General features: G+C 62.2%; 62 protein-coding genes and 1 pseudogene (2 of these 63 only partly in view). 24 read left to right on the top strand and 39 right to left on the bottom strand.

Features of this window, described 5'->3' with window-relative positions; translation table 11 throughout:
* From ACI2JO_RS14465 to ACI2JO_RS14455, 3 genes are all read left to right on the top strand, one after another.
* A protein-coding gene (locus ACI2JO_RS14465) for a type IV secretory system conjugative DNA transfer family protein (RefSeq protein ID WP_404721336.1) crosses the window boundary here: on the top strand, positions 1–490 show its 3' portion. The gene continues 1523 nt to the left of window position 1, outside the view; 490 of the gene's 2013 nt are visible here — the last part of the coding sequence; its start codon lies beyond the left edge, outside the window; it ends in the stop codon at positions 488–490.
* Complete coding sequence (locus ACI2JO_RS14460; protein WP_404721335.1) at positions 471–1421, top strand: LPD7 domain-containing protein; 951 nt, start codon at positions 471–473, stop codon at positions 1419–1421. Before ACI2JO_RS14465 ends, ACI2JO_RS14460 begins: the two co-directional genes overlap by 20 nt.
* A gap of 251 nt (positions 1422–1672) precedes the next feature.
* The gene (locus ACI2JO_RS14455) at positions 1673–2503 is read left to right on the top strand and encodes a type IV toxin-antitoxin system AbiEi family antitoxin domain-containing protein (protein ID WP_404721334.1); all 831 of its coding nucleotides are present in this window, start codon (positions 1673–1675) and stop codon (positions 2501–2503) included.
* A 117-nt stretch (positions 2504–2620) separates the two neighbouring features.
* On the opposite strand, the gene ACI2JO_RS14450 is transcribed toward ACI2JO_RS14455, so the two are convergent.
* On the bottom strand, positions 2621–3352 hold the full coding sequence (locus ACI2JO_RS14450; protein WP_330219426.1) for a DUF6602 domain-containing protein: 732 nt from the start codon (positions 3350–3352) through the stop codon (positions 2621–2623).
* Positions 3331–4092 (bottom strand): hypothetical protein, encoded by a 762-nt coding sequence (locus ACI2JO_RS14445; protein ID WP_404721333.1) that lies wholly within the window; start codon positions 4090–4092, stop codon positions 3331–3333. The genes ACI2JO_RS14450 and ACI2JO_RS14445 overlap by 22 nt, the downstream gene beginning before the upstream one ends.
* A 472-nt stretch (positions 4093–4564) precedes the next feature.
* On the opposite strand from ACI2JO_RS14445, the gene ACI2JO_RS14440 reads away from it, so the two are divergent.
* Genes ACI2JO_RS14440 through ACI2JO_RS14430 form a run of 3 tightly spaced genes read left to right on the top strand, consistent with a single transcriptional unit; the run spans position 4565 to position 7117 of the window.
* The gene (locus tag ACI2JO_RS14440; RefSeq protein WP_404721332.1) at positions 4565–5686 is read left to right on the top strand and encodes a hypothetical protein; all 1122 of its coding nucleotides are present in this window, start codon (positions 4565–4567) and stop codon (positions 5684–5686) included.
* 33 nt (positions 5687–5719) lie between these two features.
* Positions 5720–6454, top strand: coding sequence for a type II toxin-antitoxin system PemK/MazF family toxin (locus tag ACI2JO_RS14435; RefSeq protein WP_404721331.1), 735 nt, complete (start codon positions 5720–5722; stop codon positions 6452–6454).
* A 6-nt stretch (positions 6455–6460) separates the two neighbouring features.
* Positions 6461–7117 (top strand): hypothetical protein, encoded by a 657-nt coding sequence (locus ACI2JO_RS14430; protein WP_404721330.1) that lies wholly within the window; start codon positions 6461–6463, stop codon positions 7115–7117.
* 126 nt (positions 7118–7243) lie between these two features.
* Here ACI2JO_RS14430 and ACI2JO_RS14425 read toward each other — a convergent pair whose 3' ends face one another.
* From ACI2JO_RS14425 to ACI2JO_RS14400, 6 genes are all read right to left on the bottom strand, one after another.
* On the bottom strand, positions 7244–8380 hold the full coding sequence (locus tag ACI2JO_RS14425; protein WP_404721329.1) for a relaxase/mobilization nuclease domain-containing protein: 1137 nt from the start codon (positions 8378–8380) through the stop codon (positions 7244–7246).
* Positions 8373–8909, bottom strand: coding sequence for a hypothetical protein (locus tag ACI2JO_RS14420; RefSeq protein ID WP_404721328.1), 537 nt, complete (start codon positions 8907–8909; stop codon positions 8373–8375). Before ACI2JO_RS14420 ends, ACI2JO_RS14425 begins: the two co-directional genes overlap by 8 nt.
* Before the next feature lie 300 nt (positions 8910–9209).
* A complete protein-coding gene (locus ACI2JO_RS14415; RefSeq protein ID WP_404721327.1) occupies positions 9210–10145 on the bottom strand; it encodes a ParB/RepB/Spo0J family partition protein in 936 nt (311 codons plus the stop codon).
* Complete coding sequence (locus ACI2JO_RS14410) at positions 10145–10909, bottom strand: ParA family protein (RefSeq protein ID WP_404721326.1); 765 nt, start codon at positions 10907–10909, stop codon at positions 10145–10147. The genes ACI2JO_RS14415 and ACI2JO_RS14410 overlap by 1 nt, the downstream gene beginning before the upstream one ends.
* Positions 10910–10922: 13 nt before the next feature.
* The gene (locus ACI2JO_RS14405; RefSeq protein ID WP_404721325.1) at positions 10923–11102 is read right to left on the bottom strand and encodes a hypothetical protein; all 180 of its coding nucleotides are present in this window, start codon (positions 11100–11102) and stop codon (positions 10923–10925) included.
* 326 nt (positions 11103–11428) lie between these two features.
* Positions 11429–11824: a DUF3768 domain-containing protein gene (locus ACI2JO_RS14400; RefSeq protein WP_404721324.1), complete on the bottom strand. Its 396-nt coding sequence runs from the start codon at positions 11822–11824 to the stop codon at positions 11429–11431.
* A gap of 110 nt (positions 11825–11934) precedes the next feature.
* On the opposite strand from ACI2JO_RS14400, the gene ACI2JO_RS14395 reads away from it, so the two are divergent.
* On the top strand, positions 11935–12477 hold the full coding sequence (locus ACI2JO_RS14395) for a hypothetical protein (protein ID WP_404721323.1): 543 nt from the start codon (positions 11935–11937) through the stop codon (positions 12475–12477).
* A 106-nt stretch (positions 12478–12583) separates the two neighbouring features.
* On the opposite strand, the gene ACI2JO_RS14390 is transcribed toward ACI2JO_RS14395, so the two are convergent.
* Positions 12584–13117: a hypothetical protein gene (locus ACI2JO_RS14390; RefSeq protein ID WP_404721322.1), complete on the bottom strand. Its 534-nt coding sequence runs from the start codon at positions 13115–13117 to the stop codon at positions 12584–12586.
* A 49-nt stretch (positions 13118–13166) separates the two neighbouring features.
* The gene (locus ACI2JO_RS14385) at positions 13167–13331 is read right to left on the bottom strand and encodes a hypothetical protein (protein ID WP_323810657.1); all 165 of its coding nucleotides are present in this window, start codon (positions 13329–13331) and stop codon (positions 13167–13169) included.
* 291 nt (positions 13332–13622) lie between these two features.
* Between ACI2JO_RS14385 and ACI2JO_RS14380 the strand changes: the two genes are divergently transcribed.
* Both ACI2JO_RS14380 and ACI2JO_RS14375 read left to right on the top strand, forming a co-directional pair.
* Complete coding sequence (locus ACI2JO_RS14380; protein ID WP_066609069.1) at positions 13623–14057, top strand: antitoxin Xre-like helix-turn-helix domain-containing protein; 435 nt, start codon at positions 13623–13625, stop codon at positions 14055–14057.
* On the top strand, positions 14054–14533 hold the full coding sequence (locus tag ACI2JO_RS14375) for an RES family NAD+ phosphorylase (protein WP_404721321.1): 480 nt from the start codon (positions 14054–14056) through the stop codon (positions 14531–14533). Before ACI2JO_RS14380 ends, ACI2JO_RS14375 begins: the two co-directional genes overlap by 4 nt.
* A gap of 43 nt (positions 14534–14576) precedes the next feature.
* On the opposite strand, the gene ACI2JO_RS14370 is transcribed toward ACI2JO_RS14375, so the two are convergent.
* Both ACI2JO_RS14370 and ACI2JO_RS14365 read right to left on the bottom strand, forming a co-directional pair.
* Positions 14577–14801, bottom strand: coding sequence for a hypothetical protein (locus tag ACI2JO_RS14370; RefSeq protein WP_404721320.1), 225 nt, complete (start codon positions 14799–14801; stop codon positions 14577–14579).
* Positions 14785–14979, bottom strand: a complete 195-nt coding sequence (locus tag ACI2JO_RS14365; protein ID WP_404721319.1) for a hypothetical protein — start codon at positions 14977–14979, stop codon at positions 14785–14787. Before ACI2JO_RS14365 ends, ACI2JO_RS14370 begins: the two co-directional genes overlap by 17 nt.
* A gap of 459 nt (positions 14980–15438) precedes the next feature.
* On the opposite strand from ACI2JO_RS14365, the gene ACI2JO_RS14360 reads away from it, so the two are divergent.
* Positions 15439–15867: a thermonuclease family protein gene (locus ACI2JO_RS14360; RefSeq protein ID WP_404721318.1), complete on the top strand. Its 429-nt coding sequence runs from the start codon at positions 15439–15441 to the stop codon at positions 15865–15867.
* Positions 15868–16041: 174 nt separating this feature from the next.
* On the opposite strand, the gene arsH is transcribed toward ACI2JO_RS14360, so the two are convergent.
* The 19 genes and pseudogenes from arsH to ACI2JO_RS14265 all read right to left on the bottom strand — a co-directional run bounded on the left by arsH (position 16042) and on the right by ACI2JO_RS14265 (position 34237).
* Positions 16042–16782 carry an arsenical resistance protein ArsH gene (gene arsH, locus ACI2JO_RS14355; protein WP_404721317.1) on the bottom strand — a complete coding sequence of 247 codons (741 nt, stop codon included), beginning with the start codon at positions 16780–16782 and terminating at the stop codon, positions 16042–16044.
* Positions 16782–17237 (bottom strand): arsenic resistance N-acetyltransferase ArsN2, encoded by a 456-nt coding sequence (gene arsN2 / locus ACI2JO_RS14350; RefSeq protein WP_404721316.1) that lies wholly within the window; start codon positions 17235–17237, stop codon positions 16782–16784. Before arsN2 ends, arsH begins: the two co-directional genes overlap by 1 nt.
* Positions 17210–18274: an ACR3 family arsenite efflux transporter gene (arsB, locus tag ACI2JO_RS14345; RefSeq protein WP_404721359.1), complete on the bottom strand. Its 1065-nt coding sequence runs from the start codon at positions 18272–18274 to the stop codon at positions 17210–17212. Before arsB ends, arsN2 begins: the two co-directional genes overlap by 28 nt.
* Positions 18271–18702 carry an arsenate reductase (glutaredoxin) gene (gene arsC, locus ACI2JO_RS14340; RefSeq protein ID WP_404721315.1) on the bottom strand — a complete coding sequence of 144 codons (432 nt, stop codon included), beginning with the start codon at positions 18700–18702 and terminating at the stop codon, positions 18271–18273. The genes arsB and arsC overlap by 4 nt, the downstream gene beginning before the upstream one ends.
* Positions 18702–19229 carry an arsenate reductase ArsC gene (locus tag ACI2JO_RS14335; protein ID WP_404721314.1) on the bottom strand — a complete coding sequence of 176 codons (528 nt, stop codon included), beginning with the start codon at positions 19227–19229 and terminating at the stop codon, positions 18702–18704. Before ACI2JO_RS14335 ends, arsC begins: the two co-directional genes overlap by 1 nt.
* 11 nt (positions 19230–19240) lie before the next feature.
* Positions 19241–19573, bottom strand: coding sequence for an ArsR/SmtB family transcription factor (locus tag ACI2JO_RS14330; protein WP_404721313.1), 333 nt, complete (start codon positions 19571–19573; stop codon positions 19241–19243).
* A 98-nt stretch (positions 19574–19671) separates the two neighbouring features.
* Positions 19672–20085 carry a single-stranded DNA-binding protein gene (locus tag ACI2JO_RS14325; RefSeq protein ID WP_404721312.1) on the bottom strand — a complete coding sequence of 138 codons (414 nt, stop codon included), beginning with the start codon at positions 20083–20085 and terminating at the stop codon, positions 19672–19674.
* A gap of 481 nt (positions 20086–20566) precedes the next feature.
* Complete coding sequence (locus ACI2JO_RS14320; protein ID WP_404721311.1) at positions 20567–21196, bottom strand: hypothetical protein; 630 nt, start codon at positions 21194–21196, stop codon at positions 20567–20569.
* Between the two features lie 230 nt (positions 21197–21426).
* Positions 21427–22374, bottom strand: coding sequence for a DUF2493 domain-containing protein (locus tag ACI2JO_RS14315; protein WP_404721358.1), 948 nt, complete (start codon positions 22372–22374; stop codon positions 21427–21429).
* Between the two features lie 247 nt (positions 22375–22621).
* Entirely contained in the window at positions 22622–23068 is a 447-nt protein-coding gene (locus ACI2JO_RS14310; protein ID WP_404721310.1) for a hypothetical protein, read from the bottom strand.
* Positions 23069–23094: 26 nt separating this feature from the next.
* Positions 23095–24018: a hypothetical protein gene (locus ACI2JO_RS14305; protein WP_404721309.1), complete on the bottom strand. Its 924-nt coding sequence runs from the start codon at positions 24016–24018 to the stop codon at positions 23095–23097.
* On the bottom strand, positions 24011–24622 hold the full coding sequence (locus ACI2JO_RS14300; RefSeq protein WP_404721308.1) for a DUF6927 domain-containing protein: 612 nt from the start codon (positions 24620–24622) through the stop codon (positions 24011–24013). Before ACI2JO_RS14300 ends, ACI2JO_RS14305 begins: the two co-directional genes overlap by 8 nt.
* Positions 24623–24647: 25 nt before the next feature.
* The gene (locus ACI2JO_RS14295) at positions 24648–25283 is read right to left on the bottom strand and encodes a hypothetical protein (RefSeq protein WP_404721307.1); all 636 of its coding nucleotides are present in this window, start codon (positions 25281–25283) and stop codon (positions 24648–24650) included.
* 132 nt (positions 25284–25415) lie between these two features.
* Positions 25416–26339: an ArdC family protein gene (locus tag ACI2JO_RS14290; protein ID WP_404721306.1), complete on the bottom strand. Its 924-nt coding sequence runs from the start codon at positions 26337–26339 to the stop codon at positions 25416–25418.
* Positions 26340–26479: 140 nt separating this feature from the next.
* Complete coding sequence (locus tag ACI2JO_RS14285; protein WP_404721362.1) at positions 26480–27727, bottom strand: hypothetical protein; 1248 nt, start codon at positions 27725–27727, stop codon at positions 26480–26482.
* 327 nt (positions 27728–28054) lie between these two features.
* Positions 28055–28534: pseudogene (locus tag ACI2JO_RS14280) on the bottom strand (ParB/RepB/Spo0J family partition protein); the annotation flags it as partial.
* A 123-nt stretch (positions 28535–28657) separates the two neighbouring features.
* Positions 28658–32875: a strawberry notch-like NTP hydrolase domain-containing protein gene (locus ACI2JO_RS14275; RefSeq protein ID WP_404721305.1), complete on the bottom strand. Its 4218-nt coding sequence runs from the start codon at positions 32873–32875 to the stop codon at positions 28658–28660.
* 69 nt (positions 32876–32944) lie between these two features.
* Positions 32945–33844 (bottom strand): toprim domain-containing protein, encoded by a 900-nt coding sequence (locus tag ACI2JO_RS14270; RefSeq protein ID WP_404721304.1) that lies wholly within the window; start codon positions 33842–33844, stop codon positions 32945–32947.
* Between the two features lie 72 nt (positions 33845–33916).
* A complete protein-coding gene (locus ACI2JO_RS14265; protein WP_404721303.1) occupies positions 33917–34237 on the bottom strand; it encodes a single-stranded DNA-binding protein in 321 nt (106 codons plus the stop codon).
* 750 nt (positions 34238–34987) lie between these two features.
* Here ACI2JO_RS14265 and ACI2JO_RS14260 point away from each other — a divergent pair.
* The 3 genes from ACI2JO_RS14260 (at position 34988) to ACI2JO_RS14250 (ending at position 38537) form a co-directional block, all read left to right on the top strand.
* The gene (locus ACI2JO_RS14260; protein ID WP_404721357.1) at positions 34988–36082 is read left to right on the top strand and encodes a replication initiation protein; all 1095 of its coding nucleotides are present in this window, start codon (positions 34988–34990) and stop codon (positions 36080–36082) included.
* A 189-nt stretch (positions 36083–36271) separates the two neighbouring features.
* Positions 36272–37474: an AAA family ATPase gene (locus ACI2JO_RS14255; RefSeq protein ID WP_024020679.1), complete on the top strand. Its 1203-nt coding sequence runs from the start codon at positions 36272–36274 to the stop codon at positions 37472–37474.
* A 46-nt stretch (positions 37475–37520) separates the two neighbouring features.
* The gene (locus tag ACI2JO_RS14250; RefSeq protein ID WP_024020678.1) at positions 37521–38537 is read left to right on the top strand and encodes a ParB/RepB/Spo0J family partition protein; all 1017 of its coding nucleotides are present in this window, start codon (positions 37521–37523) and stop codon (positions 38535–38537) included.
* A 61-nt stretch (positions 38538–38598) separates the two neighbouring features.
* On the opposite strand, the gene ACI2JO_RS14245 is transcribed toward ACI2JO_RS14250, so the two are convergent.
* A complete protein-coding gene (locus ACI2JO_RS14245) occupies positions 38599–39636 on the bottom strand; it encodes a hypothetical protein (RefSeq protein WP_404721302.1) in 1038 nt (345 codons plus the stop codon).
* A 138-nt stretch (positions 39637–39774) separates the two neighbouring features.
* Here ACI2JO_RS14245 and ACI2JO_RS14240 point away from each other — a divergent pair, with 138 nt between their 5' ends.
* The 6 genes from ACI2JO_RS14240 to ACI2JO_RS14215 all read left to right on the top strand — a co-directional run bounded on the left by ACI2JO_RS14240 (position 39775) and on the right by ACI2JO_RS14215 (position 44279).
* Positions 39775–41013 (top strand): integrase, encoded by a 1239-nt coding sequence (locus ACI2JO_RS14240; RefSeq protein ID WP_404721356.1) that lies wholly within the window; start codon positions 39775–39777, stop codon positions 41011–41013.
* A gap of 231 nt (positions 41014–41244) precedes the next feature.
* Positions 41245–42006: a hypothetical protein gene (locus tag ACI2JO_RS14235; RefSeq protein WP_404721355.1), complete on the top strand. Its 762-nt coding sequence runs from the start codon at positions 41245–41247 to the stop codon at positions 42004–42006.
* A 158-nt stretch (positions 42007–42164) separates the two neighbouring features.
* Positions 42165–42440: a metal/formaldehyde-sensitive transcriptional repressor gene (locus tag ACI2JO_RS14230; protein WP_404721301.1), complete on the top strand. Its 276-nt coding sequence runs from the start codon at positions 42165–42167 to the stop codon at positions 42438–42440.
* Positions 42441–42450: 10 nt separating this feature from the next.
* Positions 42451–43371, top strand: coding sequence for a CDF family Co(II)/Ni(II) efflux transporter DmeF (dmeF, locus tag ACI2JO_RS14225; protein ID WP_404721300.1), 921 nt, complete (start codon positions 42451–42453; stop codon positions 43369–43371).
* A gap of 93 nt (positions 43372–43464) precedes the next feature.
* A complete protein-coding gene (locus ACI2JO_RS14220; RefSeq protein ID WP_197716475.1) occupies positions 43465–43605 on the top strand; it encodes a hypothetical protein in 141 nt (46 codons plus the stop codon).
* A gap of 299 nt (positions 43606–43904) precedes the next feature.
* A complete protein-coding gene (locus ACI2JO_RS14215) occupies positions 43905–44279 on the top strand; it encodes a DUF305 domain-containing protein (protein WP_404721299.1) in 375 nt (124 codons plus the stop codon).
* 256 nt (positions 44280–44535) lie between these two features.
* Here ACI2JO_RS14215 and ACI2JO_RS14210 read toward each other — a convergent pair whose 3' ends face one another.
* The 5 genes from ACI2JO_RS14210 to ACI2JO_RS14190 form a co-directional block, all read right to left on the bottom strand.
* Positions 44536–45312, bottom strand: a complete 777-nt coding sequence (locus ACI2JO_RS14210; protein ID WP_404721298.1) for a PepSY domain-containing protein — start codon at positions 45310–45312, stop codon at positions 44536–44538.
* 169 nt (positions 45313–45481) lie between these two features.
* Positions 45482–45814, bottom strand: a complete 333-nt coding sequence (locus ACI2JO_RS14205; protein ID WP_120252476.1) for a four-helix bundle copper-binding protein — start codon at positions 45812–45814, stop codon at positions 45482–45484.
* A 435-nt stretch (positions 45815–46249) separates the two neighbouring features.
* Entirely contained in the window at positions 46250–46636 is a 387-nt protein-coding gene (cueR, locus tag ACI2JO_RS14200) for a Cu(I)-responsive transcriptional regulator (RefSeq protein ID WP_404721297.1), read from the bottom strand.
* A complete protein-coding gene (locus ACI2JO_RS14195) occupies positions 46633–49002 on the bottom strand; it encodes a heavy metal translocating P-type ATPase (protein ID WP_404721296.1) in 2370 nt (789 codons plus the stop codon). The genes cueR and ACI2JO_RS14195 overlap by 4 nt, the downstream gene beginning before the upstream one ends.
* A gap of 100 nt (positions 49003–49102) precedes the next feature.
* Positions 49103–50017 (bottom strand): NAD(P)/FAD-dependent oxidoreductase, encoded by a 915-nt coding sequence (locus tag ACI2JO_RS14190; RefSeq protein ID WP_232016450.1) that lies wholly within the window; start codon positions 50015–50017, stop codon positions 49103–49105.
* A 285-nt stretch (positions 50018–50302) separates the two neighbouring features.
* Here ACI2JO_RS14190 and ACI2JO_RS14185 point away from each other — a divergent pair, with 285 nt between their 5' ends.
* Together ACI2JO_RS14185 and ACI2JO_RS14180 are read left to right on the top strand one after the other, a co-directional pair.
* Complete coding sequence (locus ACI2JO_RS14185; protein ID WP_088181985.1) at positions 50303–50575, top strand: flagellar biosynthetic protein FliQ; 273 nt, start codon at positions 50303–50305, stop codon at positions 50573–50575.
* A 112-nt stretch (positions 50576–50687) separates the two neighbouring features.
* Complete coding sequence (locus ACI2JO_RS14180) at positions 50688–51971, top strand: type II restriction endonuclease (RefSeq protein WP_404721295.1); 1284 nt, start codon at positions 50688–50690, stop codon at positions 51969–51971.
* 11 nt (positions 51972–51982) lie between these two features.
* On the opposite strand, the gene copD is transcribed toward ACI2JO_RS14180, so the two are convergent.
* Both copD and copC read right to left on the bottom strand, forming a co-directional pair.
* The gene (gene copD / locus ACI2JO_RS14175) at positions 51983–52918 is read right to left on the bottom strand and encodes a copper homeostasis membrane protein CopD (protein WP_404721294.1); all 936 of its coding nucleotides are present in this window, start codon (positions 52916–52918) and stop codon (positions 51983–51985) included.
* Between the two features lie 3 nt (positions 52919–52921).
* Entirely contained in the window at positions 52922–53302 is a 381-nt protein-coding gene (gene copC / locus ACI2JO_RS14170) for a copper homeostasis periplasmic binding protein CopC (protein ID WP_404721293.1), read from the bottom strand.
* A 228-nt stretch (positions 53303–53530) separates the two neighbouring features.
* Here copC and ACI2JO_RS14165 point away from each other — a divergent pair, with 228 nt between their 5' ends.
* The 3 genes from ACI2JO_RS14165 to ACI2JO_RS14155 all read left to right on the top strand — a co-directional run.
* Complete coding sequence (locus ACI2JO_RS14165; RefSeq protein WP_404721292.1) at positions 53531–54127, top strand: c-type cytochrome; 597 nt, start codon at positions 53531–53533, stop codon at positions 54125–54127.
* A gap of 119 nt (positions 54128–54246) precedes the next feature.
* Positions 54247–54528 (top strand): hypothetical protein, encoded by a 282-nt coding sequence (locus ACI2JO_RS14160; RefSeq protein WP_024018167.1) that lies wholly within the window; start codon positions 54247–54249, stop codon positions 54526–54528.
* Positions 54525–54927, top strand: the 5' portion of a protein-coding gene (locus ACI2JO_RS14155; protein WP_404721291.1) for a periplasmic heavy metal sensor. 35 nt of this gene lie beyond the right edge of the window; 403 of the gene's 438 nt are visible here — the first part of the coding sequence; it begins with the start codon at positions 54525–54527; its stop codon lies beyond the right edge, outside the window. The genes ACI2JO_RS14160 and ACI2JO_RS14155 overlap by 4 nt, the downstream gene beginning before the upstream one ends.

Raw genomic sequence — 54927 nt, 5'->3', positions numbered from 1 at the left:
CAAGGGCGAGCTTCTGCTGCTGCGCGGTGGCATTCCGCCCGTCAGGGGCCGCAAGATCGAGTATTTTCGCTCGAAGCGCTTCACGAGCCGAATCAGTGACCCGCCCAAAGTCGCGCCCCGTCCGATCGCGATCAACGCCGTGTCGTCGCCCGCCAAATTGGCAGGGGAGGCGAGCAGCAGTGATCCTTTGGCACAAGCCCTTAGCGCGAAGAAGGCCGCCTTGTTTAGCGACGGTCAGGCGATCGCGCCGACAGAGCGGGCGGAACCTGTCATGCGCGAGCTCACCGGTGATGAACTGTCGGGCTTTGCCGAAATCACCGATGACATGTTGGTGCTGGGCGACATGGTGGATCTACCACCGCCCGGTGACGAACAGGCCGCTATCGCTTTTGTCACGGCGATGACGGCCCGGGCCGTTCTCGAACCCGTGGGTGCCGGCGCCCAATCTCCAGCATTTGTGACCGAGAGGCATGACCATGGCAGAGAATGATTCCAAGCAACCCGGTACGGCGCGGACTAGTGCCAACAGCGTTGGCCTCGACGACGCCAAACAGCGCAAGGCGGCTGCGCCAGAAAAGTCCTCGCCCGGGGGACTAAAGGACGGGCCCACCGAAGCACCTGGTCATGTCGGCGCTGTCCGTGCGTCCCGAAGTGCGCCCAAAGTGCATTCCCTCGAGGCGGGCGACGTGCCGGAGAGCGTGCGGAAGCGCTATTATGCCGACAAGGCGAAATGGTCGGGCGAACCCGCCTTTTTCACGACGGCACAAGCAAAGGATCCCGCGTTTCGCGATCAGGGCCGACGTCTGGTCACGGCGACGGAGAGCCAGGAAGTCGTCAAGGATTTGGTGGCGATCGCACAACACCGCAATTGGGATCGGATTCACGTCACGGGCTCGGAAGAATTTCGGCGATCGGTCTGGATCGAGGCCAGTCAAAAGGGGCTGGAGGTACGTGGCTATAAGCCCAACGATCGCGATCTCCAGGAGCTCGACCGGCTGCGCGGGGAGACGAGCCGAAATACGATCGCGCCCATGGCAGCCCGTGACGTCGATGTCGCCCGTGGGTCAAGCGGGATAAGCCGCCAGAGCGACGGCAGTGTTTTGGAAGGGCCGGATGCCCGGCGCCGCGATCGTGGCAACACGCCGAATGATCGTGCGGCCGACAGCCAGATGCGCGTGATGGAGGCGGTGATCAGACGGACGTTGTTCGACAATCCCGAGGCGGTTGCGCGGGTGATGACAGTCGCCCGCACACAGCTCGATGCGCATATCGCGGCGGGACACACTATCCGACCGGCAATGGTCAAGGACGCCTCCCCCAGCATCAGGCAGGATGTGGTCCGCGGCCGTGACCCAGCTACGCCCCCCATCCCTCGTCCCGGTCGCGAGCCCAAACCTCAGGAACGCAGCCGCTCTCGGTGACTGGGAATCAGTCTTTGTGCCGTAGCCCTCTGCGACAACTGGGTCCGGCGATCGTCTCCTGGTTTAAGAACCGGCACATTTGTTCGGTTTGGCCGATCATTTCTCGTGATTGATAAACCACGAGGTGTGCAACTTAAGCCTGCCGGATATATACTATGCGCGCGAACCGTCCCGCAAAGTGCGACAACCCTGCCAGATAATATAATTACCGTTATATCGAACGCGCCGGACATCGCTCACAGAGGATCAAATTGCGCGAAGGATATAATCTCAAGACGCTTGGACCTCGGGCCGCCCAGCTGATCGTCGAACTCAACGAACGCCGTCAGCCGATCTTTTCGCTCGCCGACGTCACCGAGATCACAGGTCTGAGCTCGTCATCGGCACGCAGCCTTGTCGCGAACACCGAGGCGCGCGGCATTATCACGCGCCTCAAGCCTGGCCTCTACAATCTGGTGCCCTTCGAGCGGGGCCGCGACACCGAGCATGTGAGCGATCCCTACCTCATCGCAAGAACGCTGGTTGGCGACGCGCCCTACTTCATTTCTCACGGCAGCGCCCTTGAGCTTCACCGCATGGTCACGCAACCGCAGTTGGTCATCATCGTCTCCTGCGCCAAACGCCTGCGCCCGCAGCACATCCACGGATATGGGTTCCGTTTCGTCGACGTCAAACCGCAGGATTTCTTCGGTCTCACCGAGATCTGGATCACATCCCAAGAGCGAGTCATGGTCAGCGATCCCCAGCGGACCATCATCGATGGTCTCGACCATCCGCAATTTGTCGGCGGCGTCACGGAGGTCGCCAGGGGGCTCTGGATGAAGCGCGATACGCTGCGGGTCGCACTGATGATCGACTACGCGCTTCGCCTCGGCGTCGGCGCGGTAATCCGCCGCTTGGGCTATCTGCTGGAATTTTACGGACTGGCCGATGCAGCCGCATTGGAGCCGTTGCGCGCGCGGCTGACCCCGACCTATCAGCGTCTCGATCCCCTGTTTCCCAATGAGGGCAGGATGCTGGCGCGATGGCGCATCCGACTCAACATCGAGCCCGACGAACTCGATATAATTCGGAGCAGTTGATAATTCCCAAGGCCATGACAGCTCTGCAAAGCGTGCGATTCCGTGCGCGGTGCCGGTGTCTCCTGATGAGATCCGGTTAGCATTCACTGGTCCTGCATCAGCTTTCCACTTTCGGCATCAGATCATGCTCGCATACGCCCGAATGTCGAGCATTGGCGCAGTCCCAATAGCTTGGAGCTGCGCAATCAGTTCGAACAGAAAGCGGGTCGCGGCCTTGTCGACCGTGTTGAGCTCAAAACTGTCTGCGCACTTGGTGAACCAACCAGCATCGGCAATGCATCCAATGTCGAGCGATTCCTCGTCCAGGTCACGTCTAAGATGCCCTGCTAACGTGTCGCCCAAAGGCGGCTTCCAGCCTGCGCTCAGTGTGAGAATGCCCGCAAGAATATGATGGAGCGGCTTCGCGCGGGACGGCCCGTCGATCGTCTCTGCAGACAGACTTGTGCGGTGCAGCCGGCGCACGGAAGCCGCCTTCTCTCCGGCATAGCGGATGTAATCGGCCGTCAACTCCTGCTTGGCTTCAAACACCGCATATACGCTTTCCGCCGGTACGACATCGGTGCCTTTAAACGTGAACACGAATGGAGAATATTGTCGGTCGTGGATGATCACGTCGATCTGCTGGCTGAAGACGCCTCGGCTATCGACTACAAATCCTTTGCGGGCTTCATATCTGCGGGGCAGATAGTGGGTCAGGACGTCAATCCAGACCTGCTCGCTGGCGTCGCCTTTGTCGGTAGGGTGGCCGAGCTTGCGCGCTGTAGCCAGCTCGCTTTGTATCTTCTCGTGGAAGTCGGCGAACAACGCCGCGAGGGACCATTCAGACGTCATTGGAATACGACGTTCCACGGGCTCTCAAGCGCGACTTGCGCGCTTTTTATTACGGCACCCTTTGCATCTGCCGTGAGCACATTGGAAACGACGTTGTTGGTGTTTGCCGGATCAACGAGCCGTTTGTTGGCAAAAGAAGTCGTTATGGCGCGAAACACAGTGACAATATTCTCCTGAACATTCCCAACCCGGGCACCCCGGAGCGCATCAAGCACAAAAAGCTCAAGATAAAACGACTGCCAGTCGATGCCAAAGTGATTGCGCCAAATCTTGATAAGCCGAATTTCATCGAGACGACCAGAGTTAGAAACAACCCGTATATGTTCGCTAATGTTGGTCTGGAGCCAGCTACCTGTCTTGGTGCTCCATAAGCTGTGGTAGTTGCCGTACTGATCTTGCCGCCTGGCCGGCGTCACATCGACTTTCCATCCGTTCACGGTCAAACCGGTCGACACGTTCTGACGGCGTGGCGCATAGCCAGCTTGCAAGAAAGCATTGAACAATGTGTCGGATATCCGCTGCAGTGTGTCAGTCAGCGTCGATGTGAGCGAGACGAAAAGATCGATATCCGTGCCGCCGTGAACTGCGGTTCCCTTCGCGAAAGACCCGCTTGTGCGGATATCGACGATGAACGGGCCGCCCCATGTCTGGATGACTGGCTCGATCAACGGCTGAACGCGGCGCACCGGCGAAAAGAGGCCGGTGTCGACCCGATGCCTCGCTAATACTTCGCGCAGATGTTCGTCGATCCCTACCATGGCGGCAGAGTAGGCCGCGGAGCCAAATTCACAAGCAACCCGAGCGGCCGAGAGCGCGTGACCGGTCGTGTAATCCCGCCAATGACGCTAAACGCCCATTGCGCGCTCGGCGAGTATAAAACGGAGCGAGAGCGCCAAATCTGGACGAGGAAAGGGGAGAGCCTCTTACGAGACTCTCCCTGAGCACCTTGCGGTGTAATTCCAAAAGGCCGTGAGGCCGAAGCAGCCGAAGCTGTGAGAACCATATAGCCCTCTGGGTATTAAAATTCAATGCATGCCAGCACGCTAACGCCCTGATTCCGGCCATTTCTAACGGCACCAGCTGGAAAACGGCATGCTCGGATGTTACTTAATAACCTTGATATGCTCCATTATTCTTGATGGCCTTGAATACCTTGAATGCATTGATACCCTTGATGGGGACAGGAACACATGCTAACGCGCCGCTATGGAACGATCGAGAAGTGCGCCCTTGGACCGTTCGGCGTCCCCCGAAGCCGAATCAGTCGGCGTCGATCGCATTCGAGGGAAAGGGCGTGGGGGCAACTTCCTCGCTATCGATCGCTCCGCGTGGGAACGCCTGTGGCAGGTCGAAACCGGCAACAGGCTGAACTTGGTCACGGCCTTTATTGTGCTCCTCGCGGGAACGGGTAGCGATCACCAGCTCAGCAAGTGGTCGGCCAAGGCATGCGAACAGCACACCGGCATGGGAAAACCTCGGGCCAAGGTGGCGATCGACGAGCTGATCCAGCACGGCTTTGTCGCACGCACTGAGCGGTCGACGAAGCTGTATCCGCAATATCGCCTGCAACCGATCCCGCTCGACAGCGACCCGATCTTTTTGCCCGTCGCGTTGGTAACCGGGATCGAAGCCGAAGCCTCGATGCTTCGGCGGGTCCGTGAGACCGGCGATGCGTTGTTGCTGCGGATGTTGGTCGATCTTTATGGCCTAATCCAGCTCGACGCGACCTTCGGAGTGCCGATTTCCGCGCTGAGCCAGACTCCGCCCATGGACCATCCCGCCCGCAAGGTGTTCGAGATCGGTGTTCATTCTGTCTGGGCACTTCGTCTTGTCGGCGGTTCCAAATCCGCAAAGGGCGATTGGGCGGGCTACCATCGCTCCAAGAGCAATAACAAGGATGCGGCCTGGGAGGATTTTTGGGCGCGCATCGCCATGATCGAGAAGATCGGGGCCATCTGGTATGAGGCTTGGATTTTCGACAGCGAAGAGCCTGACGCCGAACCTTTGTTCCCGGTCGATTTTGCGGCCCTCTACCACCAGTCGGAAGGCGACGACGTCTATCGGCTCACCCGCACCATGCTCGATGCGGCCGCTAACCTCTCTGAGGAGCGCAGCGACCTGCTCGGTCGCTATGCCCTCGACGTGCTGGTAACGCTGGCGCAGCACCGCCGCGCGCCGGGCATCCGAGGCGTTGCAAGGATGCGGATCGAAGCGGACACACCAGGCCGTCGGCTCTCCTATTACAAGCGCCGCACGCAGATTGAACTTTACGAAGCAGGCTTCACTCAAATCGCGCTCGATGCGCTGCGGGGGGAGTATAGTCGACCGATGAATACGGCGACACCGCAATGAGCCGACCAACCGCCGGGAAGAAGCAGCATTTCCATGTCGAACGATAATTCAGAAGCAAACGAGAATATGGAAGTGCCATTCCCAAGCGAGGCCGAGCTGTTTGCGGCGGGCTATGTGCGGATCCTGACTGACGAGGACTTGCTTGCGAGAGGCTTTGTGCCGATCGATTTCAAAAACATGCCGGCGGTCGAGGACATGACCACGGAGCTGGGGCATCCGTTCCCGCAGCATCACGAGATCATCAAGGCCGGATATATACCAATCAGCCGCCGCGAGCGGCGAATTCAGAGCCGTCCGCGTGTTGGCCAGATGTACTGGGTCGATTTTCCGCACGACGCATATGTGCCCGAGTTCGTCAACGAGCATCCCGGCATCGTCATCCGCGCTGCAAACTCACTGAGTGACACCTGCATCATTCTGCCGGTCACCAGTGCACAGCAAAAGGCGGGAACCCACTTCCACCAGCTTTCCAAAAACCCCAACCCAAGGGGCCATGCTGAAGGGCGGATCGCCTACGTCGTTTGTGACCATCTCTATACGGTTCACGTCAACCGCCTGCGACCGTTACTGTCGCTGAAATATGTGCCTGTGTACCCGAAGGTCGAGCCACACGACATGACGGCTATCTTTGCGATCGTCGAAAAGGTTCTGGCGCTCTCGTCTGCGGCGTCGCACGCGGCCGTCGCAGCAGTGGCCACAGCAGCTGCAATGCCTGCCGCACCGGCAAAACCACTGGGACCAAACACCCTCACGCTGAAGAAGAAGTAGGATCGGATGTCGAGTTGGGCGGAAAGGGCGGCTGCAACCCTGTTACCGCTCAGTCGGGCGTCGTCTCTTGGCCCAGCCCTACGCGAATGGTCCTATACGGGCCGATTCTTCGACCTGGAGGCAAGGGACGGAATCTGCGGGCTGTGTGGGCAGCAGGACCTGCGCTATCATTTCGAGATCGAAAATTCCGGCACGGCGTCGAGCCTTTTGGTCGGCTCCGAATGCATCAAGCGCTTCGAGATCACCGGCGTCGACGAGCAAGGACAGCGGCTCGATGCCGATGCGACGGGCAAGCTGGTCGACCGGCATCGCCGCGGACTGGTGGAAGATGCCCGAAAACAGCGGGTCATGACGGCGTTGCTGAAGCTCGGCCAGGAAGTTGACGATTTCGATGCCTGGGATTTCATCGATTTCGTCGACGACAAAGGCGCGTTCACGCCCAACCAGGTCGCGATGATTTTCTGGCGAATGGGCTCTGCCGGTGTCAATTACCGACCGGCGGACTGGAAGGTGCGGATGCGGCGCGACAGTGACTGGCGCCAGTTGCGCACCATGAAGCCCGCAGCGTTCAAGCGCGTTATCGCTGCACTCACGCCCGCACAGCGACGTCGCGTTGCGGAAATCGAGGCTAATTTCAGCGAAAATGGGCAGAGATGGCGATAGCATCGATCACGAAAATGGCACCGAGATCATCGGTGCCATTTGCCATTTCCTGCTTTGTTTTCCGAACTGATCATTCAGAATGCGGACCACGCCGGAACGTCGCTGCCTCAAATTTCAAGTCTTCTTCTAACGATCGCGGTCCCGAGGCTTTCGTTCGATCGGGATCGGCGATTGGCCTTCAGCAATATCGCCATGAGTGTCGCGCGATCGACTGCCGGCCGACCCTTCCGCCCGATCGGCAATCATGATCTCCCGCGCACGCTCCAATCGCCGCGACACCGCTGCCGGCATATCGGCCACGAACCCTGCGATATCCTCGGCCAGCGCGCGATCCTCGTCTTTCCCGGTCGCCGCCAGCGCGGCTGCGGCATCTGCGTAAGCCCCCCGGATCTGCTTCTGTCGGCCGAGCGCCAGCACATCCTCTAGCCGACGCTCCGGGTTCTGTGACCGTGCAAACGCCTGCGCCCGCTCCTCAATCAGCCGGTTGAGATCCAACTCCCTCCCCTGCCCGGCTATCCGCGCCTCCAGATGGTGCGCCGGCGACCGCACCCGCTTCTGGACATGGCCGCGCGCGCGCCGCGGCGTCGCTTCGGCGGCGATGCCGCGCTGGCGCAATTCATGGGCGAAGCTCTCGCGCCAATGATGAAGGTCGGCCTTGCGCGGATTGAATCGCGTCCCGTCCGCACCCTGGGCTGCGACGGTCAAGTGGACATGGGGGTTAGCGGTGTCGGTGTGGAGCGCCACCATATAGCTGAACTGCCCTTCGAATTCGACACGCGCGAACGCCTGGACGGCATCATAGATGGTCGCAGCATCGGTCGTACCGCCGGGCATCGACAACACCATCGACATCGAGGTTGGTCGCTCCTTACCATAAGGGTTCATAGCCTGATCGAGCATGTCCCAATCGGCTGCGATCACCTTCAGGCGCTTTTCGTCGGTGATAATCTCGCCTTCGCTGCTCCGAACCTCGAGCTTCCCATGCCGCGAGATATAGCCGAAATGCTCGGCAAGATGCCTGGCGCCACGCTGTTTGCCCGAGATCTTGACCATGACCTCGGGGGCCTTGCGCACGATCCGCTCGAGCTTGGCCCGCGCTTGCGCCGCCGACAGCGCCGGCACGGTATTACTCCCGCCCCTTCCCTTCCCGCCCGAGCGGACCCGCAGCGTCCCCCCGCGCAGGCTGCGCTTGCCCCCGGTCGGCGGTCGCCAGGCTTCCATCAGACTGGGGAGCGGCAGGACGCCGTCGTCATCCTCATTCATCGGCCGTATCCCAATAGGCCATGTCACCCTTGAGCGCGCGGCCGAGCGCGCGCAGCTGATCGGCCACCTCATCCCGGAAGGAAGCGACCCGCGCGGCCTCGCGCGCGAGGTCGAGACGGGAATCCACCATGGTCGCGGCATGCAGCGCATGGACCGCCTGGTTGAGATTGATGCCGATCCGGTTAAGTTCGCGCCAGGACTGCGCGATCATGACCCGGTCGCCACGCGGCGGCGGCGACGTCGCATGCAACCGTCGGCGCAACAGCATCACCAGCCATTCGGTCCGTTTGAGGCCACGCGCATCGGCGGCCGCATCAAGCTGGACGATATCCTCGCGCATGAGCCGAAGCTGCAGCCGGTCAGTCGTGCGCGTCCGAGGCGGTGCCGTCGCGCTCGACGCATCCCCGGCGTCTTCAAGAGCAGCGTCGATCAGCTTGCGCAGGAGCGCTGAGCGTCCGCCGGCGACAGTCGCCTTAGCATCGAAGCGTGCCGCGAGATCATCGGGCAGACGGACGTTGAAGACGGCCATGTCCGCAAGACTATTGTCATACATTGACGGCGCCAAGCCTATCCGGCCCTCACCTAAAACCACTCGTCCTACAGTCTGCTTGAACAGACTCCGGCCCTCTTCACGCCAAGCGTTCCAACCTGGCTTGGCATCCCCAGAAAGAAGAATGTCCGAACGAGACAATCCCCTCTGCCCCGGGAAAATGAAGACAGCCGCGCCCCTGAAGAAGGGGCACGGCTGTCAAAATTGTCTGAAAAGCTCGATCGTTTCGACGCGGAGTAAGGGGTGATTGGATGCGCCCCGACCTGCCCCGCCGATGGTTTACTCCATGGCGATTTCGGCAACAGGCGTTTCGACCTCCTGGCCGTCGTCGAACGCCACCCGAACGCGCTCGGGCAGGATCAAACGTCCTGTCCGCCCACCCACCGTCACCCGAACCGCATCGAGCGGCCGAGGCTGCGGCGGCACCTCCGTTTCGAACATCAACCGTAAACCGGCACCGGCACGAACCGGCCGGCTCGGCGCAGCCCGCTCGGTGCCCTGCCCGTTCGGTAGCGCGGCGACTTCATGCCGACCGGCGACGGGCAGAGCCTCGGATGCCTTGAGCCCCGCGATGAATCGGCCGCCCTCGGCGAGGGTGACGTTCTCATCGCCAAGCCCCGCGACATAGGCGCGCACGGCGTCGCCATGAGTACGGGCAGCCCGGTGGAGGTCGTAGAGCAACCGGATCGGCATCTGGTCGATCGCCGCCCGCAACCAGGGCGCCATGTCGGCACAGGCGGCATAGAGCGATACGAACTGCTTCGAGCGGCCGAGCGCGCGGGCGATCTCCGCCTGGGTAACGCCGGCGCCCAGCATGCGTTCGATCCCGGTCGCCAGATCATGGGGGGTCAGGCCTGCACGCTGATCATTCTCGACGATCTGATCGGCGAGCGTGTCGGCGCGATTCACCACCGCCATCACGATCGCCGGGATGGTCTCGCGCCCGGCAAGGCGCGATGCGCGAAAGCGCCGCTCCCCGACACGGATGACATGAAGGCCGTCGCCATTTTTCGGGGCGACGATGATCGGCTGCAGGACGCCGCGCGCGGCGATCGAGGCAGCAAGATCCTTGAGCTCCGTCTCGTCGAACACGCGCCGCGGATTTTCGGGATCGGCCATGATCCAGTCGAGCGGCAGATCCTCGACGCGCCGCGCGCTGTCGTGGAGACCGACAAGCAGTCCGAACTCTTCGGCGCGCTGATCGAACTTGCCCATCACGCCGCACTCAGATGACGGACGTCCATCCGACGCACGATCTCGGCCAGGATCGGCCGGATTTCGTCAGCCGCAGCTTTTGCGCCGCTGCCGGTTTCGCGCCAGACCGGATGATGCTGTTCGGCCGAATGCTTGTAGGTCGGCCGCGCCTTGATGAAGGCAGGGAACATCAGCTTCTCGCCAACCGCGCGGGCGAGCTTGACCGCATTGTCCATTTCGCGGCGGTCGAACGGATTGACCATCGAGGGCAGCAGCCCGAGAAATTCGACCTTGCGCCCGCCGCGTGCGCCTTCGGCTTTTTTGAGCGCGGTGAGCAGCATCTTGGCGCATTCGATCGAATCTTCGGCGACCTGGACCGGCCCGATCACCGCGTCGGCCACCGCCATCGCGCTCAAGGTCAGCTCGTCCCATTTGGGGCCGGTATCAATGACAATATGGTCGAAATGGGCACCAAGAGCAGGGAACCGGCCGAGGAAATCGCGGACATCCGCAGCCGCCTTGACCATCTGCAGGCGCTGATCGGCGGCGAAGACCGTGATCCCGGGCGCATCGGTAAGCTCGAGCCGCGCCTCGGGATCGAACAGGTCTGCCGAGAACCACCCAGTTCGCTCGCTGGCAAGCCGGCGTGTGGAACTGCCCTGCGGATCAAGGTCGAGAAAGGCGACGCGATTGCCGCCTTGCTCGGCCAGATACCAGGCGAGGTGCGTGGCGAGGAAGGTCTTGCCGACCCCGCCCTTCAGCAGGCTGACGACGATCGTCTTCATGGTCGCCGGACCCTCACGATTCATAGTCGTCGGGACCATCGCGCAGATTGCGCTCATAATGGTCGCGCGACGACCAGTCGCCACCGCCGCCGATGCCGGGTCCGACATAGCGGAACAGGTAAACGGTGATCGCGAAGCAGACGAAAGCGAACAGAAACGCATGGTCTGGATGACGGGAAAAATAATCGGCCACAACGGGTCTCCTTGGCATGTTTCAGGGGCATCGATCTGTCCCCTCACCGCAGCAAGACGCGGCCGCTCTCGCCGCGCAGCCTCCCCTCTCATGACGGGGAGCAAGGCCCGATGGGACGTCCGGGCGGCACCGCAGACAGTCTGCTCAAGCAGACTTTTCAGCCATCCCCCCGCTCAGGGGGGATGGCCGGGGTCACTCGCCAGGGATGGGAAATCTGGTCTGCCGACGCCGGGCTCAACCGGGTGACGCAAAGCGATCCACGCGGGCGGCACCGGCGAATTCCTTCGGTAAAATGGTGGCCCCGACAGGGTCGGGGCCATGATCGCTCAATATTCGTGGGTGAGAAGTAGCGTCAGCACGCGGGTAGTGACGTCGGGATCTGCCGGGTCAGGCGATCCGTATGTCAGTGCGCGATCATAATAATCGATCTTCCAGTACAGGGCCTCGCCCGCAAACTCGAAGCGACCGAAATCACGCTCCCCATGCGGATCGACGTCGGGACCAAAGGCGTCATAGTCGCGCACGGTGCGCAGCAGTTCGGCGCGGCGCTGGAACCCGCGAAACAGGCTGGTATCGCCGATTAGGTCGGCGACCCCGGCGGTCATGACCACCTGGTTGACGCCTAGGCTGTGGATGGACTGGCGCAGGGCATCATTGAGCCGCGCGATGGTCGCAATGCGCTGGTCTGCGGATAGGACTTTGTCATTCTGGGGGTCGGCCATGACGTTTGACTTTCCAAGCTGTGTCAGACCCCGCCGATCGGGGCCTTCCGACAGGCGACAGGACCGCCGGGGCATAGCGCGCCCGCGCACCCGACAGGGTCGCAACGGATGTGGAGAAGCCCGGCACCGGGCTTGCGCTGGCAAGTGCCGCGGCGAGGACGCCAAGCCAGGAAGGGATTGTCGGTGCGGCGGTCAAAGGGAATAAGGAACGGCATGGCCGACTTTTCAGACATGTTGCTGGACGCGCGAGCCAGGGCTTCGCTATCCTTGCGATCATGACAGACACCGCCCGGATCATTGCCCTTTGGCCACGCTGGACATCGAGCGTCGGCGCGATGCAGCAACTGCAGATTCAGGTTCGTACCCGGTGCCGGCGCTGCGGTGCCCTGATGCGCGCCGATCTCGACGAACTGGTCGCCCGCTATGGCGGGAGTGCGTCGTTGATCGATCGCCAGGAGCGATGCCGCATGGTGGCATGCGATGGCGCGACCTTCTACCTGGCCGCCCGGCGCTACGGTGGACCATGGCGCGTTCTGCTGGACGATGCGGCCCTGCGCGAGGGGCTGACAATATGCCCACCAGCCCATCTCGCCCTTGGGCGAGCAGCCCCTTCAGCCGATATCGCAGGGGTGCTGGTGCCGCAGTGCCGTTGATACCTTACCACGGCAGGGATCGTGACCCGCATGGGCCGAGACCCGGCACGGGGCTCGGGGCGTCAGCCTAGAGCCCGGCCCGGTGCAACCGGGGCCGCCTGACCACTCAATCCGCTTTCGCAACCTTGAGATCACCGAACAGGCGAAGCAATATCGCGTCCAAGGTTGAGACCTTCTCGAACCTGGTTATCCGGACCTTGCGATAGCCCGGCCGCGCATTCTTCTCGCCCTCCGCCGTTCCCTTGCTATGTTTGGCAACGGCGAACGCACTGATGTCGGGAAGAGGCTCACCCGTCCCCGCGCCGAACCACAGATAATGATCGAAGAGGAGATCCGGCGTCACCACGATCCAGAGCACGCACCCGCTCGGCTTCTCCATCAGCTTGAGGCTGATCTTGACCTCATCGGTCTTGCCGCCGACGATTTTGGTCTTGAACTGGATATGGCGGGTTACGCGACCTCGGGCCATGACCAGATCATAGCCGCCCGCGTCGAATTCGGAGCGCAAGACCTCGACGTCGGTCACACCCATTTGCCACAGGCGGCGCAGCGCTTCCCCGACAAAGACATGCTCGACGATGCGTTCCCGCAGGGTCGAGTGAATGAAGTGCGGATTCGCTTCCTCGGTCAGATCGTCCAATCAGCGCTCGCACAATAAGGGCGGGGGCGGATGCCCCCGCCGGAAGGTTTCAGCTGAACGGATCATATTCGTTGATGACGACCACGTCGCCGTCAAAGTCGTCGGCGGTAATGACGGCGAACTGGTTGCCGATCCCGATGACCATCGTTGCGATCATCAGGGTCTTGGAGAGGCCGAGTGCGTGTCTGCGGGCGATCTTGATGTCTGTGAACATGTCGAGGCTCCTTGAAAGCCGGCGGGTTCATCCCCGCTCGACTGGCGCCCGAAGTGTTCGGTGGGTGGCCGCGATCATTTTTTGCCGCAGGCCAAAAGCCGTAGCGAAGCGACCGGACCCTTTACGGGTTGATCGCATTAGGCCGCGCGCCGGACCAAGGATTGCGCCTCAAAGAGCAGGGTGAAGCTGCCGGCCGGAAGAGGTCATGGCCCGACCGGACAGATATTACCGGTTGCTTGTGTTTGCCTCATATGAGACATATATCTGCATCAGATGAGGCAGGAGCAGCAGATGGCGAGCCAGCCCGTGACAATCGAGACCCTGCTTGGGGTTGCGCCCCGCAAGGGCGACACGCGCCTGGGGCTGAGCTATTCGATTCTCGAAGGCCTGCCGGTCGGCGCACTCGACCATCTCGCCGACACCGTCGCGCCCAATGACAGCCGCTTCAAGTTCCGCCTGATTTCCAAGGCGACGCTTGATCGCCGCAAGAAATCGGCGTCCAAGCGCCTGACCAGCGAGGAAGGCGACAAGCTGGCGCGGATCGCCAAGGTGTTCAGCTTCGCGCTCGATATCTATAAGGATCCCGCCAAGGTCCGCGACTTTCTCGGCCGCGCGCACCCCATGCTCGACAACAAGCCGCCACTCGACGTGGCGCTGGCGACGGGTCCGGGAGCCGATGTCGTCATCAACCTGCTGGGACGGGCGGCGTATGGCGGCGGGGCGTGAGCGCCCAGATCACCGACCGCGTGCTGACCTGTTTTCGGATCGGCGATCCTGATGGCGCGCATCCGATCTATGACAGCGAGGGCGCTCGGCTCTATCCGGGACGGTGGAATACCGCGGCTAGCCCGATCATCTACACGTCAGAACATTATTCGACGGCGATGCTGGAAAAGCTTGTCCACGCGAACACGGTAATGCCGCCCAACCAGCATTATATCCGCATCACGATCCCCAACGGCGTCAGCTACGAAGTCTTCCCGACCGCGAAATTCTCCGGGTGGGACGGCAAGCGCGAAGACATCAGCAAGGCCTTTGGCGAGGCGTGGTTCGCGGCAGGGCGCTCGGCGCTGTTGCTGGTGCCTTCGATCCCGGCGCGGGTGGAACGCAACATCCTGATCAATCCAGCACATCCCGACGCGCAAGCCATCAGCTTCGAGCTGCCCGAACCAATCTGGTGGGATGACCGGCTCTACGGCTGATCGTGCCTTACCGGCATATTGGGATTATACCTTCCCAATTGCCTTATCCGCCGACAGCCGGTCCGCCGGCGTTGAGAAGCTGCGAAACCGCCGTGACGATCTGGCCGATCGCAAAGGGTTTGGCGATCAGCACGCTGTTGGGGACGCCGTGCGATGTCCATTCATGGCCGCTCGCACCCGACATATAGATGATCGGGATATCCGCCGTGCGTTCGCGAGCGCGTCGTGCGACGTCCCAACCGGTCAGTTTCTTAGGCGCAAGGTTCACATCGGTGACGATCGCCCGGATGACCGGATGACAGGATCGCCTTTTCCAACTGTGCGATGGCATCCTCGGCCGTGTGTGCTGCCACCACGGTGTAGCCGGCATCTTCCAGACCCGAGACGACGATCTCTTCGATCAGCGTCTCGTCCTCCACCACCAATATGAATATGTCGTTGGTCAAAACCGGTCCGTGCCTTGGAAAGTGGGATCGCCGTGTCGCTTTCCCGAAACGACGTCAGATTCCCAACGCATTTGGTGGGTGAAATTATCCCCAATCGTCGCGATATCTCCAGAGCCATCATGCTCGGCGTTACCCAGGCCCTATATGGGTGGCTCGCTGGATCTCGACACTTGATAGATGTTCGTTCTTTGTTCTATTCTGTGGCCATGCTCCGAGTCGATGAAGACAGTCTGGCCCTCCACCTCGAGGTGTCGCTCGCCACGGCCGAACCGGCCCTCGTCACCGATATTGGGTGTGGCGATACCGTTGCACGACGCCGTGCAACGGCGGAGTTGGCGCGACACCTGGCAGTGCGTTTGCGCTGCTACGATATCCTCGCCGACGAGCCCGCTACGAGGTCGGATACATTGCCGCTCTTCCCTGAAGCATGACGCACGCCACCTCCCGGATTGAGCGCTGATGCTCGCTGTATTCCTGCTTGCTGTGGCGGTTGTGCCGAGCGGCCAGTCGTTCATCTGCACGCCCGTCAGGGTCTGGGACGGCGATGGCCCGATCTGGTGCCGCGAGGGACCACGGATTCGGCTCGCTGGAATCGCGGCGCGGGAGATCGATGGCTCGTGCCGCAGGGGGCACCCCTGCCCGCGCGCCAGCGGCATTGCTGCGCGCGACACGCTGGTGCGGCTGCTCGGCGGCGCGAGAGGTCGAACCGGAACCGGCCACATTCTGGTTGCAGGACCAAGGCTCCGGTGCCGATCGAACGGAAATGCGAAAGGCAATCGCACCGGCGCCTGGTGCACAGCGCCCGTCATCGGCGATATCAGTTGCGCCATGCTTGCCACCGGCGTGGTGCTGCGCTGGAACCGCTATGCGGTAGGCCACTGTCGCTGAGGTGACGCGGAACGGCGAATAGCGAAATCCCGCCGCTCCTCGGGTGTCCGAAATCTACCGACAGATTTCGGACACCCTGATTCACGACACGCCTGCCTTCGATGCCGTCATCGAGAGCATCGCGACCCTCCAGAACCAGCTCAATACAACAGTTCCGTAAGGGCGTGCTTCGGGTCAGCTGACGGCTTGCGTCGCGAGATCCTTGTCCGCATCGCGCCTGAGTATCGCTGCTTTGCGCTCGGAATAACGATCGACGAGCTGATCGGCATGGCCGCGCGTGAGGGTCGTGAAGCGAACGAGCTCCTCCATCACATCGACGATCCGGTCATAATAGCTGGATGCCCGCATCCGGCCGTCCTCGCCGAATTCCTTGAAGGCCATGGCGACACTCGACTGGTTGGGGATGGTGATCATCCGCATCCAGCGGCCGAGCAGCCGCAATGTGTTGACCGCGTTGAACGACTGCGAGCCGCCGGACACCTGCATCACCGCGAGGGTCCGCCCCTGGGTCGGGCGCTTGCCGCCGAACTCCAGCGGCAAATGGTCGATCTGCGCCTTCATGATGCCGGTGATCTGGCCGTGCCGTTCGGGACTGCACCACACCATCGCTTCCGACCACAGCGCATGCTCGCGCAGCTCATGGACCGCCGGATGATCGTCACCCTCGACCTGATCGGGCAACGGCAGATCGCTCGGATCGAATATGCGCACCTCGGCGCCGAACAGGATGAGCAGGCGGGCCGCCTCCTCCACCGCAAGCCGGCTGAACGAACGCGCGCGCAGCGAGCCATAGAGCAGCAGGATACGCGGAGGTGGATTGAGAGGACCAAGACCCGCCGCCAGATCATGCCGGACCATCGCGTGATCGAGCGCCGGCATGAGATCGGGATCGGGAAGTGTACGCAGTCGGGACATCAGCAAATCCGTTTGAAAAGAAAAGCGGCGCTCGCAGGGCAAAGCGAGCGAAACTCCGCGCTGTCGGTGATCTCCGCCGGCGCGGAGGCGCGGGGTATCGGGGCATATCCAAAGCGGCCGAAAAAGGACTCAGCCGTCGTGGTCAGCAGATAGACGCAGGTCGCGCCATCATCAGCGGCCGCGCGTTCGAGCGCGGACAGCATGGCGCTCCCCAGACCCGCGCCGCGGCGCGCCTCCACGACGATGAAGGAGCGCAGCAAACGATCGGCTCCAGCGCCTTCTACGCCGCCATAGCCAATCAGACCGTCCTCATCGTCGAACCTGTAGAAATGACGGCCCGGCGCTGCGATATCGCTCGCCGGCAGTCCTGCTTCCGCCAGCACCTGCGCAAGCGCGGCCAGCTGGTGAAGTTCGACGCGCGTAGCGATCATGTCGTAGCCCGCTGCTCGTACCATGGCCGCGTCGCCTTCACGATATGCACGACCGAGAGCATTACAGGCACCTCGACGAGGACGCCGACGACCGTCGCCAGCGCAGCGCCCGAGTTGAGGCCGAACAGGCTGATAGCAGCGGCAACCGCGAGCTCGAAGAAATTGGACGCGCCGATCAGCGCGGCAGGCGCGGCAACGCACCAGGCCACGCCGAACCGGCGGCTCAGCCAATAGGCGAGGCCCGCATTGAAATAGACCTGGATCAGGATCGGCACGGCGATCAGCGCGATGACGAGCGGATGGGCAATGATCGCCTCGCCCTGAAACCCGAACAGCAGCACCAGAGTCGTCAGCAGGGCGACCAGCGATACGGGGCCGAGCATTGCGAGCAGGCGATCCAGCGCGGGCTGGCCGCCGGATGCCAGCAGCACGCGCCGCGCGATCTGGGCGACGATGACCGGCACCACGATATAGAGCAGAACCGAAATCAGCAGCGTGTCCCATGGCACCGCGATCGAGGCGACGCCGAGCAGCAGCCCGACCAGGGGTGCAAAGGCGAAGACCATGATGATGTCGTTCAGCGCCACCTGGCTGAGCGTATAGGTCGGCTCGCCCTCGCAGAGGTTGGACCAGACAAAGACCATGGCCGTGCACGGCGCGGCCGCCAGCAGGATCAGCCCGGCGATGTAAGAGCTCACCTCGCCCGCAGGGAGCAGCGGACGAAACAGCCACCCCAGGAAGACCGTGCCCAGCAACGCCATGGAAAAGGGTTTGACCGCCCAGTTGATGAAGAGCGTGACGCCGACTCCTTTCCAGTGCTGGCGCACCGAACCGAGCGCACCAAGGTCGATCTTGAGCAGCATCGGAATGATCATCAGCCAGATCAACGCCGCCACGACGAGATTGACACGGGCGATCTCGGCCGCGGCGATAGCGGCGAAGAGGCCCGGCAGCGCATAGCCGAGCGCGATACCGACGATGATGCACAGCGCCACCCAAAGGCTCAGATAGCGTTCGAAACCGCTGATCGCCGGTTTGGTCGGCGCGTTCGCAGCGCTCATCCCTCGATCCTCTTGCCGGCGGCATCGGTGACCCGCTGGCCATCCTCCTTGGTGAAAGCGCCGCGCTGTCGGCTCGGCAACAGTTCGAGCACTTCCTCGGACGGTCGGCACAGCTTGACGCCCAGCGGCGAGACGACGATCGGCCGGTTGATCAGGACCGGGTGGGCGATCATGGCGTCCAGCAATTCGTCATCGCTCAACGCGGGATTGGCGAGGCCGAGCTCATGATAGGGTGTGCCCTTCTCGCGCAGCAGATCGCGGGGCGTGATCCCCATGCGCCCGATCAGCGAGGCGAGCCGCGATCGGTTCGGCGGCGTCTTGAGATATTCGATAACATGCGGCTCGATGCCGGCATTTTCGATCATCGCGAGCGTGTTGCGCGACGTTCCGCAATCGGGATTATGATAGATGATCACGTCGATCGGCATCACGCAGCGTCCCCGCGACGAGTGCTCGCGCCTTCGGCCTGGCCGATTTCACGAACATGGGCGCGTAACGCCAAGGCGTCGAGCCGGTCGAACGGCAGCGCGATGAACAGCTTAATCCGATTTTCCAGATAGCGCAGCGCCGTCACGAACGCTCGTTCGCGCTCGATCGTCGGGCCTTGGACATGGCTCGGATCCTCGATGCCCCAATGCGCCGTCATCGGATGACCTGGCCAGATCGGACAGGTTTCGCCGGCCGCGTCGTCGCAAACGGTAAACACGAAATCCATGGCGGGCGCATCGGGGCCGGAGAATTCATCCCAGCTTTTCGATCGTAGACCGGCGATCGGATACTCGATCCGCTCCAGGAGAGCGATCGCGTCGGGGTTGATCGCACCCTTGGGAAAACTGCCTGCGGAAAATGCGCGAAACCGGCCCTCTCCCAATTTCGTCAATGCACTCTCGGCGAGGATCGAGCGCGCGGAATTGCCGGTGCACAGAAACAGGACATTATAAATGCGGTCAGACATGAGAAGCTCCGTCAGCAGCAGGGAATAAGCTCGGCGATCAGCGGTTCGCACAGCTCTGCTCTCCCCCCGCAGCAGTCCTTGACGAGGAACAGGGTGAGCGCCTTGAGCTGGTCGAGATCGGCGCGGTAGATGATATGGCGGCTGTGGCGCTCGGCCCAGACCAGACCGGCGCGAGCAAGGCCGGCAAGATGCGAGGACATCGTATTCTGGGGGATGTCGAGCTGGCGGGCGACGTCCCCGGCGGCGAGGCCGGCGGGCTCATGGCGCACCAGCAACCGGAAGGCGTCAAGCCGCGTACTTTGCGCCAGTGCGCCAAGAGCATCGATAGCAGAATCATTATCCATATATCGACATTATTGGATATGTGGATTTACTGCAACCGCCCTCAAGCCGAAGACAGCAAAAAGGCCCGGTGGCTGATGCCACCGGGCCTTTGCGGCTCTCAGAAGGGAATGTCGTCGTCATCCACCGAGCTGTCGTTGCCACCCTGGTCGCCGCTCGCGGGCTTGGCGCGGGTGAGGAAGGTCACCTCGTCGGCGATGATCTCGACGCCGTAGCGTTCGATATTCTCGTTGTCGGTCCAGCGGGTGTAGTGGATGCGACCGCGCACCATTACCTTCATGCCCTTGTCGACATATTGTTCAACGGTCTTGCCGACGCCGTTGAAGCAGGTGATCCGGTGCCATTCGGTATCTTCGACCCGACGGCCATTGTCGTCCTTGATGATCTTGCCGTTGCTGTCCCGCTTGGGGCGCGAGGTCGCGAGGCTGAAATGGGTGATCTTGGTGCCGCCCTGGGTGGTGCGGGCTTCCGGCGTGGCGCCGACATTGCCGGCGAGGATGACGAGGTTCTGCATGTCGAGGTTCCTTTTTGGGTGCCAAAGGGACCGTCCCTTCGACTGACCCCCGAAAAAGGCGGGCATGGGCGGTGCCTCCACCGGAGCGCGTCAGCAGCGCAGGGGAACCCCGACACAAGGGGTGGTGCGGGCAGCCGTGGCACACGGCAACTCGGCCCGAAGGGGAGCGGGTTGGAGGCACCGAACGACCGACTTAGGGATCAGGTCAAAAAGAAGGGATGGTCACTTCGGTTCTATGACACCAGGAACCGGTGCAGAAACCCCGCCCCACCGCTGCGACAATCTACGCCCCGCAGAGCCCTCATAACCGCTGAACGGCACATTCCCCCATTTCTGACCCGTCCGCAGCGAAGCGGCGATGCCCGGTACGAGAAAGGAGGTGATGGCTCTGTCGTCCGTGTTACGGCATGGTCACCCCCGGCCTCAACGGGAGCGAAAAATCCGTCGTCGATCAACGCGCCGGGCTGCCATTGGAGCGCGGTTATGCGATCTGCGCGTGGATTACGGCAAGGAGACGGTCGACGCACAGCGAGGCGTCCGTCACATCGAAAGGTGAAGCCCTGCCCCGGAACATCGCGTCGATTTGATGGCGGCTATAAGCAGGCGAAAGGATAGCCGCGAGCTGCGGCAATTCCGGTGGGAAGCCCGACAGGCCCGTCGCCACGGCAAGCGCCAGGGCCTTTTCAAGGTCATGCCGAATATGGACGCGGTTCCAGTCGTCGGCATAGCCCGCCTGCATCAGATAGGCTTTGAGGCTGAGTTCGATCGCGATCGCCAGCGAATGCGCGGCGATCGCCGGAGCAACTCTCACCTTGTCGGCCGCCCCTCGGGCAAAACTGGCGGCATTGTCCATGAACGTGGCGATTAGCGCGGAATCGACGATCCCGGCAAAGCGCCTCGCGGCATCATCGAGCGTGGCGGCCGGCAGCCCGATCAGCCAGCGCGGTCCTCCCATATTGCGCAGACGGCGCAAATGCGCCGAACCGGGTTCATCGGTGTCGGTGCCGGCCGACCAGCGCAAGAGCAACGCGGCCTTCCAGCAGCGGCCATGGCGCTGTCGGAATGCAAGCAGAGCGCGCAGTTCCTCATCATGCAAATCGCGCATCATCATCTCTCTCTCATTTGTGGCAGGGCGACGGCCGGCGCGGCGTGAGCAACGCGGCGGATGGCTGATGGACACTGAAATGGATCCGCGCTGCGGACACGGCCGACGGATTCCGGCGCTATTCAGCCAAACCAAACAGGCCTCGGCCCCCTCCCCTCTCGCTGGCGGGAGTTCCGATGGGACAACCGTAAGCAGAGCCAAAAAAGGGGCCGCCGGCAAACCGGCGGCCCGCGGCTTCAGCCCGCACCGCGACGAGCAGCTGAAGGAGGGCTTCCCAATGGGCCGCGACGATCAACGACCCGGAGTCCCCGAGCCTTGGCTTCGATGACAAGCCGCTCCGTCACGCCATTGCCCTGGAAGGCGATCACGAACCTCGGCTTGAGCGAGAGCATCTGCTCGTTACGACGAAAGCCAGCGCGATCTCCGAGTTTGCGATCGAGACCGAACCGCACCTGCTGGATGCCATTCTGCTCGGCCCAGGACGCTGCAAGCCGTTCGATACCCTTCATATCGCCGCCATGGACGAGATACATGTCGCCGACATGGGCGCGAACCTTGTTGAGGGTGGCCAGCAGGTTATCGGCGAACGTCTTCATATCTTCGTCGTTGGCGAAGGTGAGGCGGCCACCGGCGAACACAACGGGCGTACCCTGCGCGGTATTGGCGTTCAAAGCCCGCTCGCGGCGCGCCCGCAGGAAGGCATGGCCATCGACGATCCCGGCGGTGACGCCGAGCGAAATGCGGTTGCCGGACGATGGCACCCACGACCTCCCGGTCTCCCGGATATAGTGCGCGGCGGCCACATCGCGCATGATCTCGAAGGCGCCGGCGGATTCCTCGACCTTCTTGGCGAGATCGATCTTTTCCTCCAGATTGGCCGTGCTGATTTCGGAGCCGTCCTGTTCGGCGAGGAGCAAGCGAATGTCGTCGGTCAACCGGTCGACCAGCCCGTATTTCTTGGCGGCGGCGCGGTGGAATAGGTTCACCAGCCCCCAGCCCAGATCTTCGATGTCACGCTCGATCGACGTGTTGCTCATCGTTGTGAAGAGATCGCTCCAGATTGCGGTAACGGTCTGTTCCAGCGCCTCGGTTGGTGGCGGCGCCATGCCACTCAGGTCTTCAGCGCGGGGTTCGAGGTGCCCTAGCTCCAGTGCCGCGAGTGCGGCTGCAAGCGATGTGGACATGATGATAGCGAGCCTTTCTGTCTGTGCCGGCGGCCTCTCCGCCGGATGCGCATCCTCCGGGCGCTCGCAAAAGAGGGGCTGGCACCGAGGCACAGCCGAGGGAAACTCGCGAACAAGGGGTGGTGCGGGCAGCCGTGGCACACGGCAACTCGGCCCGCCGTTCGCGGGTTGCCAGCGCCTCGCGGGCGCCCATATGCAGCATCCTCTGGCGGGGAGGTGTCGTCACAGACCGGTTTTCGCTTTGTCCTCAGCCTGTGCCGTCGATCCGGAACGGGGGTATCTCCAATTCCGCCGCCGCGAGATGCGAGAGCACCGCCGCGTAGCTGCCGAGACCGCGCACCGTTTCCGCCGAGATCAGGATCTCGTCATCGTCCGACGCGCTGAAACTCCGAACGGTCGTGCCGTCAAAGACCACCCGCTCCGGGCCGAACGCCCCAGAAGCGCCGCCCGCCCAGCGGGCGAAGACAAGGGCATGATCGACACAGAAAGTCTCGATCGCTTCGAACCGGCCCCAGGCAACCTCATGGTCGGCCAGGTACAGGGGAACGCTCGGATCGAGATCGTCGGGGTCGAACGCGGTGCCCTCCCAATCCGTGAAGGCGCCGTCGCTCTCGACGGCAGCGCAAAAGCCGGGAAGGAGGTCAGGGGACAGCGATCCGCCGATGCGGATCGCGACAGAAACGCGATCGGCCATAACAGTCTCCGTAGCTAGTGAGGGGGTCAGTCTGCGGACTGACCACGGTGGAATGCGTCGAGCCAGCGCGCCATCGACATGCGATGCTCGACGGGCTTGCAGGCTTGCGCCGCCTGGAATGCGACCAGCGCGAGCGGTGCATCCGCAACGATCCGATCAACCTCGCTCGGCGAAAGAAGGCCGTGCTGACGGATATAGGCGGTGATATTGCCCGGTCTCGGTGTTGCCCCGCCGCGCCCGACAACGGGCTTGCGCCACAGGCCATCGATCGTGCGCAAGCGAGGTTTTGCGCGAGCCTCCATCAGAACGATGGTGCGAAGTTCATCCTTAGAGAGTGCATCCACTTCGTGCGGCCGCATCGCGGGACAGAAGAAACAGGAGGATTTGGACGGTACAGGCAGGCCCGCACGCTCAATGCGTGTAATGCAATCCGCCCGGGTCCAGCCCAGTTCGCGAAGGGGATAACGATAGTCATAGCGAGGGTCGGCATATCCCTCGGCGTGCGCGTAGCGACGCTGATCGGCACTGGAACAGTCAAAACCGATCAGTTTGACGACACGTCCGCCTTCTCCCCAGCACCGTATCGCAGGCGCCCATTGCGCCGTCCATTTGTCCTGCGGCGCCACCTTCCATTTGAGCGAGCACGACCCCCGCCCAAATGCCTTGGAGGGCAGGGTAGCGTTGGTCAGCATGTTGGTGCCCAAGCTATCATAGGGCGGCCAATGCTTGAAATTTCGTGGTTCGTAGCGGACGATATCGGACGCCACATCGTGACGGTCCATCCAACGACGAAAGACCGGGATGAACGCATAGGTGTCGGTCTTCTCCGAACCGGTATCGGCGAACAACACCATATCGATCGGCTCACCTAGTTCGACGAGCTCGATGATCATGGCGGTGGAATCGACCCCCGCACCCCAGGCCGCGATCACCGGCGCGCGCTCAACCATCGGTCGGATCCTTCGGGACGATGGCCGGGTTGATAAGCCGGTATGCGCGCGTCCTGAGCTTTGTAATCCGGCACACGGCGCCGGTTATGGGATCGCGAAATAGCGGGGCCTTGCCCCTCGGATTGGCAATGACCGTGAAGCGGGCGCGATCCTGGCCGTCATTGAAACGGATGGACTCGTCGAAGACGATGGTCTGTCCCGGCTTCGGGACCGGCTTCGCGCGTTCTAGCTTGCGGCGAACAAGGTTGGCACGGCAGCGTGCGCGCCATTCGGAGGCATAGGCGTTGTCGGTCTCGGTCAGTTCATCGAGAATGGCAGCAGGGCAGTCGCTTTCGCATGGTCCCATCGTTTCCGTCATGTCTTTGTAGCCGAACGTGCAGCCGTCGCGCGCGCCGGTGCTTTGCCGGGTCAGGCACACGACGGCGAAGACGGCCCGTGCGCCGGACGCCTCGATCCGTTCGCACGCTGCATAATAGGTAGATCCGACCATCGAAGACGCGAGAACCGTGAGACGATGGTCTGCGTGCGCATAGGTAAACTGGTTGTCGAGATAGGAGCGCGGAGTGGCGTAGCCACCCATATCGCGCATGAAGAGCCAACCCATTGGAGATCTCCTGCTATTGCGGGGTTCAGGCGGCAGCCGCGAAACGCACCGCGCCGATATCGCCGAGCATGCCGGCAAGCCGGCGCTGGAACGCGGCCACGTCGACTAACTCGATGATCGGCGCGCGGTGGGGCTTGCCGATCTCCTGCCCGTCACGACAGCGGCTGATCGAGACCTCGCTGTCCGGAAGAAAGCCGCGCGGGACCACGCGAACGGCGAGTTCCGCGTGGCGCAGCTCCGTCGTGCCGTCTTCGTGATCGGCCCCCAGGATGGTGTTGATACGGGCGTCGTCCATGTCGAGGCCGATTGCCGTCACGAGACGTGTAAGCGCGCGGCGCGCCTGATAGTGGAAGGTCCGTTTGGCGTGATAGTTTCCGCCGACGCTCTTTCCGGCAATGTCGAGTAGCGCTGGTGCGGCGTCGACCGCCAGGCGATCCGCTTCGCAACGAAGGCGAAGGGCGGCCGCGCTGGGCGCATAGCGTTCGGCAATGTCTGCCAGATGGCGGATGAGGAGAAGGGTTGCCGCGTCGCTGGCAACAGGCTTGCCAGCACGCTGACAGTCGTCGACGGCGGCGTTGAGGGCGTGGAGCGCCGCCGGCAGATGGTCCAGGCCGGCGGGGGAAAGGGCCTGATTGTGGCGGTAGAGCGTATCGTAGAACATGGGAGCCTCCTTCTGAGCGCTCTGGCGCGCTCAAAAGGCCGAAGGCGTCCTCTCCTCCCCCCTCCTTGCGGCAGCGGAACGCTACGGCGAACCGGCGGGAGGCGCCGGGGTCGGGGCGGGCGATCGCCGCGATCATGCTGCTTCACGGATCTGTTCCTTGGCTTCATCCGACGTGGCGAGGCCCGTTGCGCGGAGCAGAAAGGCGGCCGCCGCTTCGGCTTTTGCGGCAGCCGTCATGATGGCGCGGGAATCCTTGCGCAGCACCGCGAGCCACGAGCCGATATATGCTGCATGATCGTCGATATGGGCGGTCGGGAGGCCAAGATCCGCGCCGAGCAGGGCGGACGTCATCTCGGCGCAAAGCTCTTCGAAAGCATAGGCGTTGTCGCCGAATTTCCTGCCGAACTCCCGGTCGAGCCGGTCAGGATGGCCGGTCCAATGCCCTGCCTCATGCGCCAACGTCGAAGCGAAATACGCGCGGGTAGAAAACAACGCGACGGGCGGCATCGTGATGCTGTCGGCAACGCGGTCGTAGAAGGCGCGATCGCCGCGCTGGTGAACCCTCGCCGGAAGGGCATCGAGGAAGCGCTGCGCGCGATCCGGTAGCTCGTCGTCGGGAGCGACGACGCTGACGGGGCATGGATAAAACTTCTCCGGCAGCCCCTCAATCTGGTCGGCATTGAAGACGGCATAGGATCGCAGCACGCGGCGCAGTTCGTCCGTGGCATCGCCAGTGACGGGTGACTCCACGGTCTTACTGTAGGATTTGTAGAAGATGGCGATTTGCGACCGCTCGCCTTCGCGGACTTGGCCGCCCAACGCCTGTGACTGCTTGTAGGTCATCCAGGTGCGCGAATGGTAGCCGGCGCTTTCGGCGCAGAGCCACAGCCAGAAGCAATTGATGCCCTTATACGGGTCACCGGTCGCGCGAAGGGGACGGCCGCCAAGGCCAGGCCGCCACGGCTTCACCCAAGGGCGTATGCCGGATTCGAGCTTGTCGATAATCGCGTTTGTGATGGTGTCGGCGGGCGACGGTTTATCGGTGGTCTTTGCCACGGCAAGTTCTCCTGATCTGGAAGAGGCGTGCTCCGACCAGCACCCTTCCCTCAGAGAGGCTGCCGTCGGGGCACAAAAGGAGGGGCGACACTCCGCGAAGAGTGCCGCCCCCAAGTCGCCTCGAACCGTGCAAGCAGGCGTCAGGCCGCCTCGCTCAAATCCTCCTGACCGTCTTGCGTCGCGTCATCAGGGTCCACCTCATCGTCACCATCGTCGCCGGGATCGACATCATCGCCCTCGTCGATGAAGGTCGAGCGCAGCGCGATGGTCTCGGGCTTTTCGATGGCATCGAAGCGCATCGCATCCGGCAGCCAGGCCGCCGCCTTTTCGCGGACCTCGGCCTCGACGATCCCCTGCCCGTCGCAAAGCGCTGCGCAGGTCGCGGCAAGGTCGCCCTTCTTGGCGTCCTTGTAGCGGCCGCGCAGGATCGGCCCGCCGATGTCCTCAAGCGCGTCGAGCATGACATCCTTTTTGACGCGGCCGAAGAAGTTCTCAGCCGTGGGGCGCCACCAATGCTCGACCTGAATGTCGAGCGCGCGACCAAGATGGTCATGGAACCCATTGGACCGTCCGCCCTCGGCAACGTTCAGGCTCGGCTCAAGCGTGCGTGCGATCGAGAAGGCCACCCAACTGCCGCGAGCCTCGTCGTCGAGAGCACGAAAGGCGTCGAAACGTTCCGTCATGGTCTTGTGACCGGCCCAGCTCGTATCGAGACGCTGGCGCTGATCCTCGATGGCCTGCGACGCCATCGACCCTTCGTCGCGGAAGCCGAAGATCGGGAATTGCGCACCGCTGGACTTGAGCGTCGAGTGATTGCGGACGTAGTTCTGCTCGAAGACGACATTCTGCGCCATCAGGAAGATGGTGAGGTCCAGCGCCAGCGCCGCATCGCTGGCGATGTGGGCGACGAGGATCTGTCGCCGCTGGGTCGCCAGCTCGTCGATCAGCGTAGCACTGAGTTTGGGTCCATGGTCGATGTCGCCGGCGCCGTCGTCACCGTTGCCACCGCCCGTCACCTTGGGCGAAGCATTCGGATCGACAACGGGCTTTTCACTGAACATGCGGGTGTGAACGCGGGCTTCGCCATCACCGCCGATATAGACAAACGTCCCGATCTGCGCCCGGACCGCCGGATCGATCTCGCAACGGGATTTCTCGATGCTTTCAAGTTCCCGTTCGATTTCGTCGAGACGATCGTTCGCGACCTCGGCTTCCGCCGTCCCATCGGTCAGTTCGCCTTCAAGCTGCTCGACGAGTTGGTCATTTTCGGCCGAAAGCGCTTCGATACGCGCGCTTTCCGCTTCGCTAAGCGGACGCGCGGGCGCGTGAAACTCGTGAAGCTGACGCTCGAGATCATAGGGAACGTGGGTGGCCGCGATCGGCGTCACGAAGGCAAGGCCCTCGGCCTGTGCGAGTTCGGCGGCGGCCGCCTCCAGCTTTTTGCCGGCAAGATCTTCGAGAAGATCGACGTCGATCCAGTTCTCGTCCCCCTCGGCGGCAAAGAGATCACCTTCGATGCGGCCGCCTGCCGCGATATAGGCATCGCGACCGATGAACCGCGCCTTGGCATCGTTCGCCTTGATCGTCCCGTTGAGGACCGCACGCCGGATGTTGTCGGGCTGATCGCCATAATAGGAGGTGCTCATCTGTGCGAACACGCGAGCCTGACGATCGATGTCGCTCGTCACGGCATAGGCCTGAGCGACCCCCAGGGTGATTTCGCCGGCGGCGAGAGCCTGGAACACGCTTGGTGCAAGCTCGGCAAGCCGCACCCGCTGCTCGACGAAGCGGGTGGTGACGCCCTGTCGCTTGGCAACGTCCTCGGCGGTCATCCCCTTCTGGATGAGGAAGTTGAACGCGGTGCTTTCATCCGCCGGGTTCATCGGAACGCGCTGAAAATTCTCGGTGAGGCTCGCCTCGACCGAGTTGTCGTCGTCGGTAAGGACGAGGACGGGCACGACATGGTCGACGGGCAGAGTGCCCTGTTCGATCAGGCTCTGGAGTGCGCGCAGCCGGCGCCCGCCCGCCTTGACGGTGAAATGGCCCGCTTTCTTGAGCGGGGTAACGATGAGATTCTGCAACAAGCCTTGCGTTGCGATGCTGGCGGCTAGGGCGTCGATACCGGCCTCACGGCTCGATTTGCGGACATTGTCCTTCGACAGCGAGAGGTTCTTGACCTTCACGGACTGGATCATCTTTCGTCTCCATCTGGAACTGGCGCGCCGCCTCGACGGTCACGCGAGCCTGCTCATCAGGCCCACAAAGCCGAAGGCCCCCTCCCCTCTCCTGCGCTGGGCGCGGAGAGAGGAGCTGGATCGTCAGGCAGTGATGCGCTCGATGACGGCAGCGGCAGTCGCGACGGGAACGAACATCCGCGTCCTGTGCTGGATGATGTCGGTAAAACAGCCGGCCGCCTTGAGTTCGGCAAGCCGCGTGTGCGGCCAATCGAGCAGTTCGAGGCGCTGCTGGCCGGCGACCAGGCTGCGCTTGAGCCGGTAGGGTCCGACGGACGATATCTCGCCGCTGGTCATCACATGCTTTGCGGTATCGTCGCCTGACACGGTGATGGCGGCGTTGATCCCGAAGGCGTCCGCGAGCTTCGACACCAGCGGTGCAGGAACGATCCGGCCGAGGAAAGACTGACCGTCATCGGTGTTCAGGCGCCAGACCTGGACATGATCGTCGGGCAAGCGATCCCAGACCGGCAGGAGCAGGCCCGCGACCAGATAGAGCGTGCTGGTGCGGGTCTTGTCACGCATCTCCTCTACCTCGGCCTGCCACAGCGCCGCAAATTCCTCCTCGCTGGTCTCTTCCCACATTGTTTCCAGAAGCAAATCCTGCCGCATCCGCTCGGAACGGGTCGGCCGAACCAACTCGTAGCGGCGAACGATCTCACCATCGTCATCGGTGAGCGAATAGGTGGTGCACCGGATCGCGGCCCTGCCGGACTTGCGATTGACGATCGGGCGCGAGTCGTCGCCGAGCATCCGCAACGCACGGTCGAGCGAGACCGGCTTGTAGCGCTCCTCCGTTTCGAGGCGCAGAATCTCGGTTTCTGCGCCACTGGTCTGGTCGCGCCGGATGACCGTGCGATCAAGGATCGTGATGCGTTCGGCATTGATGCTTTCAACGCCGAGATCGAGCGTGCCGGCTTCGCGCGCCGCTTCGATCCGGGCCTCAATCAGGCCGAGATATTCATCGAAGATCGCATTCTGCAACGCGATGCGCAGCGCGAGAATGCGATTAAGCCAGCGCTGGATGGGCGGCAGCTCCTCCTTCAGCCCGCCGCCTTCGCCCTCCAGCTCAAGTCCGGTCAGGGTCTGAAATTCGCCAAGCGTGGTCGAGCGCAGTTTACCGTCGGCAAGCAGGCGGAACCATGTTTCGAGGGATTCCTTGGCATAGTCGCTTTCGAGATTGTCCCGCGGGTCGAACAGACCTTGGCCGCCTGTCTGACGCTGGCCTCGCGTCAGGGCACCAAGGCTATCGAGGCGGCGGGCAATCGTCGAGATGAAGCGCCGCTCGCCGCGGCAGTCGGTCGATACCGGACGGAACAGCGGCGCGGTTGCTTGGTGCGTGCGATGGGTGCGGCCGAGACCCTGGATGGCAGCGTCAGCGCGCCAACCGGGTTCGAGCAGATAGTGGTTGCGGCGCGACTGGTTCTCGGCGGTGAGACTCGCGTGATAGCTGCGCCCGGTGCCGCCTGCATCGGAAAAGATCAGGATTTTCTTCTCGTTCCGCATGAAGGCGTCGGTCTCGGCAAGGTTTGTTCGCGGCGAACGGCTCTCGATTCGTTGGCGACCGTGCGCGTCGATGACGATGCGCCGGCTGCGTCCCGTCACCTCGGCGACGGCATCGGTCCCGAAATGCCCGATGATATGATCAAGGGCGGACCCCACGATCGGCAGGGAGCAGAACCGCTCGACGAGATTGTCGCGCATCTCGAGCGCTTCCTGGCTGAAGATGGGACGCCCGTCCTCGTCGGACATCGGCTCGGACCGCGTCTTGCCGGTGTCATCGACGAAGGTCTTCATCTGACGGATGGGAAAGGCGGCCGTAAGATAGGACATGACGAACTCTTTGGGTGAAAGCTCTATATCCAGGTTCGCCCGGTCCTCGGCATTCAGCGCGGCCAGTGCCCGGTTGAGCATCGCCTCGGACGTCGAGACGAGCTGGATCACGACGCTCTCGCCCCGGGCCAGATCGGCGCGGATTGCCGGGATCAGCGACGGCAGCTTCATGCCGATCAGGATCTGGCCGAAGAATCGCTGCTTGGTGGATTCGAAGATCGACAGTGCCGCGGCCTTCGCGCCGCTGTTGTAGGTGTCGTTGGAGAAACTGTCCGTCACCCGGGTGGCATCGAGCGCGGTGCGTAAATTGGCGTGGATGATCGCCCACGCATCGGCATAGGCGTCATAGACCTCGACCTGATCGGGCGTCAGGCGATGTTCGAGGATGTCATATTCGACACCGGCGAAACTGAGCGCCCTGGCGACATAGAGGCCCTGCATTTTCAGGTCGCGGGCGATCAATTCCATCGCCGCGATCCCGCCACGCCGCAAACTGTCTACGAAGGCGCGGCGATCGGCGAAGGCGGTGGTCGGACCCCACAGGCCAAGCCGGGTGGCATAAGCGAGATTGTTGACGTCCGACGCGCCGGTTGCCGACACGTACAGGACGCGGGCGCGAGGCAGCAGGTTCTGCAGGCGCATGCCGGCGATGCCTTGATCGGAGCCGTCCTTGGTGCCGAAACGGCCTTCGCCGCCGGCGACACCCGCCATTTCGTGCGCCTCGTCGAACACCATCATGCCGTCGAAATCATCGCCGACCCAGTCGAGGATCTGCTGAAGGCGAGTACCCTTGTCCCCCCGGTTGGAGCGGAGCGTCGCATAAGTGAGGAAGAGCACACCCTCGGCCGCGCCTACGGCCGAGCCCAGTTTCCACTGATTGAGATGCTGGATGTCGAGCGCGAGACCGCCGACCGCGGTCCAGTCGCGACGTGCGTCCTCCAGCAGTGTCTCGGTCTTAGATATCCAGATGTGCTTGCGGCGCCCGCGTAGCCACTGGTCGAGGATGATGGCGGCAACCTGACGGCCCTTGCCGGCACCCGTGCCGTCGCCAAGGAAGAATCCGGTCCGGTAAGGGCGACCGTTCTGGTCCGGCGTGAGCGACAACCCTTCCTCGGCCGCCTTGAACAGACCGGAGATGTCGCGCTCGAAAGCGTCACCGGCGTAGATCAGGGTTTCGAGCTGAGCGTCGGACAGCACCCGGGTGTCGACTACACCGGCCGGCAGCTTCGGAACGTAAGACGGCCGCGGTGCCGTAATCGAGCCCATGGCGATCGATTCCACCAGAGCGGTCGGATGCGCGGATGCACAGGGAATGGCGATCCGGCTTGGCCGATACGGCAGGTACACCCCCACCGCCTCACCGGTCGGTACGGGTGCAGCAAAGACGGTGTAGCCGATATCAAGCGCATTGAGAGATTGGGCGGTCGTCGCGATCGGGGCCGAAAGCCGGGGTCTGCTCGAAAGACCGCCGAGCAGGGATGCGCGCGCACGGGTTAGTGCAAGGCGCGCTGGGGAGAGTCTCGGGGTTTCCGTAACGCTGGCCGCGGAAGCGCTGATCGTCGCGAGCGCTTCGGCGAGTGAGTTGCACCGAACGACGGCGACGTCATCCTGGAAGCCTTTTTCCAGAACGATGAGCTTCACGATCTGGCTGGTGCCGTGTTTGGCATAGGCATTGGCGGGCAGTTCGACGTGGAGCGTGATCGCACAGCCCTCGGTTGCCTTCGCCCAGGCGCGGCTCGATGTATCCACGCGATCGGGAAGGATAGCGGCGCAGCGCCCCCCGGCATCAAGCCGTTTCAGGGCGGCGCGCAAGTGGCGGAACGCGGCAAGCGGGTCGGCATGTCGACCGATGCTGCGAGAAAAGGGCGGGTTGATGAGCACTGCGGTCGGCCGGATCGACAGCGGCAGCAGATCGTGGATGAGTTCGCCATCGTGGCGACTGACCGGTGCGGTGGGGAATGCTGCCTGGAGCATCTCGGCACGCGCGGTATCGATCTCGTTGAGGACAAGCTTGGCGCCAGCGCGCGCGGCGAAAACGGCGAGGAGCCCGGTGCCGGCGGAGGGCTCCAGGACGGTATCGGCTGTAGTGATGCGGACGGCGAGTGCGGCAAGGTAGCCAATCGCCGCCGGTGTCGAGAATTGCTGGAGCGCGATCTGTTCTTCGCTGCGCACAGTATGCGTCGGGAGGGATGCGGTGAGCGCGGTCAGGGCCGCAAGGCCCTCGGCGGGTTCTTGCGACAGGTCAAGCGTGGCGAGGTGCAGAACCTGGGCCAGCTCCAGAACATCATAAGCATCGCGGAGTGACCAATGCCCGTCAGCAGCAGTTGAACCATAGGCGGTTTCCATCGCCCGGAGCAGGCCAGGCCGGTCCACGCTGTCGCCTTTGCGCAGCAGGGCATAGACCGCGTTTGCGGCGGTAATGGATGGTTCGGTGAAATCGAGTTCGAGAGCAGCGGCTGAGGTGCGCATTGTAGGCCTCCATCTTATCGTCCGGTGCCCATCACCGGATCAACAAGCCGGAGGCCTCCTCTCCTCTCTTCAGTGGGCGTGTGTCTGGATCACGGTGCGAGGAACGGCGTTGCGCGCAAGCCGATCGCGCAGGGCATCGTTCCAATCGTCATGCTCGGACGGGAGCCACTCCTCGACCCTTCGCCCGTTGGCGCTGAGGTGCTCCCCTGCCCTCTTCAGGCAGATCTTCGCCGCCTTGTTCCGTTGACCAAACACGATGACGCGCTTCACATGGGACGGTATGCCGACGTGAGCATAGCGCTCGGCACCAAGCACAGCCCAAACCGGCAATTGGAACCAGTCGATGGCGGACAGGGCATCTTCGATCCCCTCGGCGATCCCCAGAACGTCATCCGGGTCACCAAACCGCACGCTGCCCGAACCGAGCAGACCCAGCGCCAGCTTGGGCTTGTGGAAAGGGCGCCGCAAAATGTCCGTGGGATCGAGGAAGGTCCGGTGGACCGCGACCAGGCCCAGCTCATTTCTTACTGCGGCGATCATTGCGGGAAGGCTGCGCCGATCCTTCCCCTTTCCTATGATCGTCTGTGGGTTGAAGCGAAGGTCAGGCGTCGGCGCATACAGGCCCCGAGCATGAAGATAGGCTTCAGCCGGTGTGCCGGCGATGGGGATGCTGTGCTGCCATAATGACCTGGCCAAACCGCTCAGATCGCGTGACGCCGCGCGCGGTTCGACATGGACTGGCTCTCGATCGTGCAGACCCTGACGATCGAGAGCCTTGAGGACATCGGTCGATGTGCATCCCGCGAAGCATTTGAACAGGATCGCCTTGGTGCCGAGGCGAACCGAAAGACTGGGGGAATGATCGTCATGGGCGGGGCAGCGGCACTCGCCGCGCGATCCAGACCAGCGTCCGCCCAGGCCCTCGACGATCTGCTTGGCGCGAACCGCCGCGTCGATGGTGACTGACATAAGCGAAACTCCTATCGAAGATTTAGGTTCGCTCCGCGCATGCCCCCTCCCCTCTTGCCCGATTGGCGCTGCCTATGCCGCCTTCGCCGAGAGCACACCGAACTCTTCGACGATCCGGTCGGTCGTGTAGTGGGTTGTGCCGTCGCGCTCGTAGGATGTGTCTCGGAGGCGTCCGGCGATCCGCACTAGATCGCCAACCTGGGCCTTCTCATCGATATACTTGCGCTGGCCGTCGCTGAAAATGACGACGCGGTTCCAGTAGCTGTCCTCGATCCACTGGTCGCCCTCTCCGCGGCGGCGATAGTTCGCGCATACCGAGATGTTCGTGACTTTAGGCTTGGCGTCGATCTCACCGATCCGTCCGATGATTTCGAATTTGGCAAAATTGATCATGCGACCTCCTCGCTGCGTCTGCCCAGCGGCGACGAGCGGTGATTCAGCTGCTGTCGGGTCGCCGAGATCTCGTCGCTGGGCGGACCTGCCAAGGATCGAGACCGGGATGCTATCGTGGAACACCGGTCAGGTGGTATCCCCCCAGCTAGGGGGAATCGGTTATGCTGTCCGACCTCAAGGGGTCAGCGAATCGCCTGCTTGTTCTTTTAGAATCAATCTAAAACAACGCCGCTGCTCGCAGCGGAAGGATTCATGATTCTAAGTGATTCAGATTCGGGGCCGAAAAGACACGCAATTTCAATGATCTGCCGCGTTTTCCCTGACCGCGCGGGGGATTTTGCCTGACCTGGCGGGGGCGTCATCCTGACCGGTCGGGGGTAGATAGCTGACCTGTTGGGGCTATCCTGACCGATTGGGGGCAATGTCTCTTGGCGGCCCCGTGCTCAGGAATAATGTCATTCTGCCGCGTTTATCGAGCATCAGCGAGCCAAAAACGGGCGGAACGCGAATCGTACTGCGACTCGGCAGAATCCGAGGGCTTTTGTGGGAGTGTCACCCGGTTCTAACCTGACCGGACGGGGGTGAGAGAAAGTGTTTCTGCCTGTCCTGCCTTGACGAGAGAGGACAGGTCAGGCAGCAATTAGGCGAATCTGCCAATACGCGCTCGGCCTATATGACATGGAACATGCGGAAAATCTAAGCGCCGGTGTAGCGCAAGAGGCGCAAGCCGATTCGGCGCCGGGCCGTGCCATGCGAGTCGCGGCGGCTTTGCAAGCGAAGGGTGGCGAGGAGTTCGCCAAACCCGGCAGCATCGTTGAGATCAAGTTCGTGAAAGGCCAGTCGCTCAGCCTGACGGCGTCGCGATTGCTCGCCTTGATGATTCTGACCGCAGGCGGGGATGCCTGGCAGGACCGGCCGCATCGGATGCGCAAGGCCGATATTCGCCGCGGTCATAAGGGTAATGAACGTATCTCCGACATGCTGGAGGAACTTCACCGGACCTTGTTTGCGATCGACGACCGGTCCTGGCGGGGTAAGAAAGCGACGCTGCGTTTTTCGCTGATCTCGTCGTCTCGCGAAGAGGCGGAAGATACAGACGGCGCGGATGCGGGTTGGATCGAATGGGAGTTTACGCCTGATGCGCGCAAGCTCATCCAGGAATCCGAAAGCTATGCCGTTCTTAATAGGCAGGCGGTGCTGGGCTTCCGATCGAGCTATGCGCTCAAACTCTACGAGATCGGATCGCTGCGGCTCCATCGTCGCCAGTCGACCTGGAAGGGCGATATGGCAGCGCTGCGTGCAGCGCTGGGCATATCACCAGAGGTGTACAAGGATTTCGCGCAACTCCGTCGCAAGGTGCTCGAGAAGGCAAAGGCCGAGATCGACCAACTGGCTCACTTCCGAGTCGAGTGGAAGGAGATACGACAGGGCCGAACGGTGACCGAGATCGAGTTCCGTTTTGAGCCGAAGGATGCGCCAGCGCAGATCGCGACCGTCGATGAGATTGAGCGGCACTCGACGGGACGCAAGGCGCGCCGGGAAGGGGCTGTGGAAACGGTCGCCGACACGGTGGAAGTGGGATCGGTCGTGAAGGCCGCCATCAGCGCGCTTATCGCGCCGGAGAAGAGTTCGGAAATCGTCTTTCCGCAAGGGACGATCCGGTTCAACGCGGAAGGGTTGGCCGCGATTGCCCGTTCGCATGGGGGCGGATGGGACATCGATCTCATCGCCGACGCCTATCGCCAGCAGATGGGCGACCGTCTGGCGAAGCTCAAGGGCGCAAAGCTGACGAGTTCTTGGACAGGCTTTTGCGAGAGTTTCGTTGCGCGGAGGGGGCGCCCCTAGCGAAAATTGCACCGGTGCAATTTTCCGTCGCCCCCACCGAGTCAGGATAGACCCCTCGATAAGCGGTGATTGGCGATATTCAGGCGATATGCCGACCACGATGCGTCGCGACTTTCGAAATTCCGCTTCTATTTGACGGAAAAGCGCAAGTAGCGCTACAGTACCCCGAGTTTCGCAAAGGGGCGCCCTGTGGCAGCATCACTAGACATCGACGACACCCACGATCTTCTATCGGTGGCCACGCTTGCCCAGCGAACGTCCTCGGTGCTGGAGCGGCTTCGCGATTCGGCGCGCAGCGCGCGCGCGGATGATCGCCGTGAGCCCACTTTCCCAATCGGAAAGGCGGCCGACCTGGTGGGGCGGACGCCTGCAGCGATCCGCGACGCAGAAAAGGACGGGCGACTTCCGCCGCCGCCGCGAACCGAGAATAATCGCAGAGTGGGTTATACGCTCGCGCAGCTCAATGATATGCGGGGCCTGTTCGGCACAAGACCTTGGCGGGCAGCAGACGACCCGTGCTGTGTCGTTGCTGTCCAGAACTTTAAGGGAGGTGTCGGCAAATCAACGCTGTCGGTGCATCTTGCCCAGTATCTCGCCATCCAGGGCTATCGGGTCGCGTTGATCGACTGCGATAGCCAGGCCTCCGCGACGACGCTGTTCGGCTATGTGCCGGATCTCGACCTGACCGAGGACGACACGCTCTATCCGTTTCTCCGCCAGGAGGAAATGACCTCGCTCGACTATGCCCTGCGCAAAACGCATTTCGATGGCCTTGAACTAATCCCTGCCAATTTGCGGCTATTTCAGTCGGAATATGAGATCGCCGCCCGGATGGCGCGCGGGCAGGGGGGGCTTATCGATCGCCTCTCTCAAGGCATCGCGAGCATTGCTGATCGCTTCGATGTCATCGTCCTTGATCCGCCCCCAGCCCTTGGCGCCATATCCTTGTCGGTTTTGCGCGCGGCGAATGCTCTCGTTGTGCCCGTGCCTCCAACCGTCATGGACTTTTCTTCGACCGCGGCGTTTCTGGCGATGCTTGATGAGACCATCGAGACGCTGGCCGAACGCGGCTTTGCGCCAACTCTCAAATTCTTGCGCTTTGTTGCCTCGAAGGTCGACGAGAACAAGTCGATGCAGAAGGAACTGCTCAATCTGATGCGGACGTTGTTCGGTCACGCGATGGTACGTACGCCGCTTAAGGATTCTGCTGAGATCGACAATGCGACGGCTCGTCTGATGACGGTTTATGAACTCGACGGCCCCGTCACAAGCAGTGCGGTGCGCAACCGCTGCCTCACTTATCTCGATGGCGTCAACGCTGAGCTGGAGTTGGATATTCGCGCCATGTGGCCCAGCCATTTAGGCCGTTTGCGAAAGGAAGGTTTGGCATGAAAAGCAAAAATTGCACCGGTGCAATTCCCGGTAGAGGGGCGGCATTATGAGCAGAAAGAATGCGAGTTTCGCGGCTGACTTAGCAGCCGGAATAAATCTGCCTGAAGATGGTGCGCCCGCCCCGCGTCGTCCCGGCCTTGGTTCGAATGTACTGACTGGAAGAGAGAACCGCTTGGCTGAATTGGCAGCGGGATCGGTTGTTAGCCGCACGCATGAACTGGTCGATCCCGCTCGATGCCGAATGTGGGCGGGGCACAACCGGGAATATGCGCTCCTCAACGAGGAGCGATGCGCCGATCTCATCGAAAGCATAAAGGCGCAGGGACGCCAGGAAATGCCGGCAATTGTCCGGCGGGTGCGCGGCGAATCGGACTTTGATTTCGAGGTGATTTGTGGCGCTCGGCGTCACTGGTCGATCAGCTGGCTGCGTAGCCATAATTACCCCGACTTCCGGTTCTTGGTCGACATCCGCGAACTGTCAGATGAAGAAGCATTCCGCATCGCGGATATCGAGAACAGAGCGCGCGAAGACCTTAGCGATCTGGAGCGGGCACGCGACTATCTCCGTGCGCTTGATGCCTATTATGAGGGCCGACAGAAGGTCATGGCCGAGCGGATCAATGTCACAGAAAGCTGGCTGAGCCGCTATCTTGATCTCGCCCGCCTTCCGGTGGAATTGATGGTCGCTTTTCCCAATCCGCAGGATTTGCGGATCAAGCACGTCACAACGATCAAGCCATTGTTGAAGCCGGACGATCGTCGCCAACGCGTATTTGCTGAAGCGGCCGCGCTCAGTGCTCGATCGGGAGGGGAGGGCGCTCCCATGGCTGTGCCCGACATCGTCCGTGCATTGGCGCTGGCGGCCGACCCCCCCAAAAGGTCAGGATCCCCCAAGAAGTCAGGAATGGCGCAGGTTGTATCGAGCGAGACCGGGAAAGCCGTGCTTCGTATCGAGGGCACCGATCGCAAGGGAATTCGCCTGACACTTCTCAATAGGGGTGGGGCCTCTCGTGAGGATGCCGAGAAAGCCATTCGCGAGGTGCTTGACGCCCACTGGGCCTGAAGTGGGCCGACGCAAGAACGGGAGGCGTGACATCGAGCGGTCACGCCCCGCTGCAACTCAATCAGTGGTGGTGAGCCGAGACATCGATACCGAGGCCAGCTAGCATCGAATCGAGTTCGGCCATTTCACGATCAAACTCTGCGAGCGCGGGTACAAAATCTGGGAGCGCCTGGGGCGGGGCAGGGGGACGCCCTACCGGACGGACACCAAACCCGAAGGCGATAGCCAGATCGCGCGTCATGTAGGTCCGCCAGGCCTGACGACCGCTCACTTCCACTAGAAGGTCCAGCTCTGCCGCGCGAGAAAGCAGCTTGCCGGCACCGGAGATCGTCAGGTCCAATCGCCGGGCAAGCATGCGAGGACTGACGACGGGGACAAACTGGACAAGGCTGAGCAAATCCAGGAGTTTGCCAGGACGGTGCGCGCCATGGAGGGCTGCGGCGGCGCGTAAACGGTCTTCCTCGAGCGCCTGGAGCCTCACCAGCCCCTCTTCCGCCCGATCGGTAAGCGACCGGAGGTTACGCAGGACGATGGCCTGCGTGTCGCGCGGCGAGAGGCGAAGCGCCTTGTCGCCAATGGTCAGGCACGGCAGCACGGCCTGGGTTATCTTCATCGATCGCAGGAGCCCGGGGACGGCAAGCCACGGCGTGATCGTGCTGTCTGCGCGGGAGCGCCTGGCCGTAATCTCAAGCGCGCGGAGGAGGGCTGGCCGCTGGCTCCAATCTTCTGGGATGTCCGTTGAGATCGCGAGCTCGTCTCGCCAATAACGGGATTCGCGCTGGGCCAATTGCCGCTGCCAAATCGGAAGCGCATCACGATCGTCCAGATTGGTCGGCATCGGCGGGCGGCCGGGCAGATTGACGGCGCATTCCCGGCCGAAAATATCAATTTCGTCAATCTCGGCGCCCTGCACCTGCAGCGCCGCGGAATAGCCCGTCCAGGTGGCGCGTCGCTGCCATGGCGCTGCGGCAGGACTGGCAGAAACACGGGCATCGAGACGGCCTATCGCCGCTGCCGCCCGTTCCAGACGGGCGACGAGCCTGGAAGTCCAGATTGGCTCTGAGAGGTCTGGGATGGCAGCAGGCATGACGTTAAACATATCCCCAAAGTAGCCTTAGCGTCTATCATGCTGTTGCTCCTTAAATATGGACCTATGATAATTGCAGTTATCACATAAGCGGATTTGACCCTGCTTTATAAGGTGCGCTACAAGCACCGCCGAGGAGCGTGGCGCGTCATGGGCACCGATACCGCCCTGGAAGGGCCAGAAAACGCTGTGGCGGCGCCTGAGGCAATCCTGCCGACCGTCAGGGCGCCGGCCGACCTTGCGTGGACGATCGTGCAGATGCGCGCCGGCGAGCGCATTACCGTCAACGAGGCACTGATCGCCGCCTATCAGGCTGCCTCCTCGCCCCACAGCATCCGTGCGCTCAAGTCCGACATCGAGGCGTTCGATGCCTGGTGCCGGCGCACCAACCGGATCGCGCTGCCGGCGTCGGCCGAGACGGTGGCCGATTATCTCGATGCGCTGGCAGGGAAGGGGGGCAAGCCTGCCTCGCTCGGTCGCTACAAGGCGTCGATCGCCAAGATCCACCAGCTGCTCGACCTCAAGGATCCGACGTCAGCACCCCTGGTGAAGCTTCGGCTCGCAGCGGTCCGGCGCGAGAAGGGGGCGGCGCAGAAGCAGGCGCGGCCGTTGCGGTTCAAGGGGCCGGTGCGTGACGTCGAGCGCGACAAGGCGCGCGGGCTCAATATCCGCGCGCTGCTCGAGAGCTGCGGCGACGATCTGCCGGGGCTGCGCGATCGGGCACTGCTGTCGGCCGCCTATGACACCGGGCTTCGCGCCTCCGAGTTGGTGGCGGTCGCGGTCGAGCATATCGAGGAAGCAATCGATCCGGAGGCGCGGCTGCTGCAGATCTTGCGGAGCAAGGGTGATCAGGACGGCGAGGGGGCGACCGCCTACCTCAGCCCGCGCACCGTCGCTGCGATTGCGGCCTGGACCGAGGCGGCCGAGATTACGGCAGGGCCTTTATTCCGGCGCGTTCAGGTGCGGCGCTACAAGGCTCGCGTGGCCGTGAAGGGGCGCCGTATCGACAGCATCTCAGGCCGGGAAAGCTGGGATCTGCGCAAGACGCTCTCCAAGCCCGCCGTGAAGGCACGCATCGAATACGACATCGGCAGCGTGGCACTCCACCCGGGCTCGATCGGGCCGGTCTTCCGGGCGATTATCCAGCGGGCGTTTGACCGAGGCGCGTTGCCCGATCTGACCGCGGAGGATCTGGCTCGCTTGCTGAAGGGCATCAGCGCGCATTCGACGCGGATCGGTCTCAACCAGGACCTGTTTGCGAGCGGCGAGGATCTGGCCGGGATCATGGATGCGTTGCGGTGGAAGTCGCCGCGCATGCCGCTCGCCTACAATCGAAATTTGGCCGCTGAGCAGGGGGCGGCCGGGCGGCTCATGGCGAAGATCGCGTAGTGCACTTGGCGCGGCAGGCTTTGCCGAGGGCGCGCTGCCGCAACCGTGAAGAAAAACGATTGGTAACAACAAAGCAGGGTGGACTGTGCGCGTCGTTGCGCATCTTTTAGATAGCGAGATTGCGGCGAACTTGGCGGCGCTATACAAAATTCCAATGTCGAGGCGCGCCGCTCGCGATGCGGGTGATGAGTATAGACGATTGCGGGGGTGGTTGAAGGATACGCAATGCTGATGACGGACTCGACCCGCACTGCACTCGTCAAGGTACCCGCCGTTACACTCGGCTTCTGGATCATCAAGATCCTGGCGACCACGCTCGGTGAAACGGCCGGTGACACCATCAGCATGACACTGAACCTTGGGTATCTCATCGGCAGCACGATCTTCCTGGCATTGCTCATTGCACTGGTCGCGTGGCAGATCGCGGCGACCCGCTATCGACCAGCGCTCTATTGGGCGACAATCATCGCGTCGACTACAGCGGGTACGACGATGGCCGACTTTGCCACGCGCTCCCTCGGCATCGGCTACCCGGGAGGTTCCGCACTATTATTGACGCTGGTTTTGGTGTCGCTGTTCACTTGGTATCGAGCGCTGGGATCCATCTCCGTCGAAACGGTCCATGAGCCGCGTGCGGAGCTGTTCTACTGGATCACGATCACCATATCCCAGACGCTCGGCACCGCACTCGGGGACTGGCTCGCTGACACCGGCGGCCTTGGCTACATCGGTGCTGCTGCGGTGTTTGGTCTTATGCTCGCGCTTCTAGCGGCTGCTTATTTTGCCACGAACATCAGCCGGATTACCTTGTTCTGGGCCGCCTTTATTCTGACCCGCCCTCTTGGTGCTGCGGTGGGCGATTTTCTCGATAAACCGACCGATCACGGTGGCCTCGCCCTGAGCAGGCCGCTGGCGTCCGTCGCGCTGGCTGTCGCCATCGTGCTGCTTGTTGCCTTACTACCGAAAAGGGCGGCCGAGTCGTCGGCTATGTAATCTTGCAGTGGGCTACGCCTTCAAGCGACCGACTGCGCAGCAAGATCCTTTGCGGCACCGCGTTTCGAGGCTGCCAGTAGCAGTTCCTTTTTGGGTGAATTTGATTTTCAAGTCGATGCTATGGTGGCGCGCCCATGTATAGGGTAGGGAGGTATGCTATGGGGCATTTGACCGAAAGTAATGATGAACTCCTGAAGCGGGTGCGCCGCATCGCGGGCCAGGTCATGGCGATCGAGCGAGCGCTGGCCGCAGGGACGGACTGCACGACGACGCTGCATCTGGTCGCAGCGACCCGCGGTGCCATCAACGGCCTCATGGATGAGATTATCGAAGAGCATGTCCGCGCGCATGTGGCGCATCCCGATCTTCCGGCCGAGGAGCGCGCCGCCGGGGCGGAAGAACTGATCGCGGTTATACGCCGCTACGCAAAATGAGGCTGAGATATTGACCACCTCCCGCGACATTGACGCCTTTACGCACGACCATGTGTATCTGGGGGCCTCTCACGACGAGAACGCCCGCCGGACGTTGTGGGTTGTGGTGCTGACGGCTGTGATGATGATCGGCGAGATCTTCGCCGGCTATGTCACCGGCTCGATGGCGCTTCTCGCCGACGGTTTTCATATGGCAACCCACGCCGGGGCGCTGAGTGTCGCAGCGATTGCCTATGCCTATGCCAAGCGGCATGCATCCAGTGCGCGGTTCAGCTTTGGAACCGGGAAGGTCGGCGACTTGGCAGGCTTCGCTTCAGCGCTCGTGCTTGGCCTTATCGCCTTGGGAATTGGGATCGAATCGATCCTGCGGCTTTTCGAGCCCATCAAGGTTGCGTTTGGCGAAGCAACGCTGATTGCGGTCATCGGGCTCGGCGTGAACATCGTCAGCGCATTCCTGCTGTCGGGTAGCCATCATAACCACGGTCATGACGATCACGCCCATGACCATGATGCCCATGGCGGCGACAATAACCTCCGCTCAGCATATGTGCACGTCCTCGCCGACGCTCTTACCTCTGTGTTGGCGATCACGGCTCTTCTGGCAGGCCGCTATCTTGGCTGGATATGGATGGACCCTGTCATGGGAATCGTCGGGGCAGTGGTGATCGCTCGTTGGTCCTGGAGCTTGATGCGCGATACCGCCGCAGTCCTTCTCGATACGACTGACAATCATGTCGCCGAGGAAATACAGGATCTTGTCGAAAGACGAGGAGACGCCCGCATTTCCGATCTCCATGTCTGGCGCATCGGTCCTGACGCCCATGCCGCGATCGTCGGTGTTGTCGGTGGCGCGGGCGTCGATGCGACTATCATCCGTGACCGCCTCGTCCCCGTCCATGAACTGAAGCATCTGACCATCGAATGTCATTGAAAGCGCACGCATGAACTCCCGGTGCATAGACTTGTGCGCGTCGACGGTTCGACCGGCTGGTGCCGTGGGTGCGGCAGATCCAAAGGCTCCGGCATGATCAGCTCCAAGCGGGGCCGTGTTATCATCCTCGATCGCGAGAAGTTGGAAGAGCTAGCCGGCGACAGCTACGGTCCGGCGGAAAGCGAATATCGGCGGCTTATCGGCCCGTTCGGGCGAAGCGAGGAAGTAATCTGACTGCTCAGCCCGCAGCCGAAACGCCGCCAATGGCTGGTGCAATCTTCGGGAGCCCAGCATCGCGGGGTCCAACGAGCTCGACTGGTCCATCGCGAAGCACCAGCGTGCGGTCGAGAACTGGAAGGATGCTGCGCTTATTCACCGGGAGCCTGGGATCGGGTTAGCGGCGCTAGGACATACTTTACGCGCGGAACTGGTTTTTCCCTCAGGGTTTCATGTCTTTTTTTCCCGATCCCCCAAATTGAAACCGTGCGGTCGCAACGGAGTTGTTTCACGAGGATCAGCTGAAAGGATTTACTATGAAACTGCCTCGTCTTTCTTTGGCCGCAGCGGCAGCCTCGATCGTGCTGACGGGTGGCGTGGCTATCGCGCAGCAGGGCGGCAGCATGAGTTCGATGTCTGGAATGGACATGAGCCACATGCAGAACATGACGCCTACCCAGCGCGAGATGATGGAGGTTATGCAGAAAATGGACCGCGACATGATGCAGGGCATGATGGACCCGGATCCTGGGCAGGCGTGGATGAAGAGCATGGCGGCGCACCATCAGGGCGCTATCGACATGTCTGTGATGATCCAGCATCACACCAAAAACCCCAAGGTGCTCGCTGAGGCCCGCAAAACTGCGGTGGAGAACCGCAAGTCGCTCGCTGAACTAAGGGCGAAAATGTAGAACGCGTTTGCGCTGCACCCGGTGACTCACATCGCGATTGAGGGTGAGCTGTACGGCTCACCCTCCTTGCCTGAAAGGCGAGCATCGGCCACTTTTCGCGAGCGGCCTCCTTAATTCGTCGATCTCAAAAGCACACCTTCAACTGGTCTAATGTTATCGTATCTCATATGTGAGTGGGAGTATCACCCCGGGTTAAGGCCGCGATCATCCCGGCGAAGCGGCCGTAGCCATGCTCATGTTCCGCCTACAACTGTGGTCATCTATCATGCGTTGCCCTGCTGTACAGCGGGTCGTTCCCGGCGTTACGGCGTCGGCGCCTTGGCCATCGCATGTAGAGAAGAACCGCCCCGCCGGCCCAAAGTGCCAGCGCCCCGATCGCGAAGGCGAGCAGCCAAGGGGTGTTGAAGTCCTCGTGATTCTTCCAATCCATGATGTGAAGACCCCAGAAAAAGTCATAGAGCCGCCACGTCCCGGTTCTCACTGCCGCGATCCGGCCGGTGTCGGCCGCGATGAACACGCGGGTTGAATCAGGGTCGGCGAAGGCAACGCGCCAGACGGGAAGCGCTCCCCGATATTCGGCACTGGCACGCTCAATCCGCGCCACTGTTGCCTTCGGTTGAGCGCTGCTCCCCCGCCAGGCGGCTCGCGCGACAGCTTCAGCTTGGCTCGCGGTGGGAGCAGGCAGCGCTGCGCCAGTCCTCGCATCTACCAGGCGAGTGCCGTCAGCCGTCACGACTTCGGCGACAGCTCGGCCAAGCCACATGCGATAGGTGACGGCCTCGATCGGCGCGGCAGTGGCGGCGGTGATCGCCGATGGCGATGCGAGCGCGAGGTGGCTGGGCAGGGCCGTGGTGGCTTTGCGCTCCACCAAGTGATCGCCATGCACGCGGTCGATGGGCAAGAAGCTCATCAACGCGCCGCTCGTGAACCAGAGGAGGAGCTGCGCACCGATGATAACTGCAAGCCATTTGTGGGTGCGGCTCGCGAGGAGGTGCAGCCTTAGTTTCGCGCTTTTCAGAACCGCCCCTTCCATACTTGCTGCTGGCACCACTTCATGCCGGCAGGTCTTTCATCATCTCGTCGTGATCGGCCGGCGCACTCGCCACCAGCGCCTTGTACTGCTTGGGCATCGTCCCCTGGAGCCTGGGCACGAACGCGAGCATATCACACGCGCGGGCGGCTCGCCGCCCGCGCGAAGAAGTTTAGGCGGCCATTTTTTCGCAGGCGTCGGCGCACTTGCGGCACGCGGCCACGCAATCCTCCATGCCGTCCAGGGATTCGCAGCTCGCGGCGCACGCTCGGCAGACCTCGGCGCACTCGCGGCAAATATGCTGATGGTGGGACGACTTGCGCGCCATGAAGTCGATTGCGACTTCGCAAATCCTCGCACAGTCGAGCATGATCTTGATATGCTCCGGTGCGGCGTGCTGGCCGCCCATTTCAAGGCAATGGTTCATTGCCATGTGCAGGCAGGTCACATGACACTCGTGGCAGGCGTCCATGCAGGCCTGCATGTCGGGGTCCATCTGATGCATCGATCCATCTCCGTCTGAGGCCCCCCCAACTAGAAGATACGCGCTTCGCGCGATAACCCCTTACAGAAAAATCTCAGCGGCGCTTGCCGGTTCTGACCAAACGACGTCGCCACCATAATTCCGCCGGCGAGCGCAAGCGCGTCAACCATCATCGTCGCGATCTGCCCGCTTCCGCGCCCGGCTCTGCTGCCATGTCGGCCATCGGACCCGGAACCTGCTGAGCATGGGAGCGGCCATCTTTTCGGGCGTGACACTCTGCCCGTGGGGGGCCAGCGCGCGCAACGTGCCGATGACGTGCTTCAGCCACACACCCACGAGCCACAGGTCAACGCGATGTACCGTTGCGTACCGACAGCGTCGACAGTGCTTACGACACTCAAATGGGGAGCGACCTGACGTGCGTCATCGAGGACAAGACCGAGCCGCCAGATAGGCTCAGGACGCCAGACGCGTGAGTATAGGGCATTCGGGCCGCTCGTCCCCATGGCAGGCATTCGCAAGGTTGAGCAGTGCTTCGCGCATGGCATTGAGTGCATCCGCCTTCCGACCCAGGTCTCCCGCGCGCGATTCCGCCAGAGCCTTGACCTCCGCGCTCGCGCGCTCGCGGTCGGACCAGAGATCAAGCAGCACGCGGATTTCATCAATGGGAAAGCCGAGATCGCGGGCGTTGGCGATGAAACGCAGGAAGTGCACGTCGGCTTGCGAATAGTCGCGATACCCGCTCTCACGTCGCGGCGGCGACGGGATAAGGCCGATCTTCTCATAATGGCGGATCATCCGCTGCGACACAGCGCTCGCGTCGGAGGCCGCTCCGATGTTCACAGCGTCACCCGGTTGAGGCGCAGCGCGTTGGTGACGACGCTGACGGATGACAGGGCCATCGCCGCGGCGGCGATGACAGGCGAAAGAAGGATGCCGAACACCGGATAGAGTAGCCCGGCGGCGATGGGGACGCCGGCTGCATTGTAGATGAAGGCGAAGAACAGGTTCTGGCGGATGTTGGCCATCGTCGCCTCGCTCAGCCGCCGCGCTCGCACAATGCCGTTGAGATCGCCCTTGAGCAGCGTGATACCGGCGCTTTCGATGGCGACATCGGTGCCCGAACCCATCGCGATGCCGACGTCCGCTGCCGCGAGAGCGGGCGCGTCGTTCACCCCATCGCCAGCCATGGCAACGACATGGCCTTCGCGCTGCAGCCGCAGGACGACAGCGCTTTTCTGATCGGGCAGCACCTCGGCCTCGACCGCATCGATGCCAAGTTTCCGGGCCACCGCCTCGGCGGTTGTCCGGTTGTCGCCCGTCAACATGACGACGCTCACGCCCTCTTTTCGCAAGGCTGCCAGCGCCTCCGCTGTGGTTGCCTTGATCGAGTCCGCAATGGCGAGAATCCCGGCGACCCGGCCATCAACGGCCGCGAAAATCGCCGTCGCCCCGTCCGCCCGCAGCTCATTGGCGCGTGCAGCCGCGGCTGACACATCGATGCCATTCTCCTTGAGATAGGCCGCGCCGCCCAGAAACATCCGCTTGCCGTCCACGGTTCCGACCGCGCCCTTTCCGGTAGGCGAGTCAAAGTCGGAAACCTCGGGAACGTCGATGTCACGATCCTTCGCGGCCGCGACGATCGCGAGCGCCAGCGGATGCTCCGACGCCCGCTCGACGCCCGCCGCCAGGCGAAGAAGATCGTGCTCCGAAAAGCCGTCCATCGCCACGATATTCGTCACCGATGGGCGCCCTTCTGTCAGCGTGCCGGTTTTGTCGACGACGATCGTGTCGACCTTTTCCATGCGCTCCAGCGCCTCGGCATTCTTGATCAGGACACCGAGGCCGGCACCTCGTCCGATCCCGACCATGATCGACATCGGCGTCGCGAGACCCAGCGCGCAGGGACAAGCGATGATCAGCACCGCGACCGCGGCCACGAGGCCATGCGCCAGTCGCGGTTCTGGACCCCATATTCCCCAGATCGCAAAGGAGAGCAGTGCGACGGCAAGCACTGCCGGGACGAACCAGCCCGCAACCTTGTCGGCCATGCGCTGGATCGGCGCGCGCGAACGCTGCGCATCTGCCACCATCTGGACGATCCGCGCCAGCATCGTATCCCGGCCAACCTTGTCCGCGCGTATGACGAGCGATCCCGTTTGGTTTATCGTGCCCGCCACTACATGGGCATCGACCGTCTTCGTCACCGGCATCGACTCGCCAGTCACCATGGACTCGTCGATCGAAGAGCGGCCGTCCTCGACAATCGCATCCACAGGCACCTTTTCGCCGGGGCGGACGCGCAACCTGTCGCCGACCACAATCAGGTCAATCGCGACTTCCTCATCGTGACCATCCGGCAGGATCCGGCGGGCAGTCTTGGGTGCCAGATTGAGCAGGGCCTTGATCGCGCCCGATGTCCGCTCTCGCGCGCGCAGCTCGAGAACCTGCCCAAGGAGCACGAGGACGGTGATGACCGCGGCGGCCTCGAAATAGATGGCGACCGTGCCATCCATCATGCGGAATGCCGCCGGGAATATTCCGGGGGCAAGCGTGGCCACCACGCTATAGGCCCAGGCGACACCGGTTCCCATCGCGATCAGCGTGAACATGTTCAGGTTTCGCGTCCGAATGGACGCCCAACCGCGCTCGAAAAACGGCCAACCGGCCCAAAGCACGACGGGGGTCGCCAAAGCGAGCTGAACCCACCCTGATATTCGCTCGGGGACGAGTTGATGAAGCGCGGGGAAAAGGTGTCCGCCCATTTCGAGCAGGAATATGGGCACCGTCAGCGCCAGGGCGATCCAGAAGCGCCGTGACATATCGACGAGTTCAGGGCTCGGGCCTGATTCCGCCGTTATGAGCTCGGGCTCGAGTGCCATGCCGCAGATCGGGCAAGGACCGGCACGATCTTTTCGGATCTCCGGGTGCATCGGACAAGTCCAAATCGTGCCAGGTTCTGCGGCCGTGGGCGTGTCGCCCCCGCTCGACAGATATCGTTCCGGCTCGGCGACGAACTTCGCCCGACATCCGGCACTGCAGAAGTGAAACTCCTGGTCGCCGTGTGAGGCATGGTGCGCGGTCGCGCCGGGATCGACCATCATGCCGCAGACAGGATCCTTCGCTGTCGTCGGACCTTGCGGCTCGCGGTGCTTTCCAGCGCAACAGTTATGCGCACCAGATGTGTTCGCGGAAATAGGATCGGTCATGGCTCGTCTCCTTGTCGACGCTAAACAATCTGGGGTCTGACATCGTGTCAGGGTCAAGGCCCCGGTTCAAATATTCTGTCCGCCCGACGCTGGAGCCTGATTATTCGAGCAAGAGATTGTGGATCGCGGTCGCTGCCTTGGCCGCCTGACCCGCCGCGACGGCAATCTGGTCCAACCCTTCGACGACGTCGCCGGCAGCGAACAGGCCGCTGATCGATGTTCGCTGGTGGTCGTCGACGATGATGCAACCCGACGCGCTCAACGAAGCACCGGCCACCCGCGCGAGCTCTGATCTTCCGGAACTTCCGAGCGCGACATAGAGCGTATCGAAGCTGAGCGATTGGCCATCGGACAGACGCACGAGAACATCATCATCGTTTATCGAGAATGTTTGTATGGCGGCACGTTCGACCGCAATTCCGCCGTCCGCAAGATCAGCTTGGTCGGCAAGAGAAAGCTGCACGGATTCTTCAGTGAGCAGGGTAACGGTTTCGCTGTAGCGCCGCACGAAGATCGCCTCGGCCGCTCCATGCTCCGAGCAGCCCAGGACTGCCACGCGCTTGCCGCGCACCTCGTACGCATCACAAATTGGGCAGTAGCGGATGAGGCCGCGCGAAACGCCTCTGTCATGTGCAGCTTGGGCGAGGTTGGGTCGGTGGTTTGCCACGCCCGGCGCAAGCAACACCGTCCGCGCCTCGACGGTGCGGGAACTCATGCCCACGACAAAGCCCGTCTTGGACTGCGTAATGCTGTGGGCCACGTCACTGACCAATTCCGCACCGTAGCCGACAGCGTGCTGACGCATCCGCGACAACAACTCCTCACCAGATATCCCTTCCGGGAAGCCGATGAGATTATGCGTCGTGGGAATGCTGGCGGCACGTCCGGCCCCGGCGTCGATAACCAATGTGGCACGCAGAAATCGACCCAGGTAGGTGGCAGCTGTCAGGCCTGCGGGGCCTCCGCCGATGATAATGCAGTCGTACATGCGCACCTCGCCGACGGTGATCCTCATTTCTATTACGCGCACCCGCCCATCTGCCCTCGCGTGCCCTTCGATGTTTTGAAGAAATTGCTGGCCGGGGCGAGGGGTGCGCGCCGCCGGTGCGTAAGTCAGTAGTAGCCCGTCGAGAGACTCGATGGGCCATTCGGGAGCCCACGGGTCGCAGCGTGGAGCGGGGCGAGCGTCCGAGGGAAGACCTGATCGAACCAACGATCATCCGCTTGGCCGTTCGTCCCGCGATGGGCGGAACTGTTGGCTCCTTGGCACTTGCGAGCGCAAGTGCAGGGGGAGGCATAAATGGAGACCTACAGTCCTTTTTCTGTGTCGATGGGACGTGCGCTTTGGGTCATGGCCATGGTAGCGGGACCGCCTTTGATCATCATGGGTGTCGTGGGGCTGGTCATCTCGATTATTCAAGCCGCGACGTCGATCAACGAGCAAACGGTCAGCTTCGTGCCCAAATTGCTCGCGCTGCTGCTATTCCTGGTCCTCTTTGGTGCCGCGATGGGAGCATTGCTTGTCGATTATACGCGCGACCTCCTCATCCACATTCCAGACGACATCCAGTGAACAGCGAGGCAATCGACTTCCGCATGGCGTGGCAGGGATCAGGAATCTGGCCTGCCGTCGACCACAATGCTAGCCTCTCGAGCTCATCGAGTAATCGACAAAGGGGGACGGTTTGGCGGATTTTGAATTGCTGGCACGGCAACTCATTCAGCGATGGAAGGAAGATCCGAACGCGACCTATCAGAGCTGGTTTTTGTGGGACGAGCGGATCAAGAATTTCCGCTCCATCCGCCGCGGTCTGGCCCAAGTGGTCGCCGAGATCGAGACGGGACGATTTGGCGTCGCTTATCGCGGCTCGTCGCTGGAAACCGTGGTTCATTCGGTCGCGGAACAACGGCAGATCTTCAAGGGGGCAGATCATGCCTTTTTGTGGAAGCCAAAGCTGCGGATACCGGACATTTATGAGAACGCGGCGCATCAGCGCGCCTTTGGCCGGTTGCTGGATCACTGCGCGTGCTGCGATACGGCGGAAGAAATTATTTCCGGCATCCATACGATCGACCGGCTGAACATTAAGGGGCTCGGGCCAGCGGTCGCCAATCTCCTGTATTTTCTGCATCCGACGCTGGTGCCGCCGTTCAACACGGCGATCGTTAACGGGTACAACAAGCTCACGGGCGGAAAGGTCAAGCTGGGGAGTTGGCCGCATTTCCTGGCAATGCGGTCGGGGGTTCTCGATCTCAATGAACAATTCCGGGATCTGCTGTCCAACGATCTTGGCGCCATTGGCGGTCTATTGTTCGACATCGGCTCAGGCCGATATCCGGCCCCGCCCCGCGGTGAGGAGGATCAAAGCGCTAGCGGCTGGACAGCTCGTCTCGAGCAAGCCCGGGCAGAAGCGCAGAACCTCAATAAGGCTGTTCAGAAGCAGGGCGAAAGCGATCGCACCCATTCGGAAATTCAAGCCTGGCTCCGCGATATCGGTCGGGCCCTTGGCTATGATGTCTGGATAGCGGCCAATGATCGCGGCCGTCTTCATAACGGGATACGCCTTGGGGAGGGGTGCCTTGAAAGCTTGCCAGCTTCCATTTCCACCTCGACCGGCGGCGACGCCATCCGCCTGATCGATGTGTTGTGGCTCGAACAGGGCGGTGATCGTGTTGCGGCGGCTTTCGAGGTGGAGCACTCGACTTCGATCTATTCCGGCATAGTGCGCATGCTCGACCTGGCCCTGAGCGGGAGCGCACTACACGCAACCGCTGGGCTGTTCCTCGTCGCCCCGGACGCCCGAGAAGCCGACGTGCGGGCGCAACTGGCGCGCCCCGCCTTCAGCCGTGTCGCCGATCTCGAGATCGCCTATCTTCCCTATGGCGAGCTGGAGCGGCACAAGGAGGCAATTTCGCGGTTCGGATCAGGGCTGAAGGCGATCAAGGCCATAGCCCGCACACTGCCCTAAAAATCTCTCACTCACATTCCCGATGCTGGTGGCGCAAGCAGCCCAAGCCACGCGACCAGCGCGAGGATCGCGATTGCGCAACTGCTTTCGATCAGAAGGCTCCGGCGTAATGCTCCGACTGCGGCTGCGCCCTCTCCGCGCTCCAACGCAGCCGCGAGCGCCGGCGTCAGAAAAAAGCGGTTCGCCGCGGCCAGGAGGAGCATCGCACCGAAAAGCAGCAACTTGCCTAGAAGCAGGATGCCATAGAGGGTGGTGAATAGTGCGCCGAGTTTCGATGGCCCAATCAATATCCAACTATTTACGAGGCCCGAGACAATCAGCAGGCCGACGACAATCGAGCCAACTCTTGCAAATCCGTCCAATGCCCGGTGGGAAAGATGGATATGCTCGGCCGCCATGCGCGTAGCGGACCGGAAGATCAGGAGACAGAGGCCGCATAGCGCTCCTATCCAGATCCCGGCCGCCAGCAGATGGGTGATGTCTGCGCCCAGGTGGAGCCAGCCAAGTGCGCCTTCATCGGCGGCTCCATGGCCGGTCCACGCCAGCGTAGAAAGTGCCACGGCGGCCGTGATCGAGAGCGAAGCCAATGCGAAGGTCGGCCGCTGCCATCCCACGATCGAGAAATACAACACTAACAGGAGAGCGGCGATACGCAGCTGCCAAACGGTGCCGATCGTCGTGCCCGAGATTACCAGGCTGACCGTCGCGCGGTCGACCTCGCCGATGGGGACTCCGCCCATCGATGCGGCCAATACCATGACGCCCAGGATCGATAATCCGATGCCGACCAGAGCGATGGCGGCGAGAACGGGACGGAAGCGCAGGACCGAGCCGGATTGCCGCTCGGCCCCGCGCAGCGTGTAGAGCCCGAACATCGGCAGCCCAAACAGGAGCATGAGATCAAGATATAGTCCCAGCCTGACGGCGGTCGCTACCGTGTCCGGCACCCCTTACTTGACCTTGAACGTGTAGCTGCCCTGGACGCGATGCGTGTCGGTGGACACGATGTGATAGTCGACCTTGTACGTCCCGGCAGACAGCGGCTTGGCGAAGGTTGCAACAAGCGTCTTGCCATCGGGCGCGAGGGCAGCCTTGACGCCATTCATCTTCATCGGCCCCATTTTCATGCCGGGCATTTCGGTCATGGTCAGGTCGATGCCGGAAAATTGGGCAACGAGCGCCTCGGAAAAAGCGAGCTGAACTTTTGTAGGGGCGGTGACCACCGCGTCGGCGGCGGGCATCGCAGTCGCCAGCCTGGGGTGTGCCTGAGCGGCCGTGGCTACGATTGCAGAGGCGGCCAGCGCAACCGCAAAAACTGTCTTACGAAACATCGATTTCTCCATGCGCGGCGGTACTGCCGACAATTCGAATTACGCACGGCCGCCCGTGACCCCTCAACGATGCCGCCACAATTCTTAGGCGAGCGCCGCACCCGACCTTCTGAGTTCGGTGAACGAGGATGATTTTCATAGGCCATGAGGGGTCGAGGCGCCCCGCGCGTATGATCAAGTGGACGGCTTGGACACACCGGTCGCCCGAGATTTTGTGGGGAGGATGCAATGGCAGATCCGCGGATGACAGGCATAAGGCGGCATTTGCCGAGCGGCCCCTTTCTTGCGATCGCGGCACTCGCCGTCGCTGCGGTCGGCGGTGTGGTGGTGTATGTCGGTGCATATGACATCGGCGCCGACTCGCCGCATAGCCGGCCTATCTACTGGATGATCGAGCAATTCCGGGATCGTTCTGTTGCTGTGCGCGCACGTAATGTCGTCGTCCCTGGCAATCTGATGGATGTAAAGCGCCTGCAGAGCGGTGCAGGACTCTACACAGAGATGTGCAGCGGCTGCCATCTGGCGCCGGGCCTCGAAAAGACGGAGATCAGCCAGGGCCTGTATCCACGAGCCCCAGAGCTATTCCGGGAGCCACAAAGGTCGGCCAAGGAGCAGTTCTGGATGATCAAACATGGCGTCAAGCTGACGGCCATGCCGGCGTGGGGGAAAACGCACAGCGACGATTTGATTTGGGATATGGTGGCTTTTGTTCGTCAACTACCGAAGATGTCGGCTGCGCAATATCAGGCCGCTGTCGCCAGCGCGCCGGAAGATCATGATGCGATGATGAAAGACATGCCGGGTATGGCGAAGACGGCGCCTTGAATGGGTACTTGCGTCGGTCAGTATGAGAGCGAGATATCGCGTCGCGTGCTGCCGGGTGACCAGGCATTGGGTAGGGTCGTCAGGCGCCAACGGCTGAGATCGAATGATGGGAATAGACGATGAACATTGACCTTGATGGGCTTTTGAGCCGCTTGCGCACCGACGCCGTTCACCCAGGACTTTCCGGTCTGGAGGAGGCTGTGTTCAGGCGCATTGCAGCGCGTCCGCAAGTTTCCACTGCGCAGCAGCTGACCCTTGGCATGGTGGCGGCGTTCGGCGCTGTATTGCTCGGCGTCGCCAGCAATGGTCTTGCAACGCCGGCCGAAGCGTCCGTGACATTATCTCCGTTTGGGCCGTCCAATCCGCTTGCGCCATCGACGCTGTTGGTGGGATCGCGATGAAGGCCAAGCTGCTTTTGCTGGTCGCAGTGGTGGCCTTTGTCGCGGCGGTCGCTGGCGTCTTTCTGGGCCGGTATTTCTTTCCGCAACCGGTGGCTGCGGGTGTAGAACTGCATGAGGTGTTGCACGGAAAACTTGATCTGGACGCTCGTCAAAAGAGCCAGATCGATCTTCTTGAACAGCGTTTTGCTGTCCGCCGGCGGGCACTCGAACTTGAATTGCGGGCCGACAACGCACGGCTTGCGGATGCCATTGAAGCCGAGCACGGCAACGGTCCGCGGGTAACAGCCGCTGTCGATCAATCACACCAGGCAATGGGCGAACTTCAGAAAGAGACGCTTGGCCACATCTTCGCCATGCGCCAGATCCTGCGCCCGGATCAGGCCAGGACGTTCGATCAGG

Origin of the sequence: Sphingomonas sp. NPDC079357 (assembly GCF_044901155.1) — a bacterium.
In the GTDB taxonomy this organism is placed as follows: domain Bacteria; phylum Pseudomonadota; class Alphaproteobacteria; order Sphingomonadales; family Sphingomonadaceae; genus Sphingomonas.
This window is presented reverse-complemented; position numbering and strand designations above follow the sequence as displayed.

What these genes read in the sequence shown, in the direction of transcription:
- ACI2JO_RS14410 (WP_404721326.1), bottom strand. Translation starts at nt 10,909, where the DNA reads ATGAAGACGATCGTCGTCAGCCTGCTGAAGGGCGGGGTCGGCAAGACC.
- ACI2JO_RS14430 (WP_404721330.1), top strand. Translation starts at nt 6,461, where the DNA reads ATGTCGAGTTGGGCGGAAAGGGCGGCTGCAACCCTGTTACCGCTCAGT.
- ACI2JO_RS14275 (WP_404721305.1), bottom strand. Translation starts at nt 32,875, where the DNA reads ATGCGCACCTCAGCCGCTGCTCTCGAACTCGATTTCACCGAACCATCC.
- ACI2JO_RS14270 (WP_404721304.1), bottom strand. Translation starts at nt 33,844, where the DNA reads ATGTCAGTCACCATCGACGCGGCGGTTCGCGCCAAGCAGATCGTCGAG.
- ACI2JO_RS14240 (WP_404721356.1), top strand. Translation starts at nt 39,775, where the DNA reads ATGGGCACCGATACCGCCCTGGAAGGGCCAGAAAACGCTGTGGCGGCG.
- ACI2JO_RS14330 (WP_404721313.1), bottom strand. Translation starts at nt 19,573, where the DNA reads ATGGATAATGATTCTGCTATCGATGCTCTTGGCGCACTGGCGCAAAGT.
- ACI2JO_RS14305 (WP_404721309.1), bottom strand. Translation starts at nt 24,018, where the DNA reads ATGGTTGAGCGCGCGCCGGTGATCGCGGCCTGGGGTGCGGGGGTCGAT.
- ACI2JO_RS14420 (WP_404721328.1), bottom strand. Translation starts at nt 8,909, where the DNA reads ATGGCCGTCTTCAACGTCCGTCTGCCCGATGATCTCGCGGCACGCTTC.
- arsC (WP_404721315.1), bottom strand. Translation starts at nt 18,702, where the DNA reads ATGCCGATCGACGTGATCATCTATCATAATCCCGATTGCGGAACGTCG.
- ACI2JO_RS14415 (WP_404721327.1), bottom strand. Translation starts at nt 10,145, where the DNA reads ATGGGCAAGTTCGATCAGCGCGCCGAAGAGTTCGGACTGCTTGTCGGT.
- ACI2JO_RS14165 (WP_404721292.1), top strand. Translation starts at nt 53,531, where the DNA reads ATGGCAGATCCGCGGATGACAGGCATAAGGCGGCATTTGCCGAGCGGC.
- ACI2JO_RS14445 (WP_404721333.1), bottom strand. Translation starts at nt 4,092, where the DNA reads ATGGTAGGGATCGACGAACATCTGCGCGAAGTATTAGCGAGGCATCGG.
- ACI2JO_RS14400 (WP_404721324.1), bottom strand. Translation starts at nt 11,824, where the DNA reads ATGGCCGACCCCCAGAATGACAAAGTCCTATCCGCAGACCAGCGCATT.
- ACI2JO_RS14160 (WP_024018167.1), top strand. Translation starts at nt 54,247, where the DNA reads ATGAACATTGACCTTGATGGGCTTTTGAGCCGCTTGCGCACCGACGCC.
- ACI2JO_RS14460 (WP_404721335.1), top strand. Translation starts at nt 471, where the DNA reads ATGACCATGGCAGAGAATGATTCCAAGCAACCCGGTACGGCGCGGACT.
- ACI2JO_RS14360 (WP_404721318.1), top strand. Translation starts at nt 15,439, where the DNA reads ATGCTCGCTGTATTCCTGCTTGCTGTGGCGGTTGTGCCGAGCGGCCAG.
- arsB (WP_404721359.1), bottom strand. Translation starts at nt 18,274, where the DNA reads ATGAGCGCTGCGAACGCGCCGACCAAACCGGCGATCAGCGGTTTCGAA.
- ACI2JO_RS14320 (WP_404721311.1), bottom strand. Translation starts at nt 21,196, where the DNA reads ATGATGATGCGCGATTTGCATGATGAGGAACTGCGCGCTCTGCTTGCA.
- ACI2JO_RS14210 (WP_404721298.1), bottom strand. Translation starts at nt 45,312, where the DNA reads ATGGAAGGGGCGGTTCTGAAAAGCGCGAAACTAAGGCTGCACCTCCTC.
- ACI2JO_RS14425 (WP_404721329.1), bottom strand. Translation starts at nt 8,380, where the DNA reads ATGAATGAGGATGACGACGGCGTCCTGCCGCTCCCCAGTCTGATGGAA.
- ACI2JO_RS14300 (WP_404721308.1), bottom strand. Translation starts at nt 24,622, where the DNA reads ATGGGTTGGCTCTTCATGCGCGATATGGGTGGCTACGCCACTCCGCGC.
- ACI2JO_RS14220 (WP_197716475.1), top strand. Translation starts at nt 43,465, where the DNA reads ATGATCAGCTCCAAGCGGGGCCGTGTTATCATCCTCGATCGCGAGAAG.
- ACI2JO_RS14295 (WP_404721307.1), bottom strand. Translation starts at nt 25,283, where the DNA reads ATGTTCTACGATACGCTCTACCGCCACAATCAGGCCCTTTCCCCCGCC.
- ACI2JO_RS14235 (WP_404721355.1), top strand. Translation starts at nt 41,245, where the DNA reads ATGACGGACTCGACCCGCACTGCACTCGTCAAGGTACCCGCCGTTACA.
- ACI2JO_RS14195 (WP_404721296.1), bottom strand. Translation starts at nt 49,002, where the DNA reads ATGACCGATCCTATTTCCGCGAACACATCTGGTGCGCATAACTGTTGC.
- ACI2JO_RS14265 (WP_404721303.1), bottom strand. Translation starts at nt 34,237, where the DNA reads ATGATCAATTTTGCCAAATTCGAAATCATCGGACGGATCGGTGAGATC.
- arsH (WP_404721317.1), bottom strand. Translation starts at nt 16,782, where the DNA reads ATGTCCCGACTGCGTACACTTCCCGATCCCGATCTCATGCCGGCGCTC.
- ACI2JO_RS14335 (WP_404721314.1), bottom strand. Translation starts at nt 19,229, where the DNA reads ATGTCTGACCGCATTTATAATGTCCTGTTTCTGTGCACCGGCAATTCC.
- arsN2 (WP_404721316.1), bottom strand. Translation starts at nt 17,237, where the DNA reads ATGGTACGAGCAGCGGGCTACGACATGATCGCTACGCGCGTCGAACTT.
- ACI2JO_RS14325 (WP_404721312.1), bottom strand. Translation starts at nt 20,085, where the DNA reads ATGCAGAACCTCGTCATCCTCGCCGGCAATGTCGGCGCCACGCCGGAA.
- ACI2JO_RS14385 (WP_323810657.1), bottom strand. Translation starts at nt 13,331, where the DNA reads ATGTTCACAGACATCAAGATCGCCCGCAGACACGCACTCGGCCTCTCC.
- copC (WP_404721293.1), bottom strand. Translation starts at nt 53,302, where the DNA reads ATGTTTCGTAAGACAGTTTTTGCGGTTGCGCTGGCCGCCTCTGCAATC.
- ACI2JO_RS14230 (WP_404721301.1), top strand. Translation starts at nt 42,165, where the DNA reads ATGGGGCATTTGACCGAAAGTAATGATGAACTCCTGAAGCGGGTGCGC.
- ACI2JO_RS14250 (WP_024020678.1), top strand. Translation starts at nt 37,521, where the DNA reads ATGAGCAGAAAGAATGCGAGTTTCGCGGCTGACTTAGCAGCCGGAATA.
- ACI2JO_RS14310 (WP_404721310.1), bottom strand. Translation starts at nt 23,068, where the DNA reads ATGGCCGATCGCGTTTCTGTCGCGATCCGCATCGGCGGATCGCTGTCC.
- ACI2JO_RS14380 (WP_066609069.1), top strand. Translation starts at nt 13,623, where the DNA reads ATGGCGAGCCAGCCCGTGACAATCGAGACCCTGCTTGGGGTTGCGCCC.
- ACI2JO_RS14435 (WP_404721331.1), top strand. Translation starts at nt 5,720, where the DNA reads ATGTCGAACGATAATTCAGAAGCAAACGAGAATATGGAAGTGCCATTC.
- ACI2JO_RS14260 (WP_404721357.1), top strand. Translation starts at nt 34,988, where the DNA reads ATGCGAGTCGCGGCGGCTTTGCAAGCGAAGGGTGGCGAGGAGTTCGCC.
- ACI2JO_RS14215 (WP_404721299.1), top strand. Translation starts at nt 43,905, where the DNA reads ATGAAACTGCCTCGTCTTTCTTTGGCCGCAGCGGCAGCCTCGATCGTG.
- ACI2JO_RS14185 (WP_088181985.1), top strand. Translation starts at nt 50,303, where the DNA reads ATGGAGACCTACAGTCCTTTTTCTGTGTCGATGGGACGTGCGCTTTGG.
- ACI2JO_RS14205 (WP_120252476.1), bottom strand. Translation starts at nt 45,814, where the DNA reads ATGCATCAGATGGACCCCGACATGCAGGCCTGCATGGACGCCTGCCAC.
- ACI2JO_RS14190 (WP_232016450.1), bottom strand. Translation starts at nt 50,017, where the DNA reads ATGAGGATCACCGTCGGCGAGGTGCGCATGTACGACTGCATTATCATC.
- ACI2JO_RS14245 (WP_404721302.1), bottom strand. Translation starts at nt 39,636, where the DNA reads ATGTTTAACGTCATGCCTGCTGCCATCCCAGACCTCTCAGAGCCAATC.
- ACI2JO_RS14315 (WP_404721358.1), bottom strand. Translation starts at nt 22,374, where the DNA reads ATGTCCACATCGCTTGCAGCCGCACTCGCGGCACTGGAGCTAGGGCAC.